54 protein-coding genes (2 of these 54 cut by a window edge) are annotated in these 57671 nt (G+C 67.9%); 37 read left to right on the top strand and 17 right to left on the bottom strand.

Going from position 1 to position 57671, the window contains the following annotated elements; genetic code table 11:
• Positions 1-340: the 3' portion of a GntR family transcriptional regulator gene (locus BME24068_RS12865; RefSeq protein ID WP_096499790.1), read on the top strand. The gene continues 335 nt to the left of window position 1, outside the view; 340 of the gene's 675 nt are visible here — the last part of the coding sequence; the start codon falls outside the window, past its left edge; the stop codon is at positions 338-340.
• A gap of 67 nt (positions 341-407) precedes the next feature.
• Here BME24068_RS12865 and BME24068_RS12860 read toward each other — a convergent pair whose 3' ends face one another.
• The 5 genes from BME24068_RS12860 to BME24068_RS12840 form a co-directional block, all read right to left on the bottom strand.
• Positions 408-806 (bottom strand): ectoine synthase, encoded by a 399-nt coding sequence (locus tag BME24068_RS12860; protein ID WP_096499792.1) that lies wholly within the window; start codon positions 804-806, stop codon positions 408-410.
• A 60-nt stretch (positions 807-866) separates the two neighbouring features.
• Positions 867-2207 carry an amidase family protein gene (locus BME24068_RS12855; protein WP_174926291.1) on the bottom strand — a complete coding sequence of 447 codons (1341 nt, stop codon included), beginning with the start codon at positions 2205-2207 and terminating at the stop codon, positions 867-869.
• A gap of 23 nt (positions 2208-2230) precedes the next feature.
• Positions 2231-3733, bottom strand: coding sequence for an amino acid ABC transporter permease/ATP-binding protein (locus BME24068_RS12850; RefSeq protein WP_174926290.1), 1503 nt, complete (start codon positions 3731-3733; stop codon positions 2231-2233).
• A gap of 77 nt (positions 3734-3810) precedes the next feature.
• Positions 3811-4653: an ABC transporter substrate-binding protein gene (locus BME24068_RS12845; protein ID WP_174926289.1), complete on the bottom strand. Its 843-nt coding sequence runs from the start codon at positions 4651-4653 to the stop codon at positions 3811-3813.
• A gap of 465 nt (positions 4654-5118) precedes the next feature.
• Positions 5119-6015 (bottom strand): glutamate/aspartate ABC transporter substrate-binding protein, encoded by an 897-nt coding sequence (locus BME24068_RS12840; RefSeq protein ID WP_096499798.1) that lies wholly within the window; start codon positions 6013-6015, stop codon positions 5119-5121.
• 226 nt (positions 6016-6241) lie between these two features.
• Between BME24068_RS12840 and BME24068_RS12835 the strand changes: the two genes are divergently transcribed.
• The 5 genes from BME24068_RS12835 to BME24068_RS12815 all read left to right on the top strand — a co-directional run bounded on the left by BME24068_RS12835 (position 6242) and on the right by BME24068_RS12815 (position 12423).
• Positions 6242-6454 (top strand): hypothetical protein, encoded by a 213-nt coding sequence (locus BME24068_RS12835; protein WP_143331625.1) that lies wholly within the window; start codon positions 6242-6244, stop codon positions 6452-6454.
• Positions 6451-8121 carry a S8 family peptidase gene (locus BME24068_RS12830; protein ID WP_174926288.1) on the top strand — a complete coding sequence of 557 codons (1671 nt, stop codon included), beginning with the start codon at positions 6451-6453 and terminating at the stop codon, positions 8119-8121. Before BME24068_RS12835 ends, BME24068_RS12830 begins: the two co-directional genes overlap by 4 nt.
• Before the next feature lie 360 nt (positions 8122-8481).
• Entirely contained in the window at positions 8482-8802 is a 321-nt protein-coding gene (locus BME24068_RS12825; RefSeq protein ID WP_174926230.1) for a hypothetical protein, read from the top strand.
• A 47-nt stretch (positions 8803-8849) separates the two neighbouring features.
• Positions 8850-11612: a magnesium-translocating P-type ATPase gene (gene mgtA, locus BME24068_RS12820; RefSeq protein ID WP_096499806.1), complete on the top strand. Its 2763-nt coding sequence runs from the start codon at positions 8850-8852 to the stop codon at positions 11610-11612.
• A 67-nt stretch (positions 11613-11679) separates the two neighbouring features.
• The gene (locus tag BME24068_RS12815) at positions 11680-12423 is read left to right on the top strand and encodes a transporter (RefSeq protein ID WP_174926287.1); all 744 of its coding nucleotides are present in this window, start codon (positions 11680-11682) and stop codon (positions 12421-12423) included.
• 77 nt (positions 12424-12500) lie between these two features.
• On the opposite strand, the gene BME24068_RS12810 is transcribed toward BME24068_RS12815, so the two are convergent.
• On the bottom strand, positions 12501-12785 hold the full coding sequence (locus tag BME24068_RS12810; protein WP_096499810.1) for a transcriptional regulator: 285 nt from the start codon (positions 12783-12785) through the stop codon (positions 12501-12503).
• Positions 12786-12844: 59 nt separating this feature from the next.
• On the bottom strand, positions 12845-13732 hold the full coding sequence (locus BME24068_RS12805; RefSeq protein ID WP_096499812.1) for a LysR family transcriptional regulator: 888 nt from the start codon (positions 13730-13732) through the stop codon (positions 12845-12847).
• A 93-nt stretch (positions 13733-13825) separates the two neighbouring features.
• On the opposite strand from BME24068_RS12805, the gene BME24068_RS12800 reads away from it, so the two are divergent.
• The 6 genes from BME24068_RS12800 to BME24068_RS12775 all read left to right on the top strand — a co-directional run bounded on the left by BME24068_RS12800 (position 13826) and on the right by BME24068_RS12775 (position 18306).
• On the top strand, positions 13826-14062 hold the full coding sequence (locus tag BME24068_RS12800) for a hypothetical protein (RefSeq protein WP_174926286.1): 237 nt from the start codon (positions 13826-13828) through the stop codon (positions 14060-14062).
• Positions 14063-14257: 195 nt separating this feature from the next.
• Positions 14258-15337 carry a serine hydrolase gene (locus BME24068_RS12795; protein ID WP_096499816.1) on the top strand — a complete coding sequence of 360 codons (1080 nt, stop codon included), beginning with the start codon at positions 14258-14260 and terminating at the stop codon, positions 15335-15337.
• A 44-nt stretch (positions 15338-15381) separates the two neighbouring features.
• Positions 15382-15618: a DUF7661 family protein gene (locus BME24068_RS12790; RefSeq protein ID WP_174926285.1), complete on the top strand. Its 237-nt coding sequence runs from the start codon at positions 15382-15384 to the stop codon at positions 15616-15618.
• Positions 15619-15765: 147 nt separating this feature from the next.
• A complete protein-coding gene (locus BME24068_RS12785; RefSeq protein ID WP_174926284.1) occupies positions 15766-16221 on the top strand; it encodes a MarR family winged helix-turn-helix transcriptional regulator in 456 nt (151 codons plus the stop codon).
• A 70-nt stretch (positions 16222-16291) separates the two neighbouring features.
• Positions 16292-16855 carry a cysteine hydrolase family protein gene (locus tag BME24068_RS12780; RefSeq protein ID WP_174926283.1) on the top strand — a complete coding sequence of 188 codons (564 nt, stop codon included), beginning with the start codon at positions 16292-16294 and terminating at the stop codon, positions 16853-16855.
• Entirely contained in the window at positions 16852-18306 is a 1455-nt protein-coding gene (locus BME24068_RS12775; protein ID WP_174926282.1) for a DHA2 family efflux MFS transporter permease subunit, read from the top strand. Before BME24068_RS12780 ends, BME24068_RS12775 begins: the two co-directional genes overlap by 4 nt.
• A 30-nt stretch (positions 18307-18336) precedes the next feature.
• Here the strand turns inward: BME24068_RS12775 and BME24068_RS12770 are convergent, their stop codons facing one another.
• Positions 18337-18936, bottom strand: coding sequence for a LysE family translocator (locus BME24068_RS12770; RefSeq protein WP_174926281.1), 600 nt, complete (start codon positions 18934-18936; stop codon positions 18337-18339).
• Between the two features lie 96 nt (positions 18937-19032).
• Here BME24068_RS12770 and BME24068_RS12765 point away from each other — a divergent pair, with 96 nt between their 5' ends.
• The gene (locus BME24068_RS12765) at positions 19033-19908 is read left to right on the top strand and encodes a LysR substrate-binding domain-containing protein (RefSeq protein WP_174926280.1); all 876 of its coding nucleotides are present in this window, start codon (positions 19033-19035) and stop codon (positions 19906-19908) included.
• Between the two features lie 15 nt (positions 19909-19923).
• Here the strand turns inward: BME24068_RS12765 and BME24068_RS12760 are convergent, their stop codons facing one another.
• On the bottom strand, positions 19924-21642 hold the full coding sequence (locus tag BME24068_RS12760) for a SulP family inorganic anion transporter (protein WP_174926279.1): 1719 nt from the start codon (positions 21640-21642) through the stop codon (positions 19924-19926).
• 313 nt (positions 21643-21955) lie between these two features.
• On the opposite strand from BME24068_RS12760, the gene BME24068_RS12755 reads away from it, so the two are divergent.
• Positions 21956-23191 carry a mechanosensitive ion channel family protein gene (locus tag BME24068_RS12755; RefSeq protein WP_174926278.1) on the top strand — a complete coding sequence of 412 codons (1236 nt, stop codon included), beginning with the start codon at positions 21956-21958 and terminating at the stop codon, positions 23189-23191.
• A gap of 52 nt (positions 23192-23243) precedes the next feature.
• Here the strand turns inward: BME24068_RS12755 and BME24068_RS12750 are convergent, their stop codons facing one another.
• Positions 23244-24665 (bottom strand): aminotransferase-like domain-containing protein, encoded by a 1422-nt coding sequence (locus BME24068_RS12750; RefSeq protein ID WP_174926277.1) that lies wholly within the window; start codon positions 24663-24665, stop codon positions 23244-23246.
• 152 nt (positions 24666-24817) lie between these two features.
• Between BME24068_RS12750 and BME24068_RS12745 the strand changes: the two genes are divergently transcribed.
• Both BME24068_RS12745 and BME24068_RS12740 read left to right on the top strand, forming a co-directional pair.
• Complete coding sequence (locus BME24068_RS12745; RefSeq protein ID WP_174926276.1) at positions 24818-27142, top strand: FdhF/YdeP family oxidoreductase; 2325 nt, start codon at positions 24818-24820, stop codon at positions 27140-27142.
• Positions 27143-27154: 12 nt separating this feature from the next.
• Entirely contained in the window at positions 27155-28075 is a 921-nt protein-coding gene (locus tag BME24068_RS12740) for a bestrophin family protein (protein WP_096499837.1), read from the top strand.
• Between the two features lie 31 nt (positions 28076-28106).
• Here the strand turns inward: BME24068_RS12740 and BME24068_RS12735 are convergent, their stop codons facing one another.
• On the bottom strand, positions 28107-30137 hold the full coding sequence (locus tag BME24068_RS12735; RefSeq protein ID WP_174926275.1) for an FUSC family protein: 2031 nt from the start codon (positions 30135-30137) through the stop codon (positions 28107-28109).
• Between the two features lie 147 nt (positions 30138-30284).
• Between BME24068_RS12735 and BME24068_RS12730 the strand changes: the two genes are divergently transcribed.
• From BME24068_RS12730 to BME24068_RS12705, 6 genes are all read left to right on the top strand, one after another.
• On the top strand, positions 30285-31187 hold the full coding sequence (locus BME24068_RS12730) for a LysR family transcriptional regulator (RefSeq protein WP_096499841.1): 903 nt from the start codon (positions 30285-30287) through the stop codon (positions 31185-31187).
• Positions 31188-31600: 413 nt separating this feature from the next.
• Positions 31601-33160 (top strand): DHA2 family efflux MFS transporter permease subunit, encoded by a 1560-nt coding sequence (locus BME24068_RS12725; protein WP_096499843.1) that lies wholly within the window; start codon positions 31601-31603, stop codon positions 33158-33160.
• Positions 33161-33456: 296 nt separating this feature from the next.
• Positions 33457-33789 carry a sugar ABC transporter ATPase gene (locus BME24068_RS12720; RefSeq protein ID WP_096499845.1) on the top strand — a complete coding sequence of 111 codons (333 nt, stop codon included), beginning with the start codon at positions 33457-33459 and terminating at the stop codon, positions 33787-33789.
• A 136-nt stretch (positions 33790-33925) separates the two neighbouring features.
• Positions 33926-35515, top strand: a complete 1590-nt coding sequence (locus BME24068_RS12715) for an ABC transporter substrate-binding protein (RefSeq protein WP_174926274.1) — start codon at positions 33926-33928, stop codon at positions 35513-35515.
• Positions 35516-35594: 79 nt separating this feature from the next.
• Complete coding sequence (locus BME24068_RS12710; RefSeq protein WP_096499849.1) at positions 35595-36137, top strand: class I SAM-dependent methyltransferase; 543 nt, start codon at positions 35595-35597, stop codon at positions 36135-36137.
• 26 nt (positions 36138-36163) lie between these two features.
• Complete coding sequence (locus BME24068_RS12705) at positions 36164-37417, top strand: hypothetical protein (protein WP_174926273.1); 1254 nt, start codon at positions 36164-36166, stop codon at positions 37415-37417.
• Positions 37418-37452: 35 nt separating this feature from the next.
• On the opposite strand, the gene BME24068_RS12700 is transcribed toward BME24068_RS12705, so the two are convergent.
• Together BME24068_RS12700 and BME24068_RS12695 are read right to left on the bottom strand one after the other, a co-directional pair.
• Entirely contained in the window at positions 37453-38787 is a 1335-nt protein-coding gene (locus BME24068_RS12700) for a type II toxin-antitoxin system HipA family toxin (RefSeq protein WP_174926272.1), read from the bottom strand.
• Positions 38788-38790: 3 nt separating this feature from the next.
• A complete protein-coding gene (locus tag BME24068_RS12695; protein ID WP_098552932.1) occupies positions 38791-39039 on the bottom strand; it encodes a helix-turn-helix domain-containing protein in 249 nt (82 codons plus the stop codon).
• 255 nt (positions 39040-39294) lie between these two features.
• Here BME24068_RS12695 and sapR point away from each other — a divergent pair, with 255 nt between their 5' ends.
• From sapR to BME24068_RS12630, 13 genes are all read left to right on the top strand, one after another.
• Positions 39295-40176 carry a sap1 transcriptional regulator SapR gene (gene sapR / locus BME24068_RS12690; protein WP_096499857.1) on the top strand — a complete coding sequence of 294 codons (882 nt, stop codon included), beginning with the start codon at positions 39295-39297 and terminating at the stop codon, positions 40174-40176.
• 17 nt (positions 40177-40193) lie between these two features.
• On the top strand, positions 40194-40757 hold the full coding sequence (ddpX, locus tag BME24068_RS12685; protein WP_174926271.1) for a D-alanyl-D-alanine dipeptidase: 564 nt from the start codon (positions 40194-40196) through the stop codon (positions 40755-40757).
• Positions 40758-40821: 64 nt separating this feature from the next.
• On the top strand, positions 40822-42423 hold the full coding sequence (locus tag BME24068_RS12680) for an ABC transporter substrate-binding protein (RefSeq protein WP_174926270.1): 1602 nt from the start codon (positions 40822-40824) through the stop codon (positions 42421-42423).
• Between the two features lie 10 nt (positions 42424-42433).
• Complete coding sequence (locus tag BME24068_RS12675) at positions 42434-43504, top strand: ABC transporter permease (protein WP_174926269.1); 1071 nt, start codon at positions 42434-42436, stop codon at positions 43502-43504.
• Positions 43505-43570: 66 nt separating this feature from the next.
• Positions 43571-44485, top strand: a complete 915-nt coding sequence (gene nikC, locus BME24068_RS12670; RefSeq protein ID WP_162826184.1) for a nickel transporter permease — start codon at positions 43571-43573, stop codon at positions 44483-44485.
• A 1-nt stretch (position 44486) separates the two neighbouring features.
• Positions 44487-45401 carry an ABC transporter ATP-binding protein gene (locus tag BME24068_RS12665; RefSeq protein ID WP_174926268.1) on the top strand — a complete coding sequence of 305 codons (915 nt, stop codon included), beginning with the start codon at positions 44487-44489 and terminating at the stop codon, positions 45399-45401.
• Entirely contained in the window at positions 45398-46159 is a 762-nt protein-coding gene (locus BME24068_RS12660; RefSeq protein WP_174926267.1) for an ABC transporter ATP-binding protein, read from the top strand. Before BME24068_RS12665 ends, BME24068_RS12660 begins: the two co-directional genes overlap by 4 nt.
• A gap of 121 nt (positions 46160-46280) precedes the next feature.
• Positions 46281-46535, top strand: a complete 255-nt coding sequence (locus BME24068_RS12655) for a GlsB/YeaQ/YmgE family stress response membrane protein (RefSeq protein ID WP_174926266.1) — start codon at positions 46281-46283, stop codon at positions 46533-46535.
• Between the two features lie 425 nt (positions 46536-46960).
• Positions 46961-47515, top strand: coding sequence for a fimbrial protein (locus tag BME24068_RS12650; RefSeq protein ID WP_174926265.1), 555 nt, complete (start codon positions 46961-46963; stop codon positions 47513-47515).
• 107 nt (positions 47516-47622) lie between these two features.
• Positions 47623-48366 carry a fimbrial biogenesis chaperone gene (locus BME24068_RS12645; RefSeq protein WP_174926264.1) on the top strand — a complete coding sequence of 248 codons (744 nt, stop codon included), beginning with the start codon at positions 47623-47625 and terminating at the stop codon, positions 48364-48366.
• A gap of 134 nt (positions 48367-48500) precedes the next feature.
• The gene (locus tag BME24068_RS12640) at positions 48501-51107 is read left to right on the top strand and encodes a fimbria/pilus outer membrane usher protein (RefSeq protein ID WP_174926263.1); all 2607 of its coding nucleotides are present in this window, start codon (positions 48501-48503) and stop codon (positions 51105-51107) included.
• A 1-nt stretch (position 51108) separates the two neighbouring features.
• The gene (locus BME24068_RS12635) at positions 51109-52095 is read left to right on the top strand and encodes a fimbrial protein (protein WP_174926262.1); all 987 of its coding nucleotides are present in this window, start codon (positions 51109-51111) and stop codon (positions 52093-52095) included.
• 231 nt (positions 52096-52326) lie between these two features.
• Entirely contained in the window at positions 52327-52662 is a 336-nt protein-coding gene (locus BME24068_RS12630) for a hypothetical protein (protein ID WP_096499880.1), read from the top strand.
• Between the two features lie 22 nt (positions 52663-52684).
• On the opposite strand, the gene BME24068_RS12625 is transcribed toward BME24068_RS12630, so the two are convergent.
• The 3 genes from BME24068_RS12625 to BME24068_RS12615 form a co-directional block, all read right to left on the bottom strand.
• Positions 52685-53557 (bottom strand): LysR substrate-binding domain-containing protein, encoded by an 873-nt coding sequence (locus BME24068_RS12625; protein ID WP_174926261.1) that lies wholly within the window; start codon positions 53555-53557, stop codon positions 52685-52687.
• Positions 53558-53666: 109 nt separating this feature from the next.
• Positions 53667-54566: a class A beta-lactamase gene (gene bla / locus BME24068_RS12620; RefSeq protein ID WP_174926260.1), complete on the bottom strand. Its 900-nt coding sequence runs from the start codon at positions 54564-54566 to the stop codon at positions 53667-53669.
• Between the two features lie 217 nt (positions 54567-54783).
• Positions 54784-55620, bottom strand: a complete 837-nt coding sequence (locus tag BME24068_RS12615; protein WP_174926259.1) for a peptidoglycan DD-metalloendopeptidase family protein — start codon at positions 55618-55620, stop codon at positions 54784-54786.
• Between the two features lie 536 nt (positions 55621-56156).
• Between BME24068_RS12615 and BME24068_RS12610 the strand changes: the two genes are divergently transcribed.
• Both BME24068_RS12610 and BME24068_RS12605 read left to right on the top strand, forming a co-directional pair.
• A complete protein-coding gene (locus tag BME24068_RS12610) occupies positions 56157-57053 on the top strand; it encodes a LysR family transcriptional regulator (protein WP_174926258.1) in 897 nt (298 codons plus the stop codon).
• Positions 57054-57102: 49 nt separating this feature from the next.
• Positions 57103-57489: an ester cyclase gene (locus BME24068_RS12605; RefSeq protein ID WP_174926257.1), complete on the top strand. Its 387-nt coding sequence runs from the start codon at positions 57103-57105 to the stop codon at positions 57487-57489.
• Between the two features lie 21 nt (positions 57490-57510).
• On the opposite strand, the gene BME24068_RS12600 is transcribed toward BME24068_RS12605, so the two are convergent.
• On the bottom strand, positions 57511-57671 hold the 3' end of the coding sequence (locus tag BME24068_RS12600) for a sulfite exporter TauE/SafE family protein (protein ID WP_172441861.1). The gene runs 580 nt beyond the window's last position; 161 of the gene's 741 nt are visible here — the last part of the coding sequence; its start codon lies beyond the right edge, outside the window; it ends in the stop codon at positions 57511-57513.

Below are 57671 nucleotides of genomic sequence, written 5' to 3'. Positions count from 1 at the left end.
CGCCATTCGGGCGGCCGAGCGCGAACTCGCCAAGGAAAACTGGCAGGCCGTCGGCACGCACAGCCTGCGGTTTCACCAGCACATCGTCGCGCTGCAGAAGTCGGCGCTGCTCGACGAATTCTTCCGGACCATCTCGGCGCAGTTGCGCCTCGTCTTCGCCGCCGATCCCGACGAGAAGCGCGTGCAGACGCCCGACTGGATCCAGCGCGAATACCAGATCTACGACCTGCTTACGCAAAACCGCCGCAGCGAAGCCGTCACCACGCTCACGCGCTATCTCGACGACTCCGAGCGCATGCTCGTCGAGGCCACCAGGCGCAGCCATCGCGAGGCGGCCTGAATCCGGACGCCGCGCTGCCGTTGCGCGCCGCACGGCGCGGCACGCAACGGTACGGCATCGCGCATCGTCAGGCTTGCTCCCCCGCCGGCAGCGCATAGCTGCCGTCTTCCCGATGCGTCTCGCGCCCCGTGAGCGGCGGATTGAATACGCACACCAGATGCAGATCGCCGCGCGTCGCGCGCAGGATATGCGGATCGTTGAGGTTCAGCGCGTAGATCGTTCCGGGCGCGATCCGGTGTACGTCGCCGGTCGCCGTATCGACGACTTCCCCTTCTCCCGCCACGCAGTAGTTGGTTTCGAAGTGGTTCTTGTAATGCAGATGCAGTTCCGCGCCTTCCTGCACGCGCGTCTCGTGGACGGAATAGCCGACGCCGTCCTGCTGGACGATCATGCGCTTGCTGTCCCAGCCCGGGCCGCGCGCGTGACGTTCGGTATTGGCGATATCGGCCGATTTTACGACGATCATAAGTACCTCTGAATAGTAACGGTAAAAAATGGCAAGGCGGGCCTTGCCGCGGAAATCGGGTCATGCCGGGTCGGTCAGTGCGCGTTCGACCAGCGCGGCGACATCGAGCAACCGCGCGTCTTTGCCGCGCCGCCCCGTGATCAGCAAGCCGACGGGCTGCCGGTGCCGCAGGTCGCCCGGCACGCTGATGCTCGGCAGATCGAGCCGGTTCGCGAACTCGGTCAGGCGGAATGCACGCGCGTTCTGTGCGAGGTACACGGTTTCGTCCGCCAGATCGGCCGCGCGCGGCGGCAGCATCGGCACCGTCGGCGTCAGCACCGCATCCGCGTCGCCAAGCCCGGTGTGATACGCGTCGGCCAGCGCCGCCAGGCGCAGCAGCGCCGCCGCATAGTCGTGCGCACGCACCTGCTCGCCCGCGGCGATGCGCCGGCCGACGAGCGGATCGTAGCGGTCGGCCGACGTTGCCAGCCGCGCACGATGCAGCATGAACGCTTCCGCCGCGATGATGCCGCCCGCGCGCGCGACCGCACCGGCCTCCGCCACGCAATCGAGCCGCTGGCGCCGGATGCGGGCGCCATGCGCCGAGAGCCGCGACAGCCATGCGTCGAACGCGCGTCCGACGTCCGGGTCCAGGTCATCGGTCGCGAACGGCTCGGGCACGATGAAATCGAGGTCACGCAGGGTCGCGGGCCGCGGCCGTTGCTCGTCGCAGCCGTGCAGCACGGCGTCCGCGCGCCGGCACAGGTCGACCGTCGCGGCCAGCAAGCCCGGTACGTCGAAGCTGGGCGACAGGAACTGCATGCCGTCGGTTGCGTAGCGCCCACGTGACGGCTTGAATCCGGTCACGCCGCAGAGTGCCGCCGGAATGCGCGCGGAACCGCTCGTATCGGAGCCGAGCGACAGATCCGCCGCGCCGAGCGCCACCGACACCGCCGCGCCCGAACTCGATCCGCCTGCCACCCGCTCGCGCCGTGCATCGAGCGGCGTCGCCGGCGTGCCGTAAGCGTGGTTCACGCCGAGCGCGCCGTATGCGAACTCGGTCATCGCCGTCTGCGCGATCAGCACCGCACCGGCGCGACGCAGCGCCGACACCGGTGCGGCGTCGGCGCTCGCCGGCGGCTCTTCCGCCAGCACGCGCGAACCGGCGTGCGTGACCCAGCCTTCGCAATCGAAACAGGCCTTCACCGTCAGCACGGTGCCGGCCAGCGGCGCAGCGGCGGCGCCGCCGCGCAACGACGCATCCCATGCCCGCGCTTCCGCGGCCGCCGCTGCGTCGCGACGCGCGAGCCACGCCGTACCGATGTCGCCGGGATACGCGCCGGCGCGTTCAAGACATGCATGCAGCCGCTCGGCGCACGCGTGCGCGTCCCCGTCGCCCAGCCGGAAAGCCATCGGATCCATTCCCGCTCCCATCCCGTGATTCGTCATGCGAAGTGAACGTGCTTCAGGAAATCCTTCACGCGCGCGTCCGCGCTGCCGCGAATCCGGTCTGGCGGCACGTCGTACAGAATGCGTCCGTTCTCCATGAACACGATCCGGTCGGACACCTTGAACGCGAAATTCATCTCGTGCGTCACGATGATCATCGTCATCCCTTCCCTGGCCAGCGTTTCGACGACCTTCAGCACTTCGCCGACCAGCTCCGGATCGAGCGCCGACGTCGGCTCGTCGAACAGCATGATCGACGGCCGCGTCGCGAGCGCGCGCGCAATCGCGACACGCTGCTGCTGGCCACCCGACAATTGATGCGGATACTTGTTCGCATGCTCGAGCATGCCGACCTTCGACAACAGCGACAACGCCTGCAGCCGGATCGCAGCCGCATCGGCCTGCCGGTGATAGCACGGCGCCATCATCACGTTCTGCAGCGCGGTGCGGTGCGGGAACAGGTTGAAGCTCTGGAACACCATGCCGATATCCAGGATTCGCTCGTTCGACACGCGCGGCGGATGCGCACCGGACGCACGGACGAACGACTCGCCGTACAGGTCGATCTCGCCCGCGTTCACCGGTGCGAGGCCGTTGATGGTGCGGATCAGCGAGGTCTTGCCGGAGCCGGACGGGCCGATGATCGACACGACCTGCCCCGGCGCGACGTCGAGGCGAATGTCCTTCAGCACCTCGTGGCGGCCGTAGCGTTGCTGCAGCCCTTTCAGGCGCAGCGCAAACTCGGCGTTCGCCCGCGGCCTCGGCGCGACGGCGGGCACCGACAGCGGCAGCTCGAGAGCCGCGTGACCGGCCTGCGCTGGCGTGCGGCGACTGACGTCGAGATGCCGCTCGAGATAGCCGAGCAGCCGGCTGAACACCGTGACGATCAGCACGTAATAGAACGCGACGGCCAGCATCGTTTCGAACACGAGGAAGTTCTGCGTATACAACCGCTGTCCGACGAGCAGGATCTCGGCAAGCGAAATCACCGACACCAGCGACGTGAGCTTCACGATCGTGATGAACTCGTTGGCGAGCGCCGGCAGCGCAATGCGGATTGCCTGCGGCATCACGATCAGCCGCTGGATGCCCGTGAAACGGATGCCGAGCGCGCGGCCGGCCTCGAGCTGGCCGCGCGGCACCGACAGGATCCCGCCGCGATGGATTTCCGCGAAATACGCGGTTTCGCTCAGCACCATCGCGATGAGGCCGGCCGTGAACGGATCCGACAGCACCACGCTGGTCGCGGGAAAGACCTGCGGCAGGTTGTAGATGAATACCAGCAGCACGAGCAGCGGCAGGCTGCGGAAAAACCAGATGTACACGGCCGCCGCCCGCTTCAGCAGCGGCTGGTGCGACTGCCTCGCGAGCGCGACCGGAAACCCGAGCACCACCCCGAGCACCCACGCGGCAACACTGAGTTCGACGACCACGACGCACGCGCGCCAGAAATCCTTGTCCCACAACAGCTGAAATGCATAGTGCCAATCGAACTGCATCGAAGACTCCTCAACCCCGGAGGGCGATGCGGCCGCCCTGCGCGGCACGCGGTGGTCGGATCGTGCCTGCTCCGGGCTTACTTCGCGGTACCCAGTGCGCCGGCAACGTCGGCCGGCGTGGGCGCCTGCAGGCCGTATTTCTTCACGAGGCTGCCGTATTCGCCGCTGCGCTTCGCGTCGTTCAGCGCGCCCTCGAGCGCGCCCTGCAGCCCGCTGTCGCCTTTCGTCACGCCGAGGCCGATCACGATCGGATACAGCAGCGTCGTCGAACTGATCTCGACACGCCCGTTCGTCTGCTTCGGAATGCCCTGCGCGACGGCCGCATCCTCGATCTGGACGTCGACCGCTTTCGACATCAGCGCGGACGTCGCTTCCGGCGAGGTCGGGAACTCGAGGATCGCGATCTCTCCGCGTCCGGCTGCCTTGCACGTGTCCTGCGACACCGTGCGCAACTTCGGCGTCCACGAGGCCCCCTTGATCGAGCCGACCCGCTTGCCGCACAGGTCCTGCGGCGTCTTCGGCAGGAACGCGCTGCCCTTCGCGACGAGCAGCGCTGCGCCCGTCTTCAGGTACGGCACGAAATCGACCTGCTTCTCGCGATCGGGCGTCACGTAGAGCGCGGACGCGACGACATCGAAGCGGCGCGCCTTCATTCCCAGGATCAGGTCCGGGAAGCGGGTGTCGAGGAACACCGGCTCGAGCTTCAGGTGGCGCGCCAGCATCCGCGAGAATTCGGCGTCGAAGCCGGCGGGCTTGCCTGCTTCCAGGTACGCGTAGGGCGGATACGTGAGGTCGGAGCCCACCAGCAGCGTGCCGGGCCGCACGGTCTGCAGCGGAGCCGCCGATGCGAGCGAGCATGCGAAGGTCAGCGGCACAAGCGCACCGCGGAGGAAATGCCGAAGCGAAAAACGAGCGGACATGGCGAAGCTCCCGAGTGATTCGGCGCCGCGCTGAAACATCACAACGCCTCCCGCACGCCGCCCTGCGCGGCTTTCCGGGATTTTTCGCCGAAAATTGTTGAACAATTTCGGCCGATTCTGACCAGTTCAAATTGAAATCTGAATTCGGGTTTACACGGCAAACGGCGTCACCGGATGCGAACCGGGCGCGCATGCGCGACCCGCACTTCGATGCGCGGGCGGATCAGGCAAACAAGGGAACGGAATGGCGGAAACGGGGCCCCGGCCGGGGCCCGTCGAGATGCGGCGCGGCCGCAGGGAGATCAGGAAGCGGGTTTCAACATCCCGCGCGAAAGGCGCGGCGGACCTTCATGGCCGCCGGCTGCGCGCTGCGTAGCAGACAGGAGCGGCGGCCCCGCTCGCGGGATTCAGTCGTACCGGCCGGCGCATTCAACGTGCCGGCGATACGCGGGCACGATACCGCGATCAGTACTGCGCCTGATCCGTGGGATTCCTGAACAGCTGCTTCATCTCCGGCGACAGCGGATAGTTCAGGCTCACGCCCTTCGGCGGAATCGGCTGCGTGAACCACTGGTCGTAGAGCTTCTCGGCCGCGCCCGACGTCTGCATCTTCGCGATCACGTCGTCGACCACGCGCTTGAACGCCGGATCGTCCTTGCGCATCATGCACGCGTAGTTTTCGTGAACGAGCGGCGTGCCCGTCACCGTGTAGGCGCCCGGGTTGCGATCCTTCGCGATCTCGCCGTACAGCAGCGGCTCGTCCATCACGAACGCCACCGCGCGCCCGGTCGTGACGTTCATGAACGCTTCGGCGTGGTCCTTCGCGCTGATGATCGTCATGTTCATCCCCTTCTCCTCGTTGAGCTTGCGCAGCAGACGCTCGTCCGACGTGCCGGCCGTCGTCGCGACCGTCTTGCCCGCCAGGTCCGGGAAATCCTTCACGCCCGAATCCTTGCGCGTGCTGAAGCGGATGCCGTACAGAAAGATGCTGTCCGAGAACGCGGCCTGCTTCTGTCGCTCGAGCGTGTTGGTCGTCGACCCGCACTCGAAATCGATCGTGCCGTTCTGCACCAGCGGAATCCGGTTCTGCGACGTGATCGGGATTTCCTTCACCGTGAGGTTCGGCAGCTTCAGATCCGTCCTGATCCGGTCGATGATGCGCGCCGCGATGTCCCGCGAATAGCCGATGTTCTTCTGCTCATTGTCCGAATACGAGAACGGCACCGACGACTCGCGGATCCCCAGCGACACGATGCCCGTGTCCTTGATCTTCTTCAGCGTGCCGGTGAGCGCCTGCGCATGCGCGGTGCCTGCCAGCGCGCAGGTCAACGCGACGGCCAGCCAACGGAAGCGACGATCCATGCTTTTCTCCTGACGAAACGGTGATCGAACCGCGATCGTACGCCCGACAAAATTCGCGTCGCATCAGGGAAAGCGTAAGGAACCTTCCAGCGCGAACGCGCGCAGGCGGCCCTTTTTCCGTGCCGCGCAAACGCGTGTCCGTCGCGCATGCGCCGCGCGTCGCGCCCGGCCGGCCGTATTCGCTCGCGCCCCGCCGTCCCGGCAGCCGATGCCGGATGCCGCACGCATGCTGCATCGCAGCAACGTAATCGTTTGCGCCCGTTTGTTTTTTTCTGCCGAAACCCACTCAAGAAGCCGCCGTGGCAGCCGTTACCCATTGCATGGCGCGTCGCAGCAACCTGCTTCGATCGTCAGACAAAAACCACAAGGTCCGGCCTTCACCGGATCGAGCGTTACCGCCGGCACGACGGTTATCTACGAGGATCGAGTTTCACCATGAGAGCCAAACGTTTCAATTCCGCGCTGGTCCGCTCCACTCATACGCGCGTACTCGCCGGCATGCTGTCCGCCGCCGTACTCGTTCCCCTCGCCGGTTGCGGCGGCGGCGGTGGCGACGGCAGCAATCCGTCGTCTTCCAATGCCGCACCGGCGCCCGCGCCTAGCCCAACCCCGAACCCCAGCCCCAGCCCAAGCCCGACGACACCGCCCGCCACCAGCGGCAGCAACGCGTGCGCGACGCAGCAGGCCGCCGTGCAGATGGCAGCCCAGACCGCCGCACCAGCCGAGCCGCCGGTCGATCACCTGATCGTCAAACTGAAGACGCTGACGGCCGCCCGCGCGATGGCGGCCGTCGACACCGGCACGCGGCTCGACGCCGTGATCCAGCGTTCGATGACGCGCTGGAACGCGCCGACGGCGAGCGGCGCCGCACGCGCCTATGCCGCCGCGACGACGTCGCAGGCGCCGCTCGACGTCCAGGTCGAGCGAACCCTGTCGAATGGCGCGGCCGTGCTGTCGATCGGCCAGCGCATCGCGGCCGGCGATGCCGCGGCGCTCGCGCAGGCGTTCGCCGCCGACAGCGACGTCGACTACGCGGAACCGGATCACCCGATGCAGATCCGCGACACGCCGAGCGATCCCAACTACGGCCAGCAGTGGAACCTGTTCGATCCGACCGCCGGCATCGACGTGCCGACCGCATGGACGCGCACCAAGGGCTCGCCGACCGTCGTCACGGCCGTGCTCGACACCGGCTACCGGCCGCACCCCGACCTCGTCGGCAACCTGCTGCCCGGCTACAACTTCATCTCGAACGTCAACACCGGCAATAACGGCCAGACCCGCAGCGGCGACGCAACCGATCCGGGCGACTGGGTCACGCAGCAGGAACTCGACGACGCGAGCGGCCCGTACTATCACTGCGCGAGCGAACCGAGCACCAGCAGCTGGCACGGCACGCGCGTGATGGGCGTGATCGGCGCGACGGCCAACAACGGCATCGGCATCGCCGGTATGTCGTGGCTCGGCCGGATCCTGCCGGTGCGCGTGCTCGGCAAGTGCGGCGGCGTGACGAGCGACATCGCCGACGCGATGCGCTGGGCGGCCGGCATTCCGGTCAACGGCGTCCCGGCGAACCCGACGCCCGCGAAGATCATCAACCTGAGCCTCGGCGGCGTCGGCGCATGCAGCGCGACGTTCCAGCAGGCGATCGACGACGTGAACGCGAAGGGCGTGACCGTCGTGGTCGCCGCCGGCAACGACGGCCTGTCGACCGGGCTCGACCAGCCCGCGAACTGCCGCGGCGTGATCAGCGTCGGTGCGACCGATGCAACCGGCCGGCGTGCATCGTTCAGCAACTTCGGCACCGACGTCGCACTGAGCGCACCGGGCGTCAACATCGTGTCGACGGCCAACGGCGGCACGACGACGCCGGGCGCGGACACGTACGGCACCGCGAGCGGCACGAGCTTCGCGACGCCGCAGGTGGCCGGCGCCGCCGCGCTGATGCTGTCGGTGAACGGCAACCTCACGCCCGCGCAGATCCAGCAGAAGCTGCAAGGCGGCGCGCGCGCCGCGATACTGCCGACGAGCACGTCGTGCACGGCACTGCCGGCCGGCTCCGGCATTCTCGACGCAGGCGCGGCCATCACGGCATCGTCGCAGTAACGCGTCGCTGCCTCGCCCCGACCGCGCGCATGCGTGCCTCGCATGCGCGCGGTTTTGCTTGCTCACCGTCAGAAAATCGTCGCGTTAACGTTCTGCAAGAGTTCTGCAAGAAATGCCGGAAAAAAGGGCATAAAAAGGGTTGACGCTTCGCATGACGACCCATTACCATCGCCCCCGTCTAATTACATGGAGTGTTCTGTGAACACCGATGCGAGTTGTAGTTGGTCCTCGACCAACTTGACTGCTGCCTGAGGAAACCGCGCAGAGCCTCGTCTTCTGCCGCATCCCGGGAAGCAGGATGCGGCGCCCTTCCGGCCTGACCGGCCAGAATCCCCGCCCGTATTTTTTCGATATTGCCGAATGCCCGCGCTGCGCAACCGTGCGTCATGCGCATGTGCGTTCGTGCTGCGCGCAGCGCGAGCTGCGTGCGTTTTCCGTTCGCGTGCCGTCCGGCCGCGCACCCTCGTGCGTGCGCAGCCGCCGATCGCCCGTGCCGACTATCCGCAACCGACAGGAGTGCAGATGAACTCAGACGACAGTAGTCGATTACCGCTCGCCGGTGCGACGCTGCGCATCGTCCATCCGATCGCATTCCGTGCGCCGGCGAGCGTTCCTCCCTTCACCGATCCACAGCCGATCGCGCCTGACGCGACGCGGCGGGAAGCGCTCGTGCGTCGATAACGTCACGGTCGCTCCCCGCCCGCCGCCTCGTGCGCAAGGAGCGACTCATGACACAACGCAATACATCGCAAAAGAACCAGCGCGGCTTCATCAACGCAGGCGCCGGCCAGCAGAACGCACCGCACATCATGCGCGCCGCGCAGGAAGCGGCCCGCCCGCTCGAGGAAACCTTCAAGTCGCTGCGCACCAGTTCGCGCGGCCTCACCTACGACCAGGCCGCCGACCGGCTGCAGCACTACGGTCCGAACGAAATCGCGCACGACAAGCCGCCGCACTGGACGCGCCAGTTGCTGCACGCGTTCCACAATCCGTTCGTCTACGTGCTGCTGGTGCTGGCCGCGATCAGCTTCTTCACCGACGTCTACTTCGCGGCGCCCGACGATCGCGACTACGTCGGCATGACGATCCTGCTGTCGATGGTCACGATCAGCGCGCTGCTGCGCTTCGTGCAGGAATTCCGTTCGCTGCGCGCGGCCGAGAAGCTCAAGGCGATGGTCCGCACCACGGCCACCGTGCAGCGCGCGGTGACCGACACGTCCGAGCCCGCACGCCGCGAAGTGCCGATGCGCGAAGTGGTGACCGGCGACATCGTGCACCTGTCGGCCGGCGACATGATCCCCGCCGACGTGCGCCTGCTCGCGTCGCGCGACCTGTTCATCAGCCAGGCGGTGCTGACCGGCGAAGCGCTGCCGGTCGAGAAGTACGACACGCTCGGCGCGGTCGCCGGCAAGTCCGCGAACACGGACACGGGCGGCGCGGCCAACGATGCGCCGGGGTCGCTGCTCGACCTCGAGAACGTGTGCTTCATGGGCACCAACGTCGTCAGCGGCACCGCGACGGCCGTCGTCGTCGCGACCGGCGAGGACACCTACTTCGGTTCGCTCGCCCGCAACGTCGTGAGCCACAAGCGCATCGAGACGAGCTTCGATCGCGGCGTCGCGAGCGTGAGCTGGCTGCTGATCAAGTTCATGTTCGTGATGGTGCCGATCGTGTTCATGATCAACGGCCTGACCAAGGGCGACTGGCTAAGCGCGCTCACGTTCGCGCTCGCGGTGGCCGTCGGCCTCACGCCCGAAATGCTGCCGATGATCGTCAGCGCGAACCTCGCGCGCGGCGCGATCGCGATGGCGCGCCGCAAGGTCGTCGTGAAGCGGCTGAACTCGGTGCAGAACTTCGGCGCGATGGACGTGCTGTGCACCGACAAGACCGGCACGCTCACGCAGGACAAGATCATCCTCGAACACCATCTCGACCTGTCCGGTCACAAGAACGAGGACATCCTGCGGCTCGGCTGGCTGAACAGCTTCCACCAGAGCGGCCAGAAGAACCTGATCGACATCGCGGTCGTCGCACGCGCCGACGAGATCGGCGAGCGCGTGAAGCCGCAGGGCTACCGGAAGATCGACGAGCTGCCGTTCGATTTCGTGCGCCGGCGGCTGTCGGTCGTCGTCGAGGATGCTCACGGCACGCACATGCTGATCTGCAAGGGCGCGGTCGAGGAAATGCTCGCGGTGTCGACCCACGTGCAGGACGAGGACGGCGTGCGCCCGCTCGATTACGTGGCGCGCAAGCGGCTGCTCGAACAGGCCAATGCCTACAACGAGGACGGCTTCCGCGTGCTGGTGCTCGCGACGCGCATGATCCCGCGCGGCGACGAACGCGAACAGTACCGCACCGCCGACGAGCGCGACCTCGTCGTGCGCGGCTTCCTGACTTTCCTCGATCCGCCGAAGGAATCGGCCGCGCCGGCGCTCGCCGCGCTGCGCGAGAACGGCGTCGCCGTGAAGGTGCTGACGGGCGACAACCCGACCGTGACGATCAAGGTCTGCCGGCAAGTCGGCCTCAAGCCGGGCAAGCCGGTGCTCGGCGCGGAAATCGACGCGCTCGACGATGCGACGCTCGCACAGGTCGTCGAACGCACGACCGTGTTCGCGAAGCTCACGCCGCTGCAGAAGGCGCGCATCGTCAAGGCGCTGCAGGCGAACGGCCACACCGTCGGCTTCCTCGGCGACGGCATCAACGACGCGCCCGCGCTGCGCGATGCCGACGTCGGCATCTCGGTCGACAGCGGCGCCGACATCGCGAAGGAAACCGCCGACATCATCCTGCTCGAAAAGAGCCTGATGGTGCTGGAAGAAGGCGTGATCAAGGGCCGCGAGACGTTCGGCAACATCCTGAAGTACCTGAACATGACCGCCAGCTCGAACTTCGGCAACGTGTTCTCGGTGCTCGTCGCCAGTGCGTTCCTGCCGTGGGAGCCGATGCTCGCGACCCAGCTGCTCGTGCTGAACCTGATCTACGACACGTCGCAGATGCTGCTGCCGTGGGACAGGATGGATCCCGAGTTCCTGAAGAAGCCGCGCAAGTGGGAAGCCGGCAACATCAGCCGCTTCATGCTGTGGGTCGGGCCGACCTCGTCGGTGTTCGACATCACGACGTACGTGCTGATGTGGACGGTGTTCGGCGCGGGCGCGATGTATCACCTGCACGGCGGTTCGGGCGGCCAGATCGTGATGAACTCGGGCTGGTTCATCGAGAGCCTCGTGTCGCAGACGCTCGTCGTACACCTGCTGCGCACGCAGAAGATCCCGTTCCTGCAGAGCACGGCCGCGCTGCCGGTGCTGCTGTCGACGTTCACCGCGATCGCGATCGGCTGCTGGCTGCCGTTCTCGCCGTTCGCGGATTCGCTCGGCTTCATGCACCTGCCGGGCACCTACTGGCTGTGGCTCGCGGCAACGATGGTCGGCTACATCCTGCTCGCGCAGATCGTGAAGACGATCTACGTGCGCCGCTACAAGCAGTGGTTCTGATTCCCCTCCGACGATGGCGTGCCGGCCCTACCGGGCCGGCCGCCCACGACGCACGACAGGTGACATGATGAAAAGAATGCTCCCGCTCGCGGCCGCGAGCGCCCTGCTCGCACCGCTGAACGCCTACGCGGCCCATCCGCTCGTCAGCGACGACACGGGCACGCAGGGCGACGCGAACTGGCAGTTCGAGCTCAATGCCGAGGAAACCTCGAAACAGGACGAGAACGGCCGCCATCAATACTGGAACGCGACGCTCACGCGCGGATTCGGCGAACGCGTCGATCTCTACGTGAACGCGCCCTATACGCATCTGCAGACGCGCACCGACGACAACGGCACCGGGATCGGCGATGTCGAGATCGGCATGAAATGGCGCTTCGTCGAGCGCGGGCCGCTGTCGCTCGCGCTGAAACCGCAACTGACGATGCCCACCGGCGACGACGGTCGCGGGCTCGGCACGGGCCGCGTCGGCACCGGCGCGACGCTGCTCGCGCAGGCCGACGTCGGGCGCGTGTCGCTGCTCGCGAATGCGGGCCTGGCTTACCAGCCGAACCGCCAGGGCGACCTGCGCTCGGCCTGGGCCGTGTCGGCCGCGGCGCTCTTCAAGGCGACCGACACGCTGCAGCTCGTGGCCGACATCGGCATGTCGCGCAATACGGAACGCACGGCCGCCGCGAACCCGGCGTTCGTGATCGCCGGGGCGATCTATTCGCCAAAGAGCTGGCTCGATCTCGACGTCGGCTACCGGCACGGATTGAACGACCAGACCTATCGTCACTCGATCATGGGCGGGGTAACGGCGCGATGGTGATGCGCGGCGATGGGTGATGATGCGCCGACGCCGCATGTCGAACCGCACTCCGCAGGGCCGCTTTCGAGCGGCCTTTCTTATTTCGCGTCGTTCGCCCCGAACAGTTGCGCGCACACCGCACGCCCTTCGCCGGTCAACGCGGCACTGCCGGTGCCGTCTTCGTTCAGCGTCGTCGCGCTGAGGCCCGCGGCATCGAGCTGCGTCAGCACGCGGCGCAGCGTGCTCATCGGCAACTGCGTGCGCTTCGCGATCTTCGGCAGCGACCACGTTTTACCGGCCGGATCGGCCGCGGCCTCGTTCAAGGTCGCGAGCGTCGCGACGAGTGCGGGATCGAGCGGGGAGTCGTCGGATTCTGAGGTCATCGGTTCGGGTTCGTGAGCCGGCGCAAGGCCGGCGTTCGGGAAAGACGCCATCGCGGACACTATACGCGCGCTTGCGCGCCCTTGATCGCGCTGCGCATGAACGACACGAAGCGCGTGGTGACAGGATCGTCGCGACCGGACAACCATGCAAGCCCGACGCGCCACTTCGCATCCCGGCCGTCGAGCGGCAGCACGGCCGCGTCGCGCAGCAGGTATTGCGCATGCGACGGAATGAACGCGACACCGACGCCGGCCGCGACCGACGTCAGCACCGACTGCACATCCTCCGCCTGCTGCGTCACATGCGGCACGAAGCGCCGCTCGACGCACCATCGGTCGATCTGTGCGGCAAGCCCGGGGCCGCGCGCACGCTGCAGCGCGATGAAGCCGATCTCGTTGAGCACGTCGAGCTCGGCCGGCACGCGCTTGAAACCAAGATGCGGCGGCACCGCGAGCGCGAGCGCCTCGTCGATCACCTTGAACGACGACAGCCCTTCATCGGACGGCAGCCGCAGGAAACCGGCATCGAGCTTGCCCGCGCGCAGCCGGCGCGTCTGCTCGGACGACGACAGGTCGCTCAGCGTGACGGCAATGCCCGGATTGCGGCGACGGAATTCCGCGACGAGCTTCGGCACGAGCGTCAGCACCGACAGACAGATGCCGAGCCGCAGATGCCCGCGCTGCCCGCTGGTCGCTTCCCTCGCCCGCGCAAGGATCTCGTCGGCATCGCGTACGAGCGCCTGCGCGTCGGGCAGGAAGCGTTCGCCGAACGGCGTCAGCTCCGCGCCATGCCGCCCGCGCTCGAACAGCTTGCCGCCAAGGCTCGCTTCGAGTGCGCCGATCTGCTTGCTCAGCGCCGGCTGGCTCATGTGCAGCGTATCGGCCGCGCGGCTGAAATGACTGAGCTCGGTGACCGTCAGGAACGTGCGCAGCAGTTTCAGTTCCATTCTTCAAAGGAATCGTAACGATCAAAACATTCATTTTACTGATCGAACGGCGTGACGTTCAATACGGACATCCCCCTCCCGGAATTCACTGCCATGTGCATCGATCACGCGTCCGAGTGCCTGTCCGACATGTCGTGCGACACGATCGTCGCCGACGAATGCGTTGCCGTGCCCGAAACACCGACGCCCGCGCGCCGTGCCGCGCGCGCCGACGGACGCAGCCGCCGCCCGCGCTTCGGCGATGCGCTGAACGACACACCGCCGCGCCCGCTGACGGGATCGATCGCGATCAGTTTCGCGGTCGTATCGCGACGAAACTGGCCGCGCTGAGCGGCGGCGCAGCACGCCCTCGGCCGACCGCGCGCGTCCGATCCTCAGCAAAAACCGCAGGAATCCAGCCATATCACGCGCGATTTCATCCGCATCCATCGTCATCGCCGCGCGATCGACCTTATAATTTCCCGCACCCGCTGACCGCCCACGCATTTCGCGCCGCCGCAACGCGCGTGAAAAGGAGACTTTCGCTTGACCGGCCTCATCGCGCGCCTGCCTCGCGCCCGGACGACCCTCATCATCGCCCTCTCGTTCCTGACACTCGCGTTCGCGGCGAACGCGTCCGCGCAGCGCGCGCAACCGAATCGCACCGCGTCACCCCATGCGCATGCGCAAGTCGTCAAGAAAAAACCCGCCCACCGCAAGCACAAGACCGTCAAGCATCGCCGCCCGCGCGCGAAGCATCATGCGGTCAAGCATCACGCCGCACCCGCGCCGCAACACCGGCGCGCGAAGCGCACGAGCGCGGTTCGTGCGCGCCCGGCCGCAAAACCGAACCTGCTCGCGAGTTGCGGCTACAGTCCACGCGCGGTGCGCTCGCTGCACTCACGCGCAGCCTACGTGCTCGACGTCGACTCCGGCACACCGCTGCTGGCGCGCAACGCACGCACCGTGCGGCCGATCGCATCGATCTCGAAGCTGATGACCGCCGTCGTCGCGCGCGACGCCGATCGTCCGTTGAACGGCGTGCTGCGCGTCACCGCACGCGACCGCGACACGATCAAGTTCACGGGTTCCCGGTTGCCGATCGGCGCCGAACTGTCGCGCCGCGAGATGTTCCATATCGCGCTGATGTCGTCGGAAAACCGCGCGGCGGCCGCGCTGAGCCGCGACTATCCGGGCGGACGCGCCGCGTTCGTGAAGGCGATGAACCGCGAAGCGCGCCGGCTCGGAATGCGCCATACGCACTTCCGCGAGCCGACCGGCCTGTCGCCGCACAACGTGTCGACGGCCGAGGATCTCGCGCGACTCGTCGGCGCCGCCGCACAGGATCCGCTGATCCGCTATTTTTCGACGGACACGTCGACGACCGTGCGGCCCGGCGACGGCGAACTGCTGTACGTGAATTCCGACCCGCTCGTCCGCTACGGCCGCCTGCCGATCCGGCTGCAGAAAACCGGCTTCATCAACGAATCGGGGCACGGCGTCGTGATGCGCATGCGCGTGAAGGGCCGCCGCGAAACGATCGTGCTGCTCGGCGCGCCGACGCGCGCCGGCGTGTCGAGCGATGCGCTGAAGATTCATCGCTGGCTGACCTGCTCGATCCGGTAAAGCCGCGCACGCAGCCGGCGCATTCGTCACGAAGGAGCGCTACGATGCGGCACGAGTACCGTTTCAACGCGTTCGGACGCCGGCTCGCCGTGGTGCGTGCGAACGACCGCTGGGCCGTGTTCGATCTCGGCGCCGAGGGCAAGCGGCGGCCGGCCAACCTGCGGAGTCCGTCCGCGATTACCGCGGACGAGCTCGCGCAATATCTCGGCGATCTGCTGCACGAGAACGCGTCGCCGCGCGACAACGACGTCGTGCCGATCGCGCCGCCGCGCCCCGCATAGCGCCCCGCCGTTCGCCACCGGCAGCCCGCCAATCCGCGGCGATACGCGGCGATACGCGGTTCCGCCCGCCCGATCGCCGACGCATCGCGCATCGCGATCCACCTTTCAATTCGACAGTTAAACTTGCAAGTTTAACTGTCGTGTTCTATGATCCGCCGCATGAACCCTCCCCGCACGTCCGGCGTTTCCGCCGAAGCCGTCGCCGCCGATCTGACCCTCGCGGTCGGCCAGCTCATTCGCCGGCTGCGCTCCGAGATCGAGTCCGAAGGGCTCGGCATGTCGCAGACGAGCGCGCTCGCGCGACTCGAGCGACAGGGCCCGATGACGACCGCCGATCTCGCCCGCGCCGAAGCAATGAAGCCGCAGTCGATGAAGGCGATTCTCGCGAGCCTCGAGGAAGACGGGCTCGTCGAACGCGAGCCGCATCCCACCGACGGCCGCCAGATCCTGTTCCTGCTGACCGCGGCCGGCGTCGCGGCGCGGCGCAAGCGCGATACCGCGAAGCACAAGTGGCTCGGCGCCGCGATCGAGAAGCTCGCCCCCGAAGACATCCGTACGCTCGCCGCCGCGATCCCGCTGATCCGGCGCATCGGCGAGCAGTAATTCCCGCCGGCGTGCGGCGCGGCATCCGCGTGCACGCTTTCCTTCGCCCCATTCACGGAGCATCCGTCTCATGAGCACAACCCGTCTCGACACGAACACGGCGCTCGTCGTCATCGACCTGCAAAAAGGCATCGTGACGCTGCCGACCTCCCATCCGGTCGCCCCGGTGATCGAACGCACGCGCACGTTGCTCGACGCATTCCGCCGCCGCGGCCTGCCGGTCGTACTCGTCAACGTCGCCGGCGGCGCACCGGGCCGCACGCAGCAACCGCCGCGCAAGGACCCGTTCCCGGCCGACTGGGCCGACCTGATCCCCGAACTGGACCGCCAGCCCGGCGACCACGTCGTCACGAAGAAAACCTGGGGCGCGTTTACCGGCACCGATCTCGACGCGCACCTGAAGGCGGCCGGCGTCACGCAGATCGTGCTGACCGGGATCGCGACCAGCATCGGCGTCGAATCGACCGCGCGCCAGGCGCACGAACTCGGCTACAACGTGACGCTCGCCGTCGACGCGATGACCGACCTGAACGCGGATGCGCACACGAACAGCGTCGAACGCCTGTTCCCGCGCCTCGGCGAAACGGGCTCGACGCAAGACATCCTCGCGCTGCTCGACCAGCGCGGCGCGTGAGCCACCCGCGCGCGCAGCCGTCGCCGGGCCGCGCGACCGGCCGGTTCGCCCCGTCGATCTGGAAGGTCAGCGCGGTCGCGACGCTCGGTTCGCTGCTGTCGCAGCTCGACGCGACGATCGTCAACGTGTCGTTGTCGAGCCTCGCGACCGACCTGCACGCGAGCCTGTCGACGATCCAGTGGGTCACGAGCGGCTACCTGCTCGCGCTCACGCTGGTGTTGCCGCTGAACGGCTGGCTGGTCGATCGCATCGGCGCGAAAGCGTTGTACCTGTGGTGTTTCTCCGCGTTCACGCTGACGTCGGCGCTGTGCGGGCTCGCGTGGTCGGCGCCGTCGCTGATCGCGTTTCGCGTGCTGCAAGGCGTCAGCGGCGGGCTCCTCGCGCCGATGGCGCAGATGATGATCGCGCGCGTGGCCGGCCAGCAGATGGCGCGCGTGATCGGCTATGCGGCGGTGCCCGTCCTGATCGCGCCGATCCTGGGCCCCGTCGTCGCCGGTGCGATTCTGCAGCACACGTCGTGGCGCTGGCTCTTTCTCGTGAATCTGCCCGTCGGCGCGCTGGCGCTCGCACTGGCCGTGTGGTTCCTGCCCGGCGACCGCGAGGAAACGCAACGGCGAGCGCTCGACTGGGTCGGCCTTGCGCTGCTGTCGCCGGCGCTCGTGCTGTTCCTGTACGGCGCCGAGCGGATCGACGCCGCACTCGGCATCGCGGCGATCGCATGCTCGGCGCTGCTGCTCGCGGCGTTCCTGCGCGTCGAACGGCGCAAGGGCGAGCACGCGCTGATCGATCTCGCGCTGTTTCGCTCGCGCGTGTTCGGCGCGGCGGCCGGCACGCAGTTTCTGTCGAACGGCACGATCTACGCGGGCCAGATGCTGATTCCGGTGTTCCTGATCGACGCATGCGGCCGCTCGCCCGGCGAGATGGGGTGGCTGCTGGCACCGCTCGGGCTCGGGATGCTCGTCACCTATCCGTCGATGGGCGCGCTGACGAGCCGGTTCGGCGTGCGCCGGCTCGCCGCCGCCGGCGCGATGCTTGCGCTCTTCGCCACGCTGCCGTTCATGTATCTCGCGCTGACCGGCTACGATCCTTACGTGCTCGTGCCCGCGCTGTTTCTGCGCGGGATGGGCCAGAGCGCGATCGGCGCGCCGTCGATTTCCGCCGCGTATGCGTCGGTCGACCGGCGCAACCTGCCGATGGCGACGACGTCGCTCAATATCGTCCAGCGGCTCGGCGGCCCGACGTTCACGACGATATGCACGCTGTTTCTCGCGTGGCGGCTGCACGTGGAATCGGTGTCGGCCGGCGGCACGCCTGGCGCCGCGTACGCGTGGGCGTTCGGCCTGCTTTGCGCGCTGCATGCGGCGAGCTTCGTCACGACGCTCCGGTTGCCGCTGTGGTCGAGCGGCGCAGGCGGAGCGCGTACAAGCCACGCGCGGGCCGGTTCGCGCTGAGCGGCGGGGCTGCGCGTTGCGCGCGCCCCGCTACGGCAGCCACATCGGCACGATCGACGCCGCGAGCAACAGCCCCAGCCCGGCATTCACGCAACGCCACTGCCGCTCGGTGCGCAGCACGCGTGCGAACAGCAACCCGGCGCAACACCAGAGCGACAGCGACGCCATCGCGGCCACGCCGAACGCGACGCCGAGCAATGCGCCGAGCGTCACCGGGCCGGATGCAAGCGCGGCGAACGACGCGGCCGCGCCGAGCGTCATCGCCCAGCCTTTCGGGTTGTGCCACAGCATCCACACGCCGCTGACGAATCGCTGCGGCCGCTGCACGGCGGTGTCGAAGCCGGGCTTGCCGCCGCGCCCGATGCGCACGGCCAGCCACAGCAGATACAACGAGCCGAGCACCTTCATCGCGAGCTGCAGCGCGGGCAGCGCCAGCAATATGCTGCCGAGCCCGGCCGCCGCCGCGGCCGCCATCGACGCAAGGCCGACCGCGATGCCCGCCATCATCGGCAACGAACGCCGGTAACCGAAATGCGCGCCCGACGCGGTCGCAAGCGTCGTCGCGCCGCCGGGCGTCCCGGTGGATACGATCACGAAAAGCATCAGCGGCAGGTAGTCGCGAAGCAGCACGAGGGCTCCCGGTCATCGTCGTCGAAACCCCGTTTTTACCCGCGCCCGAAGCATTACGATAGCGAAAGCTTTTTATGCCTGTCATTAGCATCCATAATGCGACGCATGGTACGCAACCTCGACATCGCCCTGCTTCGCGCCTTCGTCACCGTCGCCGATCACGGCAGCATGACGGCGGCGAGCCACGCGCTGCACCTGACGCAAGGCGCGGTCAGCCAGCAGGTCGCGCGGCTCGAAACGCTGTCCGGCCCGCTGTTCGTGCGCGAGCATCGCAACCTGCTGCTCACGGCGGATGGCGAGCGGCTGCTCGGGCAGGCGCGCCGGCTGCTCGCCGCGCACGATGCGCTGCTGGCCGACATGACGGCCGGCGCGATGGAAGGATCGGTGCGCGTCGGCGCACCGCAGGATCTCGTCGGCAGCTGCCTCGCGCCGATTCTGAAAGGCTATGCGCAAGCGCATCCGCAAGTCGCGCTGTCGCTCGTGTGCGCGGCGTCGCCGGAACTGCGCCGCGCGCTCAGGCAGGGCGAGATCGACGTCGCGCTGATCGAGGCGCCGGTCGGGCAACCGGGCGGCGAATGTGTCGCCGTCGATCGTCTGGTGTGGGTCGGTGCGAAAGGCGGCGCCGCGTATCGGCGCACGCCGCTGCCGGTGTCGATGGTCGCGCAAACCTGCGCGTTCCGCCCGACCGTGCTCGACACGCTGCGGGAATGCGATCGCGCATGGCGCACGCTGTTCGAGAACGGCAGCCTCGACGCGACGGCCGCAACCGTGCGCGCCGATCTCGCGGTGACCGTCTGGCTCGCATCCACCGTACCGGCCGATCTCGACATCCTGCCGGCCGACAGCGGCCTGCCCGCGCTGCCGAACTTCGCGATCAACCTCCATCTGCCGCGCGGCCAGCACACGCCGGCCGCCGCCGAGCTGGCCCGGCACCTGCGCAACGGCTTCACGCGCCTGCGCGCAGCCGCCTAGGCTCCGCACTGCGCGCTACACCACGCCCGGCTCCTGCGGCGTCGCCGCCACGCCCGCGGCCTCCAGCGCCTGGTGCAGCGTCGGGAAAATGCACGACGCCCCGACGATCTCCGTGATCCGGTGACGCTCCATGTCCGCTTGCAGGTAGCGGTTCACGCGCCCGAACAGCACGCCGATCCGGCGCGCATGCAGCGCCTTGACGAGATCGGTCACCGTGCGCGCGGCCGAGTAGTCGAGATCGGTGATCGCCCCCGCATCGACGATGAACCAGCGCAGCGGCGCGGGCGCCGCGTCGACGAGCGCGGTCACTTCGGCGGCGAACCGATGGTCGTTCGCGAAGAACAGGTCGGAGCCGAACCGGTAGACGATCAGCCCGGGCGCCGTCATCGCGCCGGGCCGCGACGGCACCGGCTGCCAGCGCCCGTTGCCTTCCACGGCCTCGAGCACCATCGTATGCGGCTGGTAGCTGTGCCGTACGTGCCGCATCAGCGACAACGCGACGGCCAGCAGGATGCCGTGCTCGACGCCGACCGTCACGACGGCCACGGCGGTGATGAGCGCGAGCGTAAATTCGCCGGGGCTTTCCTTGCGGATCGCCGCGAGGCTGCGCACGTTGATCAGCCCGAGCGCGATCGTGAACACGATGCCGGCCAGCACCGCATGCGGCAGGTACTGCAGATACGCGCTCAGGAACAGCAGCACGACCGCGACGACCGCGGCGAACGTCAGGTGCCCGATCTGGCTGCGCACGCCCGCGCCGTCGGCCATCGCGGTCTGCGTCGGACTGCCGTTCACGACGAACGCGCCGCCCACCGCCGCCGCCGCGTTCGCGGCCGCGAGCCCGAGGATGTCGGCGTTGGTGTCGACGTCCTCGCCATACTCTTGCGCAAACACGCGCGCCGCCGCCGCGCTCTGCGCGACGATCATCACGAAGCACGACGCGGCAACCGGCACGAGATCGAGGAACTGCTGCCACGTGACGGACGGCCAGCGCAGCGGCGGCAAACCGCCCGCGACCGGCCCGAGCACCTCGATGCCGCGCGCGGAAAAGCCGAATGCATAGCTCGCGGCGATGCTGCCCGCAACCGCGATCATCGGCATCGGCACGCGCGGCAGGCACCGCTTGCACGCGAGAATCGCGACGACGACGAGCACGGCCAGCGCGAGCGTCGGCCGATGCGCATGCGCCGCATGCGTGATCACGTAGTCGAGCTGGGCGACGCTGCGCGACGCCGGATACGGCACGGCCAGGCCGAGCATGTCGCCGAGCATCGCGATCGACACCTGCACGCCGACGCCCGCGAGAAAACCGACCAGCACCGTACGCGACAGGAAATCGGCGAGAAAGCCGAGCTTGAAGATACGCGCGAGCAGCAGCATCGCGGCCGTCAGCAGCGCGACCATGCCGGCCAGCGCCACATAGTCGGCGCTGCCGGCGGGCGCCATCGACGACAGGCGGCTCGCGAAGATCGTCGCGGTCGCGGAGTCGGCGGCAACCACCAGATGGCGCGATGCGCCGAAGCACGCGAACGCGATGAGCGGCAGGAACACCGTATAGAGGCCCGTCACGGCCGGCATGCCGGCGATGCGCGCATAGCCGAGCACCTGCGGAATATCCATCGACGCGAGCGACATGCCCGCGAAGACGTCGCGGATCGCCGTCGCACGGTGGACCGGAAGAATGCCCTTCAGCAGCCGCAGCCCAGGCGGCCGGCTTTCGTTGGAATCTTGCATGCGTGAAATGCGTGAAATACGAGGATTGTGTGGGTTGCGTGAGCGCCGTGAACGACGTGAAAACGCGGTTCGCGAAGTCGTTCGCGCATCGTGCCCCGAGCGGGCATCCCGTGGCAAGTACACAGTATGTTGCGCGGCGCGCGCCCGAAAGATGCCCGCGCAACGGTGAGGATCTTCGGGAGCCGTGCGGCGCATTCGCGGCACGCGTCCGGAACCCGATGGCACAATCACGGTCCCTTTCATGTGCCCTTCACCGGGCACACGCCGCGTCGCGGCGCCGATTCAATGCACGAGAAGGACCCAAGCTGCCCCTATGACCCTGAACGAACCCTGGTTTGCGCCGCTCGTCGGCGCCCTCACCCTCATCGCCGCCGCCGGCGTGATCACCGCCGCCGTTCATTTCCTGCTGTTTCGCGTGGTCGCGCGCATCGCACGGCTGTCGGCCACCCGCATCGACGACGCGCTGTTCCAGTTCGGCGCGTTCAAGTGGCTGAACCGCATCGTCCCGTTCGTCGTGATCAAGCTCGGGCTCGGCGCCGTGCCCGGCATCCCGGCCACGGCCGTGCAGGCCGCCGACAAGGTGCTGTTCGCGCTGATCGCGTTCCTCGTGTCGATGACGATCAGTGCGACGCTGTCCGCGCTCGAACACGCGCATCGCACGAGCCAGCGCGACCAGCCTCGGCTGTCGCTGAAAGGCGCGATGCAGCTCGTCAAGCTCGTGATGTTCATCACGGCCGCGCTCGTCGTGATCGGCGACGCGACCGGCAAGCAGATCGGCCTGCTGCTGTCGGGCATCGGCGCGATGTCGGCCGTGCTGATGCTGATCTTCAAGGACACGCTGCTCGGCCTCGTCGCGGGCGTGCAGCTGTCGTCGAACGACATGCTGCGGATCGGCGACTGGATCACGATGCCGTCGGCGGGCGCGGACGGCACCGTCATCGACATCACGCTGAACACCGTCAAGGTCGCGAACTTCGATCACACGATCATCACGGTGCCGACGTGGAAGCTGATCACCGAGAGCTACCAGAACTGGCGCGGGATGACCGAAGCCGGCGGACGCCGCATCAAGCGCGCGCTGTTCGTCGACGCGACGAGCGTGCGCTTTCTCGACAACGACGAGATCGAGCGGCTCGAACGCCTGACGCTGCTGAAGGACTATCTGGAAGACAAGGTCGACGCGATCTCGCAATGGAACGGCACGCTCGGCGCGGCCGGCGAATGCCCGGCGAATCGCCGCCAGTTGACGAATCTCGGCACGTTCCGCGCGTATGTCGCGAACTACCTGAAGGGGCATCCGCGAATCCGTCGCGACATGACGTGCATGGCGCGGCAACTGCCGCTGACGGCCGAAGGCATTCCGCTCGAACTGTACTGCTTCACCGACACGACGACATGGGTCGACTACGAGGCGATCCAGTCCGACCTGTTCGATCACCTGATCGCGGTGCTGCCGGAATTCGGGCTGCGCGTGTACCAGCACCCGTCGGGCTTCGACATGCGCAGCATGGCCGGCGCCGCGCAGCGCGAACTGCAGCGCGCAGCGTGATGCGTGCCGGCGGCGGCCTGCAGCGGGCCGCCGCCGGCCACCGTCGCGCCGCTCACCGCCCCGCGCACTCCGACGCGAGCCGCCCGAGCACCTTCAACGCATCCTCGATCTGCCGCGACCACGGATAGCTGTAGTTGAGGCGGATGAAATGCCGGTAATCGTTCGTCGCGGAGAACATGTGGCCGGGCCCGACCGTGATCCGCTGCGCGAGCGCGAGCGCATACAGCTTCATCGCGTCGACCTGCGGCGGCAGCTCGACCCACAGCACGTAGCCGCCCTGCGGCTGCGACAGCCGCGTGCCTTCCGGGAAGAAACGCCGCACCATCGCGCTCATCAGGCTCGCCTGCTGCGCATACTGCTTGCGCATCCGGCGCAGGTGGAAATCGTAGCCGTCGTATTTCAGGTATTCGGCGATCGCGAGCTGCTCGATCGCCGGCGTCGCGAGCGTGTTCAGGAATTTCAGCTTCTCGACCTGGTCGCGATAGCGCCCGGGCATCGCCCAGCCGATCCGGTAGCGCGGCGACAGGCTCTTCGTGAACGACGCGCAATGCAGCACGAGCCCGTCGCGGTCGTACGACTTCAGCGCGCTCGGCGTCGTGTCGCCGAAATGCAGCTCGTGATAGACGTCGCTCTCGATCGCGGGCACGCCGTGCTTCGCGAGCAGCTCGACGAGCGCGCGCTTGCGTTCGTCGGGCATCTGGAAGCCGAGCGGGTTCTGGAAATTGGGCATCACCATGCACGCGGCGATGCGCTCGCGCTCGAGAATCCGTTCGAGCGCGTCGAGATCGATGCCGTCGCCCGGGTGCGTCGCCACTTCCAGCGCGCGCATGCCCATCCGCTCGATCGCGTGCAGCATCGCATAGAACGTCGGCGACTCGACGGCGATCGTGTCGCCCGGCTTCGCGACGGCCTGCAGGCACAGGTTGATCGCTTCGGTCGCGCCGATCGTCATCACGATCTCGCCCGGCTCGATCGCGATCCCGCGCTCCGCATAGCGTCGCGCGATCTGGCGGATCAGTTCCTGGTTTCCCGGCGGCAGGTCGTCGATCACGCCCCAGCGCGTGCGGCGGCGCCCGATCGCCTGCGCGTAGCGCGCGAGACGCTGCACCGGGAACTGCGACGCATCGGGATACGGCGAGCCGAGCGGCACCGCGTCGTCGCGCGCGATCGAGCGCAGCGTCGACAGCACGAGCCGGCTCACGTCCACCGCCGACGGCTCCGCGGCCGGCGCGGACGTGTGCAGCTCGGCCTCGGCCGGCGCCGCGACGCGCGCCCGCACGAAATAGCCCGACTGCGGCCGGCTCTCGATCAGCCCGCGGCTCTCCAGCACGAGGTACGCACGCAGCACGGTCGTGACGCTGAGCTGCTGCTGCCGGCCCGCCTGCCGCACCGACGGAATCCGCTCGCCGGGCCGGTACACGCCGCGTTCGATCTGCGCCTGCAGCTCGTCGGCCAGTTGTTCGTAACGCTTCACGCGCCTCCCTTTCAACTTCCCTTCAACAACACAGTTGCGCTCCGCACTGCCTGAATCGTCGCAACTGTACTCTTTTTTGAAGCGAAGAGGTGTACACACAGCGGCCGCAGCGCCGCGCGTACTCTCCATGCATCGACCCTGACACATGCATCATGAAAAAGAAATCCGCCGCCGCGCGCATCGAACCGTATCACCACCCGGCTGCCGGCTGGGGCGCGCTGAAAGCCGTCGCGATCAACCTGATCAAGGAAAAGGTCACCGGCGGCAACTACCGCACGCTGCTGCGCCAGAACCAGCCCGACGGCTTCGACTGCCCGGGCTGCGCATGGCCCGACCGCCAGCACGCGTCGACGTTCGAATTCTGCGAGAACGGCGTGAAGGCCGTGGCCGCCGAGGCGACGAGCAAGCGCGTGACGCCCGAATTCTTTGCCGCGCACACGGTCACCGAGCTGCTCGAACAGACGGATTTCGAGCTTGAACAGCATGGCCGCCTGACCGACCCGATGGTGTACGACGCACAGACCGACCGCTACGTGCCGATCGCATGGGACGACGCGTTCGAGCTGATCGCGCGCCACCTGCGCGCGCTGCCGGACCCGAACCAGGCCGCGTTCTACACGTCCGGCCGCGCGAGCAACGAAGCCGCGTTCCTGTACCAGCTGCTGGTGCGCCTGTACGGCACGAACAACTTCCCCGACTGCTCGAACATGTGCCACGAGGCGACGAGCCGCGGGCTGCCGGCATCGGTCGGCGTCGGCAAGGGCACCGTCACGCTCGACGATTTCGAGCACGCGGACACGCTGCTGATCTTCGGCCAGAACCCGGCGACCAACCATCCGCGGATGATGGGCGAACTGCGCGAATGCGCGAAACGCGGCGCGACGATCGTGTCGATCAACCCGCTGAAGGAACGCGGGCTGGAGCGCTTCGCCGATCCGCAAAGCCCGCTCGAAATGCTGACGATGTCCGGCACGCAGATCGCGTCGAGGTTCGTCCAGCCGACGATCGGCGGCGATTTCGCGCTGATCAAGGGGATGGCCAAGCGCGTGCTCGAACTCGACGATGCCGCGCGCGCCGCCGGTGCGCCGCGCGTGCTCGACACCGCGTTCATCGGCGAGCACACGGCCGGCTTCGACGCATTCGCCGACGATCTGCGCAACGAAAGCTGGTCCGCGCTGACCGCCGAAAGCGGCGTGCCGTACGAGCAGATCGACGGCCTCGCGCAGCTCTATGCGCGCAGCGAGCGCGTGATCGCGACGTGGGGCATGGGCATCACGCAGCACAAGCATTCGGTCGCGACCGTGCAGATGCTGACCAACCTGATGCTGATGCGCGGCAACATCGGCCGCCCCGGTGCCGGCCTGTGCCCGGTGCGCGGCCACTCGAACGTGCAGGGCAACCGCACGGTCGGCATCGAGGAAAAGCCGTCGCAGGCGTTCCTCGACCGGCTCGGCCAGGTGTTCGACTTCGAACCGCCCCGCCACCACGGCTACGACGTCGTCGAGACGATCGAAGGAATGCTCGACGGCCACGTGAAGGTGCTGATCGGCCTCGGCGGCAACTTCGCGATGGCGACGCCGGACACGCCGCGCACGTGGGAAGGCATGCGCCGCTGCGATCTTTCGGTGCACATCACGACGAAGCTGAACCGCAGCCACCTGATCCACGGCCACGACGCGCTGATCCTGCCGACGCTCGGCCGCACCGAGATCGACCTGCAGGACAACGTGCCGCAAGGCGTGACGGTCGAGGACTCGATGAGCATGGTCCACGTGTCGTACGGGATGAACAAGCCCGCTTCCGCGAACCTGATGTCGGAACCGGCGATCGTCGCGCACATGGGCCACGCGCTGTTCGGCAGCGGCAAGATCGACTGGCTTGCGTACAAGGACGACTACGCGAAGATCCGCGACGCGATCGAGGCGACCTTCGACGGCTTCTACGACTACAACACGCGCATCGCGCGGCCCGGCGGCTTCCACCTGCGCGTCGCGTCGCGCGACCGCGAATGGCTGACGCCGACGGGCAAGGCGAACTACATCGCACATGCGCTGCCGACCGACACGCCGATCCAGCGCGCCCGCGCGCTGCACGGCGAGCGTCTGATGACGCTGATGACGACGCGCTCGCACGACCAGTACAACACGACCGTCTACGGGCTCGACGACCGCTATCGCGGCGTGTACGGCCAGCGCCGCGTGGTGTTCGTCAACCGCGACGATCTCGCGATGCTCGGCCTGAAGGCCGGCGAATGGGTCGACATGGAAACCGTGTGGCACGACGGCATCGAACGGCGCGCGGACGGCTTCCTGCTCGTCGAATACGACATCCCGCGCGGCTGCATCGGCGCGTACTACCCGGAAACCAATCCGCTGGTGCCGCTCGACAGCGTCGGCGACGTGTGCAACACGCCGACGTCGAAGTCGGTGCCCGTGCTGCTGCATCGCGCGGCCGCGCCGGTGTCGGCCGCCGCGTGACGGAGCGCCGCGATGATCGTTCGGCCTCGCGAGCACTGGCTGCGCATGCTGCTCGTCTGGAACGGTTCGGTGCTGCCGACCATCCTGCCGCAGCTCGTGCTGACGCTCGCGATCAGTCTCGTCGCGGTCTGGGGCGGCGGCCGCGTGCTCGGCGAGAAGGTGCCGCTGAACCCGACGCCGTTCACGCTGATCGGCCTCACGCTCGCGATCTTCGCGGGGTTTCGCAACAACGCGAGCTACGAACGCTACCGCGAGGGGCGGCAACTGTGGGGCGGCGTGCTGACCGCTTCGCGCACGCTGGTGTCGCAGGCGCTCTGCTATGGCGCGGTCGATGACGACGACGCGTCGCGGCAGGCGTTCGTGCGCAAGGTCGTCGCGTTCGTCTATGCGCTGAAGCACCAGTTGCGCGGCACCGATCCGCTCAACGACCTGCGTGCGCTGCTCGACGGCGATACCTGCGCACGCATCGCCGCCGCGCGGTTCGCGCCGGTCGCGATCGTGCACGAACTGCGCGAGGCGTTCGCCGCGCGCGCCGACGCGGGCCGGCTCGCCGATACGCGGCTGTGGATGCTCGACGCGCGCCTCGAAGACCTCGTGTCGATGGTGAGCGGCTGCGAGCGCATCGCGTCGACGCCGATCCCGTTCTCGTACGACGTGCTGCTGCACCGGACCATCTACGCATACTGCGTGCTGCTGCCGTTCGGCCTCGTCGATTCGATCGGTGCGGCCACGCCGTTCGTCACCGTGTTCGTCGCGTATACGCTGATCGCGCTCGACGCCATTGCGCATGCGATCGCCGAGCCGTTCGGCGACGGCCCCAACCATCTCGCGCTCGACGCAATGACGCGAACGATCGAGCGCACGCTGCTCGAACTGAACCGCGAGCCGCTGCCGGCGGAAGTGACGCCGGGCCCGGCGTATCGGCTCACCTGACCGGGCCGGCGGCCCGCCCGAGCCGCGGTGTTCAGTCGTCGTGTCCGCGCAGAAAATGGCCGTGCGCGGCGGCGGCATCCGCGATCCGTCGCAGCAGCACGATGCCGCGCAGCAATGCGCGGCCGCCGTCGCTGTCGATATCGGCCACGCGTCGCTGCAGTACACGCGCCGCGGCGTCGCAGGTCCGTTCGAGCCGCGCGAAATCCGCCCGCGCGACACGGCCGCGCACCGCGGCCGCCGCACGGCGCACCGCCGGCTCCCGCGCCGCCAGTTCCGCGAGCGACAACAGGCTGTCGCCGATTCCCCAGGTCGCGAGCAGCTCGCGCATGTCGCGCTCGATCCGCGTCTGCGGCACGCTGCCCGCGAACCCGAGCTCGCGTCCGAGCCGGTCGGCGGTGCGGCTCAGCCACGCGCTTGCCGACCAGTTGCGCGGGTTGCGGGCGATATCGGTCAGATCGCGGCGCACCGCGCGATGCAGACGCCGCCGGCTCGTGCCCGGATCGCCGGGAAACACCAGTGCGAACACCAGCACGCCGAACGCGATGCCGAGCAGCGTCGAGAGTGCGCTGTTCAGGAACGCCGCATCGCCGATGCGGGCGGTATTGTCCGGCGACGTGAAATTCCAGAAGAAGATCGAGAACGCGCTGCCGAGCGCGGCCGTGCGCGGATGGCGCAGCGCGAGGCCCGTGCCGATCATGAACACGCCGATGATGTACGCGAGCATCTCGAAGCCCGACACCGCGGGCAGCAGGACGAAGTTGCAGACCACGCCCGCCACCGCCGCGCAGGCCGCGCCTTTCAGGAAGCCCATGGCGGCCCGGGCCGAATTCGGGCGGGTCGAGAACAGCGCGCCGACCACGGCCGTGATCGCGACGAAGCCGGCGCCCGACGGCCACGCGGTGACGATCCAGATCGCCGAGGCGGCCAGCACCGCGATGAATGCGCGCATGCCGTTGTGAACCGCGAGCACCCCGTCGCGATGAAACGCGTAGCGGACCCGTGACGGCGGCGGAACCGGCAGGTCGATCCGCGCCTTGCTCGCGTACGCACGGTCGAACCCCGCGAGCAGGGCATCGAGCCGGTCGAGCGTAAGCAGGCGCGAGGCGTCCGAGCCGGCCGGCTCGGCGGCCTCGGCGCGCAGTGCGTCGTCCACGCGCGCACGCAGCGCCGCCATGTCGGGCCCCGTTTCACCGGACGCGGCCACACCGTCGAGCACGCGCGCGGCATCGGCGACGAGCGGATCGGGCACGGCGCCGCTGCGCGCCGCGTGCGCGTCGAGCGCCTGCCCCGCCGCATGGGCCGCCAGCACGCCCAGCACCGCCGCGCGCAAGTGGCCGATCGCGTTGCGCACCGGCGGCGCGCCGGCGGCGGCGTATTCGGCCGCGGTGTCGAGGTCGAGCGCCTCGGCGAAGAGCCGGTGAACGGCCGCGCCGTTCGGCTCGCGACGCAACGCTTCCGCGCCGACGGCCACCGCACGCGCGAGATAGCGGGCGAGCCGCGCACGAACATCGCGCAGCGGCGACCCCGGCGCGAACACGGTTTCGAACGCCGCGCCGCACAGGATGCCGACCACCACGTACAGGAACCGCGCGGTCGCGATATCGAACGCGTGCTGCGGCGCGGACGCCGCATCCATCGAGATGATCGCGGCCGTGTAGCCGGCAAGCACCGCCGCGTACGCACGGAAATTCCGCAGAAACGTCGCGACGCCCGCGCACAGGCCGATCCATGCGGCCAGCGCCAGCAGGAACAGCTCGGGGGTCTGCGCGAACGCGCCCGTCAGCGCGAGCGCGACGGCCGCGCCGATCGCGGTGCCGAGAATCCGGTACTGGCTCTTCGACAGCCCCATTCCGCGACTGCCCTGCGCGACGATCCATACGGTCGACGCGGCCCATTTCGGGTCGTCGAGATTCATCCGGAACGCGATGTACAGCGCGAGCAGCGACGCGGCCGTGTTGCGCAGCGCGAAGCCGAGCGCGCCGGGCGGCAACGCAGGCCATGCGTCGCGCAACGCGGTGCGCACCGCCGCGAACGGCGGCAGGCTGGGGAGAGCGAATTTCATCCGGCGAGCATACGGTCGCGCGGCGGCGGCCACTACGGCCTGCACGGGATGCGTTATTGCAGCGGGCGGGATAATCGCGCGGTCGACATGAAACGATTCGGCCGGCGACGGTAAGATGCGCGCAAGCCGAACACGGAAACAACCTGTATGGACTTCGAGAGCATCCGGATATTCTTGCGCGTGGTGGAACGCGGCAGCTTTACCGCCGCGTCGGTGCAACTCGACCTGGCGCTGAGCCGCGTCAGCCGCAAGGTCAAGCAGTTGGAGGACGATCTCGGCGTGCAACTGCTGTACCGGACCACGCGCCGCGTGTCCGTCACCGAAGCCGGACGCGACTATTACGAGCGCTGCCTGCGCGCCGAGGAGATCCTGCTCGACGCGGACCGCCAGGCGCGCGCGCTGCGCACCGATCCCGAAGGGACGCTGCGCGTGCTGGTGCCCTACTCGATCGGCCTGTTCGAGCTGGAGCCGGCGCTCGCCGAGTTTCACCGGCGCTATTCGCGCGTCCAGCTCGTACTGATCTACGACAACAGCCCGCTCGACCTCGTCGAGCACGGTTTCGACGTCGCGCTGCGCGCGGGCACGCTGACCGATTCCGGCTACGTCGCGCGCTCGCTCGGCTGGTCGCACGCGAAGCTCGCCGCGAGCCCGGCCTATCTCGACCGTGCCGGGCGGCCGCAAACGCCGCAGGAGCTCGCGCAGCACGACATCCTGTACGTCGGCCGCGACGCGCCGGGCCTGACGCTGCGGCTCACCAACGCGGCCGGCGACGTCGCCGACGTACCGGTGCGGCCCGTGCTGATCTCGAACGAGTCGGTCACCGTGCTGCGCCAGGCCGCGAGCGGCGGCGGCATCGCGCTGATCTCCACGCACTACACCGCGCACCGGCTCGAAAAGAACGAACTCGAGATCGTACTGCCCGACTGGCACCGCACCGACGACGTCGAGCTGCATGCGCTCTATCCGCGCCGCGCGACGCTCGACAGCAAGGTGCGCGCGTTCGTCGAGTTCCTGACGGAAGTCTTCACCGGCTGGCGAAGCGCGCCGTAACCGCCATCGCACGACCGGCATTCGGCCCGTGCCGGCCGGATTGTTGCGGGCGACGAAAGGAATTAATGAGCGGGCAGGCGTTGATCGCCGTTCGCCGCATCGTTAGCCTGTGCCGATGAAAAACGACACCACACGCTACGGCAGCCACGTGCCCGCTGCCCGCCGACGCGTCACGCGCGTCGCGCCTTCCTGACCGGCGCTGGCCCGCCTGCCGGAGCCCGTCACGGCTTCGCGCCGCCGACTCGACACTTGAACTGAACCGCACGCTGCCGCACGACGGCGCCGCCTGAGCGCGCCGCCCGCGGGCAGCGTGCGTCCGTCCGCTTCGCGGTTCGTCCGCGCCGGCGTCGCGCGCTTGCGTGCGCGGCCGGGCAGCGCACCGCGCGGACCACCTTCCATCACGCAGGAACGCCATGTCCTCTCCGTCCAATCCCGGCCCGCTGACGGGCGGCCGGCTCGCGATCGGCACGATCGCGGTATCGCTCGCGATGTTCATGAACGTGCTCGACTCGTCGATCGCGAACGTCGCCATTCCGACGATTTCGGGCGACCTCGGCGTGTCGGTCGACGAAGGCACGTGGGTGATCACGATTTTCGCGGCCGCGAACGCGGTGTCGATTCCGTTGACGGGCTGGCTCACGCAGCGCTTCGGCCAGGTGCGCCTGTTCGTCACGTCGATCCTGCTGTTCGTGTTCGCGTCGTGGCTGTGCGGGATCGCGCCGAACCTGCCGACGCTGCTCGCCGCGCGGATCCTGCAGGGCGCGGTCGCCGGGCCGCTCGCGCCGCTGTCGCAGGCGCTGCTGCTCGGCGCATGGCCGCGACAGAAATCGGCGACGGCCCTCGCGCTGTGGTCGATGACGGCGCTCGTCGGCCCGATCGCGGGACCGTCGCTCGGCGGCTGGATCACGTACGACTACAACTGGTCGTGGATCTTCTACATCAACATTCCGGTCGGCTTCTTCGCGGCGGCGGTCACGTGGCTCGTGTTCCGCGATCGCGAATCGGCCACGCGCCGCATGCCGATCGACTCGGTCGGCCTCGTGCTGCTCGTGCTGTGGGTCGCGTCGCTGCAGATCATGCTCGACAAGGGCAAGGATCTCGACTGGTTCAATTCGCCCGTCGTCGTCGCGCTCGGCATCGTCGCGCTGGTCGGCTTCGCGTTCTTCCTCGTGTGGGAGCTCACCGCGGCCAATCCGATCGTCGACCTGCGGCTCTTCACGCAGCGCAATTTCGCGGGCGGCACGATCGCGATTTCGGTTGCATACGGGATGTTCTTCGGCACGCTCGTGCTGCTGCCGCAGTGGATGCAGGGCTATCTCGGCTATCGCGCGATCGACTCGGGGCTCGCCACCGCGCCGCTCGGGATCTTCGCGATCGTGCTGACGCCGGTGATGGGACGCATCCTGCCGCGCACCGATCCGCGCTACCTCGCGACGCTCGCGTTCATCGGCTTCGCCGTCGTCTTCATGATGCGCACGATGTTCTATTCGGATGTGTCGCACTGGGACCTCGTGCTGCCGACGCTGCTGCAGGGCATTCCGATGGCGATGTTCTTCGTGCCGCTCACCGCGATCATCCTGTCGGGGCTGCCGCCGGACAAGATCCCGGCCGCCGCCGGCCTGTCGAACTTCGGCCGCACGTTCTGCGGCGCGGTCGGCACGTCGCTGATCAGCAACGCGTGGAACGACCGGACGATCCTGCATCACGTCCGGCTCACCGAACAGGCGAGCCCCGGCAACCCGATCTTCGCGCAGCAGATCGACGCGGCCCGCTCGCTGCTGCACCTGAGCCCCGATGCGGCGCTCGCGTTCTTCAACGCGTCGGTCGATTCGCAGGCGGCGGTGATGGGGTTGAACGACATCTTCTACGTGTCGGCGATCATCTTCGTCGCGATCATTCCGCTGATCTGGATCACGAAGCCGTCGCGCGCGGGCGGTGGCGATACGGATGCGGCGGCAGCGGGCGCGCATTGAGCGCGCGCCGATCCCGCAGGAAAATCCGGTCAGCCACCGGACCGGCCCGTCACGCCGCCGGGCGTCGATTCGCCACCGCCCGAAGCGCCCGCTGCCGCCGCGCGACAGCGGGCGCTTGTTGTATCGAATCGTTTCAGCCAGGCGCTCGCGTCAAGTGCCGCGGGTATACTCCGACGTCAGCCGCCGCCCGCATCGGCCGTCAAAAACGGCACGATTCCGGCGGTTTCGTCGCGAAGCTCCGCGTTTCGCGTACCCCGCGCCCCCGCCTCGACACGAGACACACGACGATTCCGATCATGAAACGATTCCTGCTGCTCCTGCCCGCCGCCCTGCTCGCCGCCTGCGGTTCCGCGCCCTCGTCCAACTCGGCCGCATCCGGTTCGGCGCCGATGATCTACGTATCGTCGGCCCGTCCGGCCTACGCGATCGCCAACTGCCTCGACAGCCGCCTGTCGGGCACCGAGCAGTCGCAGCACAACGGCGTCACCGACATTACCGTCGGCTCGCGCTCGTATTTCGTCACGCTGACGCCGTCGGCCAACGGCTCGGTCGTCAAGGTCGTGCGCGGCTCCGGCAGCGAGCCGGCCGAGGAAGCGATGCGCTTCGCGATCGCGCGCTGCGTGATCTGAGCGCCGCCGGCGCCGGGCGCCCGCCCGGCCTGCCCGCGCCCCTTTGCGCGCCGTCGTGCGCGCGTTGTCGAATATTTTCATCCGGGCGGCCGTCGATGAGAGAATCGCACCACGATTCCTTTTCGATGGAGCCCGCATGAAGCATCTGCTGTCCCGGCTGTTCGTCAGCGCCGCGCTCGTCGCGCTTGCCCCGGCGCTGCCGGCGCAGGCCGCGACGCCGTCCGGCATTTTCGTCGTCGCCACCCAGCTCGGCGAATTCACGACCCTCGATCCGAGCGAAATCTACGAGCTCGTGCCGTCCGAGTACGTCGCGAACACCTACGAACGCCTCGTGCGGGTCGACCTGAAGGATCCGACGCGCTTCAACGGACAGATCGCGCAATCGTGGACAGTCGGCGCCGACGGCGTCACCTATACGTTCAAGCTGCGCCCCGGCGTCACGTTCCACTCCGGCAACCCGGTGACCGCCGACGACGTCGCATGGTCGCTGCAGCGCACCATCCTGCTCGACAAGGGCCCGGCCGGCGTGCTCGCCGATCTCGGTCTCACGAAGGCGAACGTGATGCAGAAGGTTCGCGCGGTCGATCCGCAGACCTTCGTGCTCGAAACCGACCGCAAATACGCGCCGAGCTTCGTGCTGAACGTGCTGAGCGCGTGCCCGGCGTCGGTCCTCGACAAGAAGCTGCTGATGTCGCACCAGCAGGGCAACGATTTCGGCAGCGGCTGGCTGAAGACCAACGATGCGGGCTCGGGCCCGTACCAGCTCGTCAAGTGGATGCCGAACGAGAGCATCGTGCTCCAGCGTTTCGACAAGTACCGCACGCCGTACCCGATGAAGCGCGTCGTGCTGCGCCACGTGCCCGAAGCGTCCGCGCAGCGGCTGCTGCTGGAGAACGGCGACGTGGACGCCGCGCGCAACCTGAGCCCGGACAGCCTCGCCGCGCTGACGAAGGCCGGCAAGATCAAGGTCGCGTCGTGGCCGGTCTCCGCGCTGCTGTACCTGAGCCTGAACACGAAGAACCCGAACCTCGCGAAGCCCGACGTGCAGCAGGCGATGAAGTGGCTCGTCGACTACGACGGCATCCAGCGCAACATCGTCGGCACGACCTACAAGGTGCACGAAACCTTCCTGCCCGAAGGCTTCCTCGGCACGCTGAATTCGAACCCGTACAAGCTCAACGTCGCGAAGGCGAAGGCGCTGCTCGCGAAGGCCGGCTTGCCGAACGGTTTCGACGTGACGATGGACATGCCGAACGACTATCCGTACATCGAGATCGCGCAGGCGCTGCAGGCCAACTTCGCGCAGGGCGGCATCCGCGTGAAGCTGATCCCGGGCGATGCGAAGCAGGCGATCGGCAAGTACCGCGCGCGCCAGCACGACATCTTCATCGGCGAATGGTCGCCCGACTACATGGACCCGAACAGCAATGCGCGCGGCTTCGCATGGAATCCGGACAATTCCGACCAGTCGACCACCAAGATGCTCGCGTGGCGCAACAGCTGGGACATCCCGCAACTGACGAAGGACACCGAGGCCGCGCTCGTCGAGCCGTCGCCCGCGAAGCGCGCGCAGCGCTATGAAGCGCTGCAGAAATCCGTGCTCGCGAACTCGCCGTTCATCATCATGTTCGAGAAGGTCGTGCAGGTCGCGACGCGCCCCGGCGCGACGGGGCCGGAGATCGGGCCGATCAACGACCTCGTGTCGTACCGGACGCTGGCCAAGTAACATCCGCTGCCCGCGCTGCCGGCCAACCCGGCGCGCGGGCGCGTCACATTTCCAAACCGCTTCGCTCGGGGACCACACAATGCGCTCGCTACAGGAACTGCGGCTGGAGTTTCTCCAGTACAAGATCGAACCGATCGGCTGGCTCGGCGACAGCCCGTCGCGCTTCGACTTCTATACCGACACGGCCGCCGGATGCGACAGCATCCTCGAGCTGGGCGTCTTCACCGGGCTGACCACGACCGCCTTCATGCTCGCGCAGCCGAAGCGACTCGTGTCGGTCGACATCACCGACCAGTATTTCCACATCCAGGACGAGCTGAAGCACGCGGCGAAGCACCTGTCGATCGACTTCGAATTCAGGATCGCCGACGATCTCGCGATGGAGCCGCTGGCATCCGACCTGCTGTTCATCGACACCACGCATACGTACGAGCAGACGCTCGCCGAGCTGAACCGGTTCGGCCCGCTCGCGCGCAAGAAGATCGTGCTGCACGACATGACCACGTCCGGCGTGTACCAGGCCGTATTCCAGTGGCTGTGGGACAACAAGCAGTTTCACATCACGTATCACGACAGCCGCGGTTGCGGCGCGGTCGTCTGCGAACGCCACGTCGGCTACTGAGCCGGCGCGCACGACGGGGAGGCACCATGCATTCGAACGGACACGCGGTCTGCGTGGCAATCAACGACAACAACCGCGCATGGTACGAAATGCTCGTGCCGTTCCTGCTGTCGCTGCGGCAAACCGGCTACGACGGGACGGTGGCGGTCATCGGCTACGGGCTGTCGGAACACAAGCGGCGCATCCTCGAAAGCCAGTCGGTCGACGTGATCGAAGCATCGAGCGCGCATGCGCTGCCGGTCGGCCGCTTCATCGAGGCCGCCGACTATTGCGCGCGCAATCCGCGGATCACCCGACTCGCGCTGTACGACGCGGACATCTGGTTCTGCGCGCCGTCGTTCGACCTGTTCTCGCAGATCGGAGACGATCGCCTGTACGCGTGCCCCGATCCGCTCTTCTGCACGTTCGTCGTCACGCCGCTGATCGGCGAGCGGCGCGACCATCACTGGCGTCTCGTCGTCGACGAAGTCACGGCGCGCCACGGCGGTGCGCTGCAGGCCGGGCTCGTGGCCGGCACGGCCGCGGCATGGACGCGCTACGCGGCGCACCTGCGCGACTGCGTCGCGCGCATCGGCACCGACTTCCAGGAATGCTTCGGGATCGATACGACGTTCCTGCACCTGTGGGGCGCACGCGGCGAAACCGCGCTGCTCGACCCGGTGCAGAACTTCGTCAGCAAGAACGGCATTCACGAATCGTTCGACGCGCACGACGGCATCATGACGCTGCGATATCAGGGCGAACCGATCCGTGCGCTGCACATGACCGGCGACATTCGCTTCTTCGACCGCTGGCGCTACTACGCGAACCATGTCGACTCGGCGTTGCGCGACGGCGTGCCGTTCGCGCTGTCGGACGGCGCGACGGCGCCGTCCGATACGATCGTTGCCCGCATCGCGGCAACCGAGTACGTGCGCGCGGCCGGGCTGACCGTCACCGCCGCTGCGCTCGAGGCAAGCGCGGGCGCCTACCTGCAGGCGATCGACGAACCGGGCGGCACGATGCTGGTCGGCAGCGGCAATCACGAGATCGTGTTCACGGCGACGCGCGACATCGAGCGGCTGAACGTGTACATCACGCATCCGTCCGGCTCGCCGTCGCCGCTGCGGTGCGAAGTGCTGATCGACGGACACGCGCAGCGCAAAGGCACCGAACTGATGGCGCATTTCTGGTATCGGATCGTGGCCGGCACCGTCATCACGCTGCGCTCGACGAGCCTCGGCGGCCAGCAGTGCAATGCGATCTGGCGGCTGCGCGAAGCGCCGGACATGCAGCAGTGAAAGACGGGCGTGGTGTCGGGCGCGCGCGCCGGACATCACGTGCGCGGCATGTCGTCGAGACGCTGCGCGGCAAAGCGCAATCCGCCCAGAATGCGCTCGGCGATCCGCGCCGGAAACCCGGCGGGCAACGCCGCGCCGACCGACTCGATCACCTGCGGCGTCGCCGCGACCAGCCGGTCGACGATCGGCGTCGCGATATCGCCGAGCAGGCATTGTTCAGCCATCGCGGTAAAGTGCCGACGCGTGATGTCGCGCATCGCATAGTGCTTGCGCCTGCCGTGCACGGCCATCGCGAGCTTCGCCTTGTGCCACGACCACTGATTCGCACCGTCGCCTTCGACCGGCCAGATCGACATCACGTCGTAGAGCGGCGTGAGGCGGAAACGTCCGCCCGGCAGCAGGCGCAGGCTGAAGTTCTTCGCATGCCCGTCCGGCGCGGCGAGCATCCAGAACACGACGAGCGCGCTGAACAATGTATCGAGATCCGGCTGCGCAGCCTCGGATCGACGCAGGATGGCGGCCAGATCCGGCACGCCCGGGCCGCCCTGCGATTCGTATTTCAAATGCGGCGGCACGCCGAGCGCCTGACAGAAGTCCTCTTGCGGCAAGCGCAACAACCAGCCGCCGTCACGATGCGGCACGCGATCGAAACGCTCGACCGACAGCACCTTGTGTTCGCCGAAATGCACGATTTCGGCACGAGCCGTCGGCAAACCGTACGCGCGCAGGATCGCCAGACACAGCCATTCATTCTCGACGGATGCCGTAAGATCTGCGCGCTTGTTGCCAACCAGCCCGAGCGGTAGCTTGAGAATATGCGTCGTCGGCGTCGCGCCATGCGGGCGCATCCATCGTCCCGCGTGAAACAGCAGCGCGGTCTTTTCCTGCGCGCCGGCCAGCGACAGGCGGAAATCGTCGTCGTCCTCGGCACCTGCCGCCACCCCGCTCGCCTGATCGAGCGCGCGCGCCACCTCGTCGTCGGACAACGGCGTACCGTCGATCCGGTCATGGCCGGCCGGTGTTTCATCCTCGCCGAGCAACTGCACCGCGCCGACACAATCCCGTCCGAGCGCGGCGAGCAGATCGAACGGCTCGATCGTCGCCGTGCCGAACCGGGACGCAAGCCGGCGACGGATGGCATCGCTGTCGGGCAGCAGATTGTCGAAGTAGTGATTCACGCGCGCGCCGCGCAACGGCGCGTCGCCGACCCCGAACGGTAGCGACAGCGACAGCGGACGCCCGACATCGGACTGCTTCCAGCCGGTGTCGTACAACAGTTCCATGTCGCCGCGCGCGGGAATCCGCCATGTTCCAACCCGCCGGCCGTTGGCCCAGATCGACAGTGCGCGGGTGTGCGATTTACGTCCCACCGCTCACCACTCGACGTCGGCAGCGTCGCGCCCGTCCTTCGTTCGGATGCTGAGTTCGAGGCCGTACAGCGCGGTCAATTCGAGCAGTTGGCGAAGCGACAGGCTTTCGGTGCGCATGCTCTCGAGCGACGACAGGCGCGACTGGCCGACGCCGATGCGCATCGCCGCCTCGGCTTGCGTCAGCCCCTTGGCCTGACGCGCGGACGACAGGATTTCACCCAGTTGACCGGGAGTATTGACGATAAGATTCACGGTATGGGTCCAGTAGGTAATCAATGCAGTATATCTCTGACAGACATAAATGCAAATTATTCCTGTCAGAGATAAATGCAAAATATGCCTGACAGACATAATTGTCGCTGCCGCATCGCATGATCCTGTCGTTGAACATACCCGCCAACCTATCACCCTCCGCCAAACCATAGTTTTTATCTGCTGGCGCAGATGATTTTGGCTTTGTTAGATGGATGACACCGATTCATCCGATGACAACGATCTAACAGCCCGATGACCTGCGCGTTCGCCCATACCGTCGAATCCCGCTTTGCCGAGCTGACGCCGACCGCGAAGCGCATCGCGAGCTACATGCTCGCGAACCTCGACCGGCTCGGACTCGAAACGGCCGACCAGATCGCGCAACAGACCGGCACCAGCGGCATCTCGGTCGGACGCTTCCTGCGCAGCGTCGGCTACCGGAACCTCGACGACCTGAAACGCGAACTGCGCGGCGGCAGCGACCGTCCGTGGATGATCACCGATCGTCTCGACGAATATCGGCGCACGACCGGCACGCTCGCGAGCGCCGCCGACAACATCCACGGCGACGGCACGCTCGCGTCGTCGCTCGAGCGCGAACTCGAGGCGATCCGTCACGTGTACCGGCTCGCCGAAGAACCGGTGTTCGCGCAGGTCGCGGACCGGATCGCGCAGGCCGACGCGGTGTTCATCCTCGGCATCCAGTCGACCCGCGGTATCAGCAATGCGTTCAGCAGTTATCTCGAATATCTGCGCCCGCGCGTGTTCTATTCCGACGGGCAATCGGGCTCGTACGTCGATTCGCTGAATTCCGAGTTCGAGCGGCCGTACTGCATCGTCACCGATACGCGCGCGTATTCGCGCAGCGCGCGCCGCTATTGCCAGGCGGCCGCCGAGCGCGGGCAGCCGTTCGCGCTGGTCACCGACCTCTACTGCCCGTGGGCGCGCGAATGGCCGGCCGACCTGTTGCAGGTGAAGACCGACGTCGGCCAGTTCTGGGATTCGCTCGCGCCGCTCACCTGCCTGTTCAACCTGCTGATCACCGCCGTGGTCGACCGCCTCGGCCCCGCGATCGACCGACGTGTCGCGCGCAACCGCGAACTGCAGCACACGTTCGACCAATTCGAATCCTGAGCGAACCCGGACCGCCGATGACCCATCACCGCCTCGTCGAAATCACGCCCGCGACGCATCGCGTCGACATCGATCTCGTCTATGCGACCGAGCGCAACCTGACCGGCAAGCCGATCTACCGCCACGCCCATTGCCTGCTGCTCGAACCGGCCGAAGCCGCGCTGCGCCGCGCGGTCGGCGTCGCCGCGCAGGCCGGCTTCACGCTGCGCATCTACGACGCATACCGGCCGCCGCAGGCGCAGCAGATGCTATGGGATTTCCTGCCCGATCCGAACTTCGTCGCCGATCTCGGCCGCGGCTCGAATCACAGCCGCGGCACCGCGCTCGACCTGACGCTGGTGGGCGCTGACGGCGAACCGCTCGACATGGGCACCGGTTTCGACGAGATGGTGGCCGCATCGGGCCATTTCCACGCGGGGCTGCCCGACGCCGTGCAACGCAACCGCCTGCTGCTGCTCGGCGTGATGCACGCGGCCGGCTTCGCGCATATCGACAGCGAGTGGTGGCACTACGAGCTGCCCGGCTCGCGCGCGCTGCCGCAGATCGACAACGCGGCGAGCGGCCCGTGGCGCCTGATGTAACGACGATGCACGCCCCCTTCACCGTTCACGTACAACGACTTCAACGACCACTGGAGAAGCGCACATGAAACCCCTGACCTCCCGGCTCGTCGCGGCGCTGGCCGCCGCGTCCGTTCTCGCCGCCGCCCCGCTTTCCGCCGCGCACGCGGAAACGCCGAAGGACATGTTCGTGATGGCCACGCTGCTCGACGAGTTCACGACGCTCGATCCGGGCGAGATCTACGAACTGGTGCCGGAGGAATACGTCGCGAACACGTACGACCGGCTCGTGCGCGTCGACCTGCGCGATCCGTCGAAATTCAACGGCGACGTCGCGCAGTCGTGGACGGTGAGCCCCGACGGGCTGACGTACACGTTCAAGCTGCGCCCGGGCCTGAAGTTCCACTCGGGCAATCCGCTGACGGCCGACGACGTCGCATGGTCGATCCAGCGCGCGGTGCTGCTCGACAAGGGCCCGGCTGCCGTGCTGACCGGCATCGGCCTCACGAAGGCGAACGTCGCCGCGAACGTGAAGAAGCTCGACGACCTGACGGTGTCGGTCACGACCGACCACAAATACGCGCCGACCTTCGTGCTGAACGTGCTCGGCTCGTGGCCCGCGTCGGTGGTCGACAGGAAGCTGCTGCTGTCGCACCAGCAGGGCAACGACTTCGGCAACGCATGGCTGAAGACCAACGAGGCCGGCTCCGGCGCGTACAAGCTCGTCAAGTGGACCGCCGGCGACAGCATCGTGCTGCAGCGTTTCGACGGCTACCGGCTGCCGCTCGCGATGAAACGCATCGTGCTGCGCCACGTGCCCGAAGCGGCAAGCCAGCGCCTGCTGCTGGAGAACGGCGATGTCGACGCCGCGCGCGACCTGAGCCCCGACGATCTCGCCTCGGTCGTGAAATCCGGCAAGGCGAAGGTCACGGCGTCGCCGCAGGCGACGCTGCTGTACCTCGGGCTGAACACGAAGAACCCGACGCTCGCGAAGCCCGACGTGCAGGAAGCGCTGAAGTGGCTGGTCGACTATTCGGGCATCCAGGCCAACGTCGTGAAGACGACCTACAAGGTGCACCAGACCTTCCTGCCCGAAGGCTTCCTCGGCACGCTGAATGCGAATCCGTACAAGCTCGACGTCGCGAAGGCGAAGGCGCTGCTCGCGAAGGCCGGCGTGCCCAACGGCTTTTCGGTGACGATGGACGTGCGCAACGACTATCCGTACACGGAGATCGCGCAGGCCGTGCAGGCGAACTTCGCGCAAGCCGGCGTCAAGGTGCAGCTGATTCCGGGCGACAACAAGCAGACGCTCGCGAAATACCGCGCGCGCCAGCACGACATCTATATCGGCGAATGGTCGGCCGACTACATCGACCCGCACAGCAACGCGCAGGGTTTTGCCTGGAACCCCGACAACTCCGACAAGTCGAGCTATAAAATGCTGGCCTGGCGCAACAGCTGGGACATCCCGCAACTGACGAAGGAAACCGACACCGCGCTCGCCGAACCGACGGCCGCGAAGCGCGCGCAGCTGTATCAGGCGATGCAGAAGGAAATGCTCGCGCGCTCGCCGTTCGTGATCATGTTCGAGAAAGTCGCGCAGGTCGCGACGCGGCCCGGCGTGAGCGGGCTCGAAGTCGGACCGATCAACGATCTCGTGTCGTACCGCAACCTGAAGAAGCAATAAGATTCACCGCATGTCGACTCCCGCCTCCTCCCTCGAAGCGCTGCGCACGCTGCCCGCGCGGCGCCCGGCCGTACGCTGGGCGCTGCGCGTGCTGCGCTGGGTGCTCACGCTCGCCGTCACGTTCGCGGGCCTGCTCGCGCTGACGTTCGTGATCGGCCGCAAGGTGCCGATCGATCCCGTGCTCGCGATCCTCGGCGATCGTGCGTCGGCCGAGGCGTACGCGGCCGAACGCATCGCGCTCGGCCTAGACAAGCCGCTCGTCACGCAATTCCTGATTTACGCGCGCGACGTGCTGCACGGCAATCTCGGCATGTCGCTGCTGACGTCGAACCCGGTGCTCGACGACATCAGGCGCGTGTTCCCGGCCACGCTCGAACTCGCGTCGATCGCGACCCTGATCGGCATCGCGATCGGCGTGCCGCTCGGCGTCGTGGCCGCGGTCAAGCACAACCGGCCGATCGACCACGTCGCGCGCTTCGTCGGGCTGATCGGCAATTCCGTGCCGGTGTTCTGGCTCGGGCTGATGGGGCTGCTGCTGTTCTATGCGCGGCTGCACTGGGTCGCCGGCCCCGGCCGGCTCGACCCCGCGTACGACGGGATGGTCGACACGCACACCGGCAGCCTGCTGATCGACTCGGCGCTCGCCGGCGAGTGGGACGTGTTCCGCAACGCGGTGTCGCATATCGCGCTGCCGGCCGCGATCCTCGGCTACTACTCGGTGGCCTACCTGAGCCGGATGACCCGCTCGTTCATGCTCGACCAACTGAGCCAGGAATACATCGTCACCGCGCGCGCGAAGGGCATGTCCGAGCGCCGCGTGATCTGGCGGCACGCGTTCGGCAACATCGCGGTGCCGCTGCTGACCGTGATCGCCCTCACCTACAGCAACCTGCTCGAAGGGTCCGTGCTGACCGAGATCGTGTTCGCCTGGCCGGGGATCGGCTCGTACCTGACGGGCGCGCTGCTGAACGCCGACATGAACGCGGTGCTCGGCGCGACGCTCGTGATCGGCGCGATGTTCATCACCGTCAACCTGCTGACCGACGCGCTATACCGCGTGTTCGATCCGCGCGCACGCTGAGGGGCCCTTCGACATGACCGTTTCCATCGTTCTTCTTTCATCGTCCATGCCGAAGGTCGCCCAATCGTGAATGCCGAGCGTCTCACGCTGCGTGCGTGGCTTCTCTCCGATGCGCCCGCATCGCGCTCGCAGGCCGCGTTCGGCCTCGCGTATCGCCGCTGGCGCCGTTTCGCCGTCAATCCGCTCAACCTGTTCGGGCTCGCGATCCTGGTCGCGCTGATCGTCGTCGCGATCGTCGGCCCGCTGATCATGCCGCACGATCCGCTGCACCAGGTGCTGCCCGACCGCCTGCTGCCGCCCGGCTCGCCGTCGCACTGGCTCGGCACCGACCAGCTCGGCCGCGACATCCTCTCCCGGATGATCGCCGGCTCGCGGCTCACGCTCGGCATCGCGCTGCTCGTCGTCGTGATCGTCGTGCCGATCGGCCTGCTGATCGGCACCACGGCCGGCTATTGCGGCGGCTTCGTCGACAGCGTGCTGATGCGCTTCACCGACATCGCGCTCGCGTTCCCGAAGATCGTGCTCGCGCTCGCGTTCGCCGCTGCGCTCGGGCCGGGCGTGATCAACGCGGTCGTCGCGATCTCGATCACCGCGTGGCCCGCGTATGCGCGGCTCGCACGCGCGGAGACGATCCGCATCGCGCAGGCCGACTACATTCACGCGGCGCGGCTGCAAGGCGCGTCGGGCCCGCGCATCCTGCTGCGCTACATCATGCCGCTCTGCATGTCGTCGGTGATCGTGCGCGCGACGCTCGACATGGCCGGCATCATCCTGACCGTCGCGGGCCTGGGTTTCCTCGGCCTCGGCGCGCAGCCGCCCAGCCCCGAATGGGGCTTCATGGTCGCGTCGGGCCGCAACGTGCTGCTCGACGCGTGGTGGGTCGCGACGCTGCCCGGCGTGGCGATCCTGCTCGTCAGTCTCGCGTTCAACCTGCTCGGCGACGGGCTGCGCGACGTCTTCGATCCCCGCCATGGAGCGTGACATGCCCGTGAATTCCGTCCATGCATCCGCGCCGCTTTGCGAGATCGACGGCCTGAAGATCGGCTTTCGCCGGCACGACGGCGTCGTCACCGACGCGGTGCGCGACCTGTCGCTGACGCTCGCGCCCGGCGAACGGCTCGGCATCGTCGGCGAATCCGGCTCCGGCAAATCGCTGACGGGCCGCGCGCTGCTCGGGCTGCTGCCCGAAGCCGCGCGCTGGTCGGCGCGCACGATGCGCTTCGCGGGCCACGACCTGCTCGCGCTGTCGCCGCGCGAGCGCCGCCGCCTGTGCGGCAGCCAGATGGGCATGATCCTGCAGGACCCGAAGTATTCGCTGAACCCGGTCATGAGCGTCGCGAAGCAGATGGGCGAAGCGTTCCGCCTGCACGAGCCGGGGCTGCGCGGCCGCGCGTTGCGCGAGCGGATCGTCGATGCGCTCGCGGCCGTGCAGATTCGCGATCCGGCGCGTGTCGCCGATGCGTACCCGCACGAACTGTCCGGCGGCATGGGCCAGCGCGTGATGATCGCGATGATGGTGTCGACCGGCCCGCGCCTCCTGATCGCGGACGAACCGACGTCCGCGCTCGACGTCGCGGTATCGATGCAGGTGCTCGCGGTGCTCGACGCGATGATCGCGCGGCACGGCACGGGCCTGATGTTCATCAGCCACGACCTGCCGCTCGTGATGTCGTTCTGCGATCGCGTCGCGGTGATGTATGCGGGCCGCGTGGTCGAGACCTGCGCCGCGCGCGACCTGCGCCACGCGACGCATCCCTATACGCGCGGGCTGCTCGCGGCGAATCCGCCGCTCGCGAACCCGCCCGACGAATTGCCGGTGCTGCGGCGCGATCCGGCGTGGCTCGACGCCGCGCCGCCCGCAGCCGCGCCGGCCAAACCGCAGGAGGCCGCACGATGATCGACGTCGATCACGTCTCGATCCGTTTTCCGACCCGCACGGGCCATGTCGACGCCGTGCGCGATGCGAGCTTCGCGGTGCGCGACGGCGAAGTGTTCGGGCTCGTCGGCGAGTCGGGCTCGGGCAAGTCGACGCTGCTGCGCGCGCTGACGGGCCTCGTGCCGCTCGCGGGCGGCAGCCTGTCGATCGACGGCCGGCCGGTCGGCGGCACGCTCGAGCGCGCGTTTCGCCGCCACGTGCAGATGGTGTTCCAGGATCCGTACGCGTCGCTGCATCCGCGCTTCACGGTCGACCAGACGCTGCGCGAGCCGCTGTCGATCCATCGGATCGACGACGCCGACGCGCGCATCGCCCGCGCGCTGTCCGAAGTCGGGCTCGGCCCGACGTTCCGCTTCCGCTACCCGCACCAATTGTCGGGCGGCCAGCGCCAGCGTGTCGCGATCGCACGCGCGCTGATCGTCGAGCCGCGCGTGCTGCTGCTCGACGAGCCGACCTCCGCGCTCGACGTGTCGGTGCAGGCGGAGATCCTGAACCTGCTGCGCCGCCTGCATCGCGAACGCAACCTGACGATGATTCTCGTCAGCCACAACCTCGCGGTGATCGGCTTCCTGTGCCAGCGCGTCGCGGTGATGCAGCACGGCGAGATCGTCGAGCAACTGCGCATCGAGGACGTGCGCGCCGGACAGGTCGCACGCGACTACACGCGCACGCTGCTGCGCGCGACCGAAGGCTACCGCCGGCTCGATCCGGTTTCCTGACATTTGCATGACGCACGGGCGTGCGATACTCCGCACGCGTCGCACCGGATCGCTGTACCACGGAACCCTCGTGCGCCGCACGAGTCCACTTCCTTTCGTCAACAACTCTAGGGAGGCGTTCATGCTGCAATTCATCGAAACCCTGGTGGTCGGGCTCATCGTCGGCCTCCTCGCACGCGCACTCAAGCCCGGCGACGACAAGATGGGCATCCTGATGACCATCGTGCTCGGCGTCGTCGGCTCGCTCGTCGCGGGCTACATCGGCCGCGCCGCCGGCTGGTACGCACCGGGCCAGGGCGCCGGCTGGATCGCATCGATCATCGGCGCGATCGTGCTGCTCGTCATCGTCGGCGCGGTGCGCAAGCGCGCAGGCTGACCTCGCCACTCGCTCTCGTCGCAACGGCCGCTCGTCATCGAGCGGCCGTTTTCGTTTCAGGCGGCGCCGTTTCTCGCGACGCGCGCCACGCGCCGCAGCACGCTTAGCGACCTTCCCGATCAGGTCGTCCGCCGTTCGACCGCCATCGAACGACACCGCCTCCGCGTACGGATGCCCACGTCATCCGCGGATTGCGCTCACCACCGGCCTCAAGCCCCCGCTTCGCATCCCGCACGCCGTCCGCTTCCCCCCGAACTGCGCATTGCCCGCACGCGCAACCATCGTTTCGTACTCGTCCCATATGAAGATCGATCGAGTTCGTTCTCGTTCTATTAATCAAATCGCCCAAATATTACAAAATACTTTCGGACGCACGACTTCACCTACGCGGATGCGTCCCAACTTCCTTTGATGGAGACCCAACCATGAAGAAATTCACCCATCGCGCAAGCATCGCTTCCCTGCTCCTGCTGTCCGCCGGCTTCCTCGCCGCGACGTCCGCCCATGCAGCCGACGGCCAGGTTTCGTTCTACGGCAAGATCGTCCCGACGACCTGTTCCGTCGACGACGACGATCTCGGCATCGGCCTGCCGCCGGTGAGCGCGAACGCACTGCCGGAAGTCGGCAGCGTGGCCGGCCGCACGCCGTTCTCGCTGTCGCTCAGCGGTTGCACGGTCGGCGACGGCAATCCGGCGACGGTCGCGGTGCTGTTCGAGAACAGCGGCAACGTCGACGCCGCATCGGGCCGCCTGAACCTGGACCAGGGCGACAACGCCGCCAGCGGCGTCCAGCTCAACGTGCTCGATTCGGACATGAACCGCATTCCGCTCGGCGCTCAAACGGGCGCGAACACGAAGTCCGTCGACATCGCCGCCGACGGCACCGCGAAGATCGACTACTTCACCGAGTACTACGCGGAAGGCGACGTCAAGGCAGGCGATGCACGCTCGCGCATCGAATATTCGCTGATGTACAACTAAGCCCGCTCGGGCACCCGGCCCGGCGCCGGGTGCCCGCGGCACGTCCCCCCGCCCGCGCGATGCGATCCTGGCGCGGGCGGCCTCTCCCTCCACTACGCAACATGCCCATGAAATGGTTGAAACGCATTCCTCTGACGGCTGTCGCCGCCGTGTTGTGCACGATGCAGGCGCAAGCCGGCGTCGTGATCTCCGGTACGCGCGTGGTATTCCCCGGTAACGAAGACGAAGTCACCGTCCAGCTGACGAACGACGCGAAGCGTCCGGCGCTGGTGCAGGCGTGGCTCGACGACGGCGATCGTCACGCGTCGCCCGAAACAGTCGACGTGCCGTTCACACTCACGCCCGCGATGTTCCGGATGGAGCCTGGCAACGGGCAAACCCTGCGCCTGATCCACACCGGCGAGGCGCTACCCGCCGACCGCGAATCGCTGTTCTGGCTGAACGTGCTCGATATTCCGCCGCAGGCCGACGAAGCCGATTCGCGTAACCGCATTCAACTGGCCGTGCGCTCGCGCATCAAGGTCATGTACCGTCCTGCCGCGCTGCAGGGCAATGCAAGCGATGCGCCGAAGCAGCTTGCCTGGCGCGTGGTCCGGGCGGACAACGGCCAGTCCGCGCTGGAAGCCGTCAATCCGACGCCGTTCGTCGTCAACTTCGGCACCGTCCGGCTGAAATCGGGCGGCGGCAAATACGAAGCGGGTGCCGGCTATGTGCTGCCCCGTGCAACCGCCCGCTTCCCGCTCCAGAACTTCGCCGGCACGCCCGGCGCCGATGCGACGGTCGAGTTCGGCGGCATCAACGACTGGGGCGCGACGAAGGACATCGAGCTTCCGCTGTCGCCCACCCGCTGACGCCGCCCTCCGGGCGTCTCGCGCGCCCCCGCTTCGCCGGCCGAACGTAATGCGCCGGCATCCGATACGCCCCTGAACGCCATGCGCTGCACAACACGCGGTGCAGGATCCCTCTCGTCCAATCAGTTCTGCGAATGAAATTAACTCGACATTCTCGCGCTGTCGCGGCCGACATGCCGCGCCCCCGACCGATCCATCTGCTGGTGATGTGCAGCATCGCCGCATGGATCGGCGACGGCCACGCGCAGATGTCGTCGACCGATCGACCGGCCGCCGCACCGGTCGGCTCGGTCCGGTTCGATGCGGGCTTTCTCGCGAACCGGGTCGGCAAGGGCTTCGACATCGCCCGCTTCGAACAGCGCAACGTCACGCCGCCCGGCGTCTACAGCGTCGATCTGTGGATCGGCGCCGCACCGGCCGGCCGGCATCGCGTCACGTTCCGCACGGTGCCCGGCTTCGCCGATGCGCAGCCGTGCTTCAGCGGCGAGCAGCTCAAGCGGATCGGCATCGACTTCCGCAAGCTGCCGTCCGACATCGTCGAACTGCTCGCGGCGCCCGACGCATGCATGCGCGTCGACCAGGCGATCCCGGAGGCGAGCGCGACGTTCGATTTCACGCGGCAGACGCTGACGCTCGGCATCCCGCAGGCGTCGCTCGAACGCCAGGCGCGCGGGTATGTCGACCCCGGGCAATGGAGCGCCGGCGTACCGATCGGCATGCTCGGCTACAACCTGAACGTCTATACGTCGAAACACGGGGCGGTCGCCCGCACGCACGGCTATCTCGGCCTGAACGGCGGACTGAACGTCGGCAACTGGCATCTGCGGCACGACGGCTCGTATTCGTGGTCGTCGCAAGGCGAGCGACGCTATCAGAACCTGTCGACCTACGTGCAGCGCGACCTGCCGGCACTGTCGTCGCAACTGGTGATCGGCGAAACCTACACGTCCGGCGAGTTGTTCGATTCGACGCAGTTTCGCGGCGTGCGGCTCGCGACGGACGACCGGATGCTGCCCGACTCGCTGCGCGGCTATGCGCCGGTCGTGCGCGGCATCGCCAACAGCAATGCGACGGTCCGGGTTCGCCAGAACGGCACGACGATCTACGAAACGACGGTGGCGCCCGGCAACTTCGAGATCGACGACCTCTACCCGACCGGCTATGGCGGCGACCTCGACGTGTCCGTCACGGAAGCGGACGGCTCCGTGCATACGTTCTCGGTCCCGTATGCGGCGGTGCCGCTGTCGCTGCGGCCCGGCATCCACCGCTACAGCTTCGTCGCGGGTACGGTGCGCGATGCGCGCGACGCCCGTCATCCGCTGTTCGCGCAGGCCACCTACCAGCGCGGCCTGACCGACACGATCACCGCATACGGCGGCGCCACGCTCGCGGCCGGCTACCTGTCGGCGATGCTCGGCGGCGTGCTGAACACGCCGGTCGGCGCGATCGGCGCGGACGTGACGCATGCAACCACCACGATTCCGGGCGCCGGCCGGCGCAGCGGCTCGAGCGTGCGCGTCAGCTACGCGAAGTCCTTCGTCCCCACCGGCACGGATATCTCGCTGGCCGCCTATCGCTACTCGACGGGCGGCTATTTCGGCCTCAACGATGCCATGCAGGTGCGCGATGCCGCGCGCGACGGCCGCCCGACCGACTCGATCCGGCGCCACCGTCACCGCGCGTCGCTGACGCTCGCGCAACGCCTCGGCGAAAAAGGCGGCCGCCTCAACGCGACGGCCTCGGTCGCCAGCTACTGGAACAGCCCCGGCTCCGACCTGCAATACTCGGTTGCATACAGCAACAGCTACCGGAACGTGTCGTACAGCCTGTCCGCGACACGGCAACGCGGCACCCGCGGCGATGCGAACACGCTCTATTACGCGAGCGTCACGGTGCCGTTCGGCAAGATGCGGCCGGCCACGCTGTCCACCAACGTCGCGCGCGACTCGCAGGGCCGCACGCGCATGCAGTCGACGCTGTCGGGCACGCACGGCGCCGACAACGCGCTGTCGTACGGTGTCAACGTCGACCACGCGGCAGGCAACGGCCCCGCGGCGACGGGCGGCGGCGCGAACATCACGTATCGCTCGCGCGCAGCCGAGTTCAGTGCGAGCGTCGGCGCCGGCTCCGACTACCGGCAAGGATCGATCGGCATGCGCGGCGCGATGGTCGCGCACGGCGGCGGCCTGACGTTCTCGCAACCGCTGTCCGAGACGTTCGCGATCGTCGAGGCACCGGGCGCGGCGGGCGCGCGCGTCACGAACGCGTCCGGCGTACGCATCGACCGTCGCGGCTATGCAATCGTCCCGCACCTGACGCCGTACAGCCTCAACACGATCACGATCGACCCGAAAGGCACGTCGATGGACGTCGACATGAAGGAAACGAGCCGGCAGATCGCACCGCGCGCGGGCGCGGTGCCGCTCGTCCGGTTCGCGACCGAGACAGGCCGCGCGGCACTGATTCGCGCGCGCCTGGACGACGGCCGGCCGCTGCCGTTCGGCGCGGCGGTCCACGACGAAGCCGGCCGCGAAGTCGGCGTCGTCGGCCAGGCCAGCAAGATTCTCGCGCGCGGGCTCGCCGAGGCCGGCACGCTGACCGTGCGCTGGGGTGATGACGGCACGGCCTGCCGCATCGCCTACGCGCTGTCCGTACGCGAACGCGGCGCCGCGTCCGCGCGCATCCGGCAGATCGACGGCGTCTGTGCCGCCGTGCCGACTACCGCATCACAAGGATCCTGACATGTCCACTTCGCTGATTCCGCGGCCTTCGCCGTGCTCCACGCTGGCCCGGCCTTCGCATGCGCCAGTCGCGCACGGCCGGTCCTGGCGGGCCGTCGCCGCCGCATCGCTGCTGGCCGGTTGCGCGTTCGCGTCACCGCACGCCGCCGCGACCGTGCTCCATGCGTTCGGCCAGGGTTCGATCGCCATTCCGTCGAATACGGCAACCGGAACGGTCGTCGCGCGCCAGTACTACACCCCGACGCAACTGTGCGGCAACGATACGTGCGAGATCGTGCGCGTGTCGCTGTATGCGAACGGGCAACCGTCTGCGCAGGCTGCCGGCCCGGACCTCGAAACGAATGTGCCCGGCCTGTCGACGCGTCTGCTCGTCGATGGCCGCCCGGTCACATCGTCGACGTTGGCCACGCTGCGCGGCACGGCCGAGATCCAGCTGTTCCGCGACAGCCGCACGCCACGGGACACCACGCCCGATGCGGGCATGACGCAGTACTACGAGATCGTGTACCGGTCGGGCGCCGCCGAAGCCACGGCAGCCATCCATCTGTCCGCGCAAACCGGCTTCATCAACGGGACGTGCTCGGTACCGGACCAGACCGTCACACTGCCGACCGTTTCGCAAAACACGTTCCACGGCGTCGGCTCGACGGCCGGCTCGACCGATTTCCTGTTGCGGCTGAATCAGTGCCCCGCCGGCTACAACCGGATCGGCTATCAGCTGTCGCCGGTCGATGGCTTCGTCGCAGGCACGAACGGCACGCTGGCGTTGCGCCCGGATTCGACCGCGGCCGGCATCGGCGTGCAGGTCAGCGACGGCGCGACGGGCAACCCGTTGCAGTTGCAACGGTCGTACGCGGTCGCGGGTTACGACACGCGCACCGGCGGCTCGCCGGCGATTCCGCTGCGTGCCGCGTACGTGCAGACCGGTTCGACGATCGTCGGCGGCTCGGTGCATGCCGCGGCGCAAGTGCTGCTCGACTATCAATGACACCGCGCGCCACGACAGCCTGTCGCCCCCGGTATTCACCCGCATTGCGATCGCACGGATTCGTCATATATTGAAGCGGGTAATCGCCGTACGATTGCCCGATCCAGACTATTCGAGATGTTCCATTCAAGAGGTTCGATGAAGTTGCCGTTTACGCACTCAGCATCGCAGCGTTGACGGACTGCCATTCGAGCGGCCCCGCTGCGACGCGCTTCCTCTCTGGAGCCCGTCATGAAGCATCGCCTGTTTGCCGCCTCGTTCGCCCTGGCTGCCGCGCTTCTGGCCTCGTCCCCTTCATTTGCCGCCGGCACGTCCGGCATCATTCACTTCACCGGCATGATCGTCGAGCCGCCGTGCGCGTTCGCGCTCGATACGGCCGACGCCGCGCAGGCGCGCGTGCGCCCCGACTGCCCGCGCCCGGCGAGCGGGCAAGTTGCGTTCGTCGACGCGGCGAGCCTGCGTACGATCAAGACCACGACCTTTACGCAGGCCTCGCGCGCAATCGTTTTACCTGACCGCCCGGGCAACCTTCATGCACCGATGATCGCCGTCGTGACTTACCAGTGAAACGCGCCGGCGATGCCGCACGTCAGTCGCGATGGGCGGCGATCCAGTCGCTGAACGCGCGGATCTTCTGCTGGCTGGCGATGTTCTCGGGATAGACGAAGAAGTAGCGTGCGCCCGTTTCGAGCACGATGTCGAAGGGCCGCTCGAGCCGGCGTGCGCTGACATCGTCGTCGACCAGCGTCACGTCGCCGATCGCCACGCCGAAGCCCTGCATCGCCGCGTTGGTCGCGAGATCGAGCGTGTCGAAGGTCGGCCCGCGCTCCGCATCGACCGCGCGCTCGCCCGCGTGTTCGAGCCACGCGCGCCAGTCGCGATGGTCGCGCGTCGGATGCAGCAGCGTATGGCGCGCGAGATCGCCGACCGCATTGAGCGGCGACGCTTGCCGCAGTTCGGGCGCGCATACCGGCGTCAGCCGTTCGCCGAACAGCGGCAGCGCGAATACGCCCGCGCCCGGCGACATGCCGTAGACGATCGCCGCATCGAACGGCTCGGTCGAGAAATCGACGACGTGCTGCCACGCGGTCGTGATCTGCACGTGGAGATCGGGATGTTCGCCCTGGAAGCGCATGATGCGCGGCAGCATCCAGCGCATCACGCAGGTCGGCACCTTCAGCGCGAGATCGGTGCGCTGCCGCGTGAGCTTCATCGAGATGTCCTCGATCCGTGCGAAGCTTTCGTCGACCACCGGCAGCAATTGCTCGCCCTCCGCCGTCAGCGTGAGGCCCTTCGCATGGCGCTTGAACAGCGGAAAACCGTAATGCGCCTCGAGCGTCTGGATCTGCCGGCTCACCGCGCCCTGCGTGAGGCACAGCTGCTCGGCCGCGCGCGTGAAGCTGCGGTGGCGGGCCACCGTCGAGAAGATCTGCAACGCGTGCAGGGGCGGAAGTCGGCGCATGACGAAGCGGGTAAACGGAGAGCCGCGCGAAAAACCGCGCGCCGGCACCGGCGCGCGCTGTCCGACACGATAAGCCAAACGCCGGCTTTGCGCGAGGTGTGCCGCGCGCTCAGGCCGCCGGGATGAGCGCGCGCGATGCGATGCGCGCGGCCGACGCGACGACGTCCGCACGCGCGGCCGCATCGGCACGCGGCTGCGTGAACGAGATGGCCATCACGATCGGCGCGCGCGACGGCGGCCAGACCACCGCCACGTCGGTCGTCGTGCCGTAGCCGCCGCTGCCGGCCTTGTCCGCGATGCGCCAGCCGGACGGCACGCCGGCCGCGATCCCGGTCGCGCCGCGCGCGCCGCCGGCCAGCCACTCCGTCAATTGCGCGCGCTGCGGCTCGCCCAGCGTGTCGCCGAGCAGCAGGCGCTTCATCATGTCGACCATCGCGACCGGCGTCGACGTATCGCGCACGTCGTGCGGCGCGGCCTCGTTCAGCTCGGGTTCCCAGCGGTCGAGGCGGAACGTGGTGTCGCCGCTCTCGTGCGCGAACGCGGTCACGGCCTGCGGGCCGCCGAGCACGTTCATCAGCAGGTTGCCCGCGCCCTTGTCGCCCGACTGCAGCATCGCGACGCACAGCTGCGCGATCGTCATCCCCGTGTCGACGTGGCTTTCCGTCACCGGCGAGCCGGCCACGACGTCGTAGCGGCGATACAGGATGCGGCGCGGCAGCAGCGATGCGTCGAGCGCGCCGCGCGCGAGTATCGCGGCGGCGGCGGAAACCGCATAGGTACCGCACAGCGGGAAGCGCTCGCGTGCGTGATATGCGATGCGCGTGCCGTTCGACGTATCGAGCACGGCGACGCCGAGCCGGCCGTTCGAGGCTTTTTCGAGCGTGGCGAGATCGGCTTGCGCGGCGTGGGCGCGCCCCTGGTCGGCCACGGGCGCCGACGAGCACGCGGCGACGAACGGTACGGCGACGGCGGCGAGCAACAGCGAGCGGCGTGTCGGAGAGTGTTCCATGAATGTGTGGTGTTCTGTCGGAAACGGTGGCACGAAGCAACGCAGGCGCGCAACAGGACAACACACCGATGCGCGCCGGTTCACGCCGACGGCCGGCTCGCGGCGGCATTGGCCGCGCATCCCCGAAAGACGTCCGCCTGCCCCCGATGAACGGGGTCGCATGAACAGGTTCTAGCGTAGCAGCGAGTGCGCCCGCGTTCCAGCGGTGCGACGCACGTCAGCCTTGCGACGACGGCAAGTACGACATCGGATTGACCGGCTTGCCGTCACGCCGCACCTCGAACAGCAGCGCGACGCGCGAGTTGTCGAGGTCGCCCATCTCGGCGATTTCGTCGCCCTGGTGCACGATGTCGCCGGTCTTCACCAGCAGCTTGCGGTTGTGCGCATACGCCGTCAGAAAATCCGCGTTGTGCTGGACGATGATCAGGCTGCCGTAATCGTTCAGGCCCGTGCCGGCATACATCACGCGTCCGTCGGCCGCCGCCCGAACCGGGTCGCCGGACCGCCCGGCGATCTGGATGCCACGGTTCTGCCCGGGCCGGAACACGTCGACGATCCGCCCTTGCGCGGGCCACGTGAGCGCAACCGCCCCCGCGTGCCGCTTCGTTTCCTTCACGACCTGCCGGTCGCTCGCGGCCGACGCATCGCCGGCGGCAGCGGCCTGCTGCGTGCTGTCGGTCGAACCCGGCGCCTGCAACGGTTGCGGCCGGACGATACGCAGCACCTGCCCCGTGCGCAGCGTGCTGCGCGCGTCGAGCTTGTTCCAGGTGCGCAACTCCGCCACGCTGCAGTCGTTCGACGACGCGATGCCCGACAGCGTGTCGCCGCGCTTCACGACGTACTTCTGCGCGACGAGGATCGGCGCCTGCGCTGGCGCGGCCGGTGCGGCCGGTACGGCAACCGACGGCGTCGCGGCGGACGGGCTCGGCGGCGCCGAACCCGCCAGCGTGTCGCTCGGCGGAACGGACTGCGTGCTTGCACAACCGGCCATGACGAGCACGGCGGCCAGGCCCGACAACCACGCCGCCTTGCGGTAAATCTCGTGCTGTTTCATGGACGATCGACTCCGGTTTGACAATCTTTCAAGCATCTCAAAAACGGACCGACCGACGTGTAACCGGATGCAAACAATGATGACAAACGATCACGAACCCGGCATCGGTGCAGATTTATTGCCGGAAATACGATTTGATTTGGAATAATTTCTCCGCCTTCGCGCTACCACGCGAAGGAAATTTCCCGATGCGCGATTATTTCGAATGGCTTTCAACAAACGATCGAGCGCGCGGGTCGGCGGAACAGCCAACGCCGCCCGCCCGGCTCAGCGCAGCCAGTCCACCAGTTCGGCGCACGCCCACGCGACGCCGATGCACAGGAACAGCAGGTGCAACGCGATCTTGAACGACACCACCCACGACGAATCGCCCCGCATGACAGTCTCCCCCGGTTGATATGCGGCCATGATCCGGGATCGATCGTGCCCCGAAAATGCGGAACCGGCGAACGGGGCCTCAAGCGCAGCCTGAGACCGCGGCTGCGGTTCCTGCTAACTTATCGGCCATTCCAATCCTTACGCGCCCCCACCCGACCATGCGCTTCGACCTGACCGACCTGCGGCTCTTCCTGAACATCTGCGAGGCCGGCACGATCACGAGCGGCGCCGAGCGCACCCACATCACGCTGCAGGCCGCGAGCGAGCGCATTCGCGGGATGGAGGACGAGCTCGGCGTGCCGCTGCTGCACCGGACCAAGTCGGGCGCGCAGCCGACCGACGCCGGCCTCGCGCTCGAACACCACGCGCGCACCGTGCTGCAGCAGATCGACCACATGCGCGGCGAACTGCAGCAATACGGCCAGGGGCTGCGCGGGCACATCCGGCTGCTGTGCAACACGGCATCGCTGAGCGAGTACCTGCCCGACGCGCTCGCCGCGTATCTGCCGCATCACCCGAAACTGTCGATCAGCGTCGAGGAGCGCTCGAGCCAGGAGATCGTGCATGCGATCCGCAACAAGACGGCCGAAATCGGGATCGTCGCGGATTCGGTCGGGCTCGGCGGGCTGGAACAGAAGCCGTTCCGCGAGGACTGGCTGATCGTCGTCGTGCCGGCCGCGCATGCGCTCGCCACGCGCGACGAGGTCGCGTTCGACGAGATCGCCGATGCGGATTTCATCGGGCTGACCGACGGCAGCGCGCTGCAGGTCCATCTCGCGGATCAGGCACGCGCGCTCGGCAAGCGGATCCGCTACCGTGTGCAGTTGAAGAGTTTCGACGCGATCTGCCGCGTGATCGAAAGCGGCGTGGGAATCGGCATCGTGTCGCGCCATGCGGCCGAGCGGGCGATGCAGACGATGGACGTGCGGCTCGTCGAGCTGTCCGACTCGTGGGGCCACCGCAAGCTGACGCTCTGCGCGCGATCGTTCGACGCCCTGCCGAAATACACGCAGGCGTTCGTCGCGTTCCTGTCGGGCGAGACCGCGTCGCGGTAACGCGCACCGTATCCCGCGCCCCCAAATCGATACCTACGGAGGCATGACCATGGCAGCAACCGATCTCGCTACCCGCTACCGTGCGTATATCGACTGCCTGAACCGGCAGGACTGGGCGGCGCTCGGCGAGCACGTCGCCGACAACGTGATCCACAACGACCGGCCGCTCGGGCTATCCGGTTATCGCGCGCTGCTGGAGCAGGATTTTCGCGACATCCCGGATCTGCACTTCGACATCCGGCTGCTGGTATGCGAACCGCCACGCGTCGCGTGCCGGCTTCGCTTCGCGTGTTCGCCGAAGGGGACGTTCATGGGGCTCGCCGTCGACGGCACGCGCGTCACGTTCGCCGAGAACGTGATCTACGAGTTTCACGACGGCAAGATCCGGCAGGTGTGGTCGGTGATCGACAAGGCGGCGATCGAAGCGCAACTGTGACGACGCCGGCCGGCGCGACGCTCAGCGCAGCCCCGACGCGGCCATGTATGCGCCGAGCGCGATCATCCCGGCGAAGAAACAGCGCTTGAACGCCTTCTCGCTCATCACGCGGCGTGCATACTGGCCGCCGATCATCCCCGCGAGCGCCGGCACGAGCGCCAGCGCCGATACGCCGAGATCGA

The organism is Burkholderia anthina, from assembly GCF_902498995.1.
In the GTDB taxonomy this organism is placed as follows: Bacteria; Pseudomonadota; Gammaproteobacteria; order Burkholderiales; family Burkholderiaceae; genus Burkholderia; species Burkholderia anthina.
The sequence above is the reverse complement of the archived record's forward strand: the minus strand, read 5'-3'. Positions and strand labels throughout refer to the sequence as shown.

Coding starts and splice junctions, on each gene's coding strand:
- BME24068_RS12860 (WP_096499792.1), bottom strand. CDS start 806: ATGATCGTCGTAAAATCGGCCGATATCGCCAATACCGAACGTCACGCG.
- BME24068_RS12855 (WP_174926291.1), bottom strand. CDS start 2,207: ATGGATCCGATGGCTTTCCGGCTGGGCGACGGGGACGCGCACGCGTGC.
- BME24068_RS12850 (WP_174926290.1), bottom strand. CDS start 3,733: ATGCAGTTCGATTGGCACTATGCATTTCAGCTGTTGTGGGACAAGGAT.
- BME24068_RS12845 (WP_174926289.1), bottom strand. CDS start 4,653: ATGTCCGCTCGTTTTTCGCTTCGGCATTTCCTCCGCGGTGCGCTTGTG.
- BME24068_RS12840 (WP_096499798.1), bottom strand. CDS start 6,015: ATGGATCGTCGCTTCCGTTGGCTGGCCGTCGCGTTGACCTGCGCGCTG.
- BME24068_RS12835 (WP_143331625.1), top strand. CDS start 6,242: ATGCTGCATCGCAGCAACGTAATCGTTTGCGCCCGTTTGTTTTTTTCT.
- BME24068_RS12830 (WP_174926288.1), top strand. CDS start 6,451: ATGAGAGCCAAACGTTTCAATTCCGCGCTGGTCCGCTCCACTCATACG.
- BME24068_RS12825 (WP_174926230.1), top strand. CDS start 8,482: ATGCCCGCGCTGCGCAACCGTGCGTCATGCGCATGTGCGTTCGTGCTG.
- mgtA (WP_096499806.1), top strand. CDS start 8,850: ATGACACAACGCAATACATCGCAAAAGAACCAGCGCGGCTTCATCAAC.
- BME24068_RS12815 (WP_174926287.1), top strand. CDS start 11,680: ATGAAAAGAATGCTCCCGCTCGCGGCCGCGAGCGCCCTGCTCGCACCG.
- BME24068_RS12810 (WP_096499810.1), bottom strand. CDS start 12,785: ATGACCTCAGAATCCGACGACTCCCCGCTCGATCCCGCACTCGTCGCG.
- BME24068_RS12805 (WP_096499812.1), bottom strand. CDS start 13,732: ATGGAACTGAAACTGCTGCGCACGTTCCTGACGGTCACCGAGCTCAGT.
- BME24068_RS12800 (WP_174926286.1), top strand. CDS start 13,826: ATGTGCATCGATCACGCGTCCGAGTGCCTGTCCGACATGTCGTGCGAC.
- BME24068_RS12790 (WP_174926285.1), top strand. CDS start 15,382: ATGCGGCACGAGTACCGTTTCAACGCGTTCGGACGCCGGCTCGCCGTG.
- BME24068_RS12785 (WP_174926284.1), top strand. CDS start 15,766: ATGATCCGCCGCATGAACCCTCCCCGCACGTCCGGCGTTTCCGCCGAA.
- BME24068_RS12780 (WP_174926283.1), top strand. CDS start 16,292: ATGAGCACAACCCGTCTCGACACGAACACGGCGCTCGTCGTCATCGAC.
- BME24068_RS12765 (WP_174926280.1), top strand. CDS start 19,033: ATGCGACGCATGGTACGCAACCTCGACATCGCCCTGCTTCGCGCCTTC.
- BME24068_RS12760 (WP_174926279.1), bottom strand. CDS start 21,642: ATGCAAGATTCCAACGAAAGCCGGCCGCCTGGGCTGCGGCTGCTGAAG.
- BME24068_RS12755 (WP_174926278.1), top strand. CDS start 21,956: ATGACCCTGAACGAACCCTGGTTTGCGCCGCTCGTCGGCGCCCTCACC.
- BME24068_RS12745 (WP_174926276.1), top strand. CDS start 24,818: ATGAAAAAGAAATCCGCCGCCGCGCGCATCGAACCGTATCACCACCCG.
- BME24068_RS12740 (WP_096499837.1), top strand. CDS start 27,155: ATGATCGTTCGGCCTCGCGAGCACTGGCTGCGCATGCTGCTCGTCTGG.
- BME24068_RS12735 (WP_174926275.1), bottom strand. CDS start 30,137: ATGAAATTCGCTCTCCCCAGCCTGCCGCCGTTCGCGGCGGTGCGCACC.
- BME24068_RS12730 (WP_096499841.1), top strand. CDS start 30,285: ATGGACTTCGAGAGCATCCGGATATTCTTGCGCGTGGTGGAACGCGGC.
- BME24068_RS12725 (WP_096499843.1), top strand. CDS start 31,601: ATGTCCTCTCCGTCCAATCCCGGCCCGCTGACGGGCGGCCGGCTCGCG.
- BME24068_RS12720 (WP_096499845.1), top strand. CDS start 33,457: ATGAAACGATTCCTGCTGCTCCTGCCCGCCGCCCTGCTCGCCGCCTGC.
- BME24068_RS12715 (WP_174926274.1), top strand. CDS start 33,926: ATGAAGCATCTGCTGTCCCGGCTGTTCGTCAGCGCCGCGCTCGTCGCG.
- BME24068_RS12710 (WP_096499849.1), top strand. CDS start 35,595: ATGCGCTCGCTACAGGAACTGCGGCTGGAGTTTCTCCAGTACAAGATC.
- BME24068_RS12705 (WP_174926273.1), top strand. CDS start 36,164: ATGCATTCGAACGGACACGCGGTCTGCGTGGCAATCAACGACAACAAC.
- sapR (WP_096499857.1), top strand. CDS start 39,295: ATGACCTGCGCGTTCGCCCATACCGTCGAATCCCGCTTTGCCGAGCTG.
- ddpX (WP_174926271.1), top strand. CDS start 40,194: ATGACCCATCACCGCCTCGTCGAAATCACGCCCGCGACGCATCGCGTC.
- BME24068_RS12680 (WP_174926270.1), top strand. CDS start 40,822: ATGAAACCCCTGACCTCCCGGCTCGTCGCGGCGCTGGCCGCCGCGTCC.
- BME24068_RS12675 (WP_174926269.1), top strand. CDS start 42,434: ATGTCGACTCCCGCCTCCTCCCTCGAAGCGCTGCGCACGCTGCCCGCG.
- BME24068_RS12665 (WP_174926268.1), top strand. CDS start 44,487: ATGCCCGTGAATTCCGTCCATGCATCCGCGCCGCTTTGCGAGATCGAC.
- BME24068_RS12660 (WP_174926267.1), top strand. CDS start 45,398: ATGATCGACGTCGATCACGTCTCGATCCGTTTTCCGACCCGCACGGGC.
- BME24068_RS12655 (WP_174926266.1), top strand. CDS start 46,281: ATGCTGCAATTCATCGAAACCCTGGTGGTCGGGCTCATCGTCGGCCTC.
- BME24068_RS12650 (WP_174926265.1), top strand. CDS start 46,961: ATGAAGAAATTCACCCATCGCGCAAGCATCGCTTCCCTGCTCCTGCTG.
- BME24068_RS12645 (WP_174926264.1), top strand. CDS start 47,623: ATGAAATGGTTGAAACGCATTCCTCTGACGGCTGTCGCCGCCGTGTTG.
- BME24068_RS12640 (WP_174926263.1), top strand. CDS start 48,501: ATGAAATTAACTCGACATTCTCGCGCTGTCGCGGCCGACATGCCGCGC.
- BME24068_RS12635 (WP_174926262.1), top strand. CDS start 51,109: ATGTCCACTTCGCTGATTCCGCGGCCTTCGCCGTGCTCCACGCTGGCC.
- BME24068_RS12630 (WP_096499880.1), top strand. CDS start 52,327: ATGAAGCATCGCCTGTTTGCCGCCTCGTTCGCCCTGGCTGCCGCGCTT.
- BME24068_RS12625 (WP_174926261.1), bottom strand. CDS start 53,557: ATGCGCCGACTTCCGCCCCTGCACGCGTTGCAGATCTTCTCGACGGTG.
- bla (WP_174926260.1), bottom strand. CDS start 54,566: ATGGAACACTCTCCGACACGCCGCTCGCTGTTGCTCGCCGCCGTCGCC.
- BME24068_RS12615 (WP_174926259.1), bottom strand. CDS start 55,620: ATGAAACAGCACGAGATTTACCGCAAGGCGGCGTGGTTGTCGGGCCTG.
- BME24068_RS12610 (WP_174926258.1), top strand. CDS start 56,157: ATGCGCTTCGACCTGACCGACCTGCGGCTCTTCCTGAACATCTGCGAG.
- BME24068_RS12605 (WP_174926257.1), top strand. CDS start 57,103: ATGGCAGCAACCGATCTCGCTACCCGCTACCGTGCGTATATCGACTGC.